General features: G+C 66.8%; 49 protein-coding genes and 1 pseudogene (1 of these 50 running past the window's edge). 22 read left to right on the top strand and 28 right to left on the bottom strand.

What is annotated here, in order from left to right; translation table 11 throughout:
- On the bottom strand, positions 1-603 hold the 5' end (the start) of the coding sequence (locus BST28156_RS19480) for an efflux RND transporter permease subunit (RefSeq protein ID WP_174903138.1). 2,598 nt of this gene lie to the left of the window's left edge; only the first 603 of its 3,201 coding nucleotides appear in the window; the start codon lies at positions 601-603; its stop codon lies beyond the left edge, outside the window.
- Between the two features lie 15 nt (positions 604-618).
- A complete protein-coding gene (locus tag BST28156_RS19475; RefSeq protein WP_174903137.1) occupies positions 619-1,878 on the bottom strand; it encodes an efflux RND transporter periplasmic adaptor subunit in 1,260 nt (419 codons plus the stop codon).
- Between the two features lie 1,074 nt (positions 1,879-2,952).
- Between BST28156_RS19475 and BST28156_RS19470 the strand changes: the two genes are divergently transcribed.
- Positions 2,953-4,017: a LysR family transcriptional regulator gene (locus BST28156_RS19470; RefSeq protein ID WP_174903136.1), complete on the top strand. Its 1,065-nt coding sequence runs from the start codon at positions 2,953-2,955 to the stop codon at positions 4,015-4,017.
- Positions 4,018-4,092: 75 nt separating this feature from the next.
- On the opposite strand, the gene BST28156_RS19465 is transcribed toward BST28156_RS19470, so the two are convergent.
- Together BST28156_RS19465 and BST28156_RS19460 are read right to left on the bottom strand one after the other, a co-directional pair.
- Complete coding sequence (locus BST28156_RS19465) at positions 4,093-4,938, bottom strand: TetR/AcrR family transcriptional regulator (protein WP_254596398.1); 846 nt, start codon at positions 4,936-4,938, stop codon at positions 4,093-4,095.
- 105 nt (positions 4,939-5,043) lie between these two features.
- Complete coding sequence (locus BST28156_RS19460) at positions 5,044-5,733, bottom strand: TetR/AcrR family transcriptional regulator (protein WP_174903135.1); 690 nt, start codon at positions 5,731-5,733, stop codon at positions 5,044-5,046.
- A 139-nt stretch (positions 5,734-5,872) separates the two neighbouring features.
- Here BST28156_RS19460 and mhpA point away from each other — a divergent pair, with 139 nt between their 5' ends.
- The 4 genes from mhpA (at position 5,873) to kce (ending at position 10,310) form a co-directional block, all read left to right on the top strand.
- Entirely contained in the window at positions 5,873-7,444 is a 1,572-nt protein-coding gene (mhpA, locus tag BST28156_RS19455) for a bifunctional 3-(3-hydroxy-phenyl)propionate/3-hydroxycinnamic acid hydroxylase MhpA (RefSeq protein WP_174903134.1), read from the top strand.
- Between the two features lie 24 nt (positions 7,445-7,468).
- Entirely contained in the window at positions 7,469-8,410 is a 942-nt protein-coding gene (locus tag BST28156_RS19450; protein WP_174903133.1) for a VOC family protein, read from the top strand.
- An 81-nt stretch (positions 8,411-8,491) separates the two neighbouring features.
- The gene (locus tag BST28156_RS19445; RefSeq protein ID WP_174903132.1) at positions 8,492-9,361 is read left to right on the top strand and encodes a fumarylacetoacetate hydrolase family protein; all 870 of its coding nucleotides are present in this window, start codon (positions 8,492-8,494) and stop codon (positions 9,359-9,361) included.
- Between the two features lie 19 nt (positions 9,362-9,380).
- Complete coding sequence (kce, locus tag BST28156_RS19440; protein ID WP_174903131.1) at positions 9,381-10,310, top strand: 3,5-dioxohexanoate:acetyl-CoA acetone transferase; 930 nt, start codon at positions 9,381-9,383, stop codon at positions 10,308-10,310.
- Between the two features lie 275 nt (positions 10,311-10,585).
- Here the strand turns inward: kce and BST28156_RS19435 are convergent.
- A protein-coding gene (locus tag BST28156_RS19435) for an IS3 family transposase (RefSeq protein ID WP_419468979.1) occupies positions 10,586-11,712 on the bottom strand; the annotation gives its coding sequence in 2 pieces (ribosomal slippage) (positions 10,586-11,454 and positions 11,454-11,712; 1,128 coding nt in all).
- A gap of 184 nt (positions 11,713-11,896) precedes the next feature.
- On the opposite strand from BST28156_RS19435, the gene BST28156_RS19430 reads away from it, so the two are divergent.
- Positions 11,897-12,124 (top strand): hypervirulence associated TUDOR domain-containing protein, encoded by a 228-nt coding sequence (locus tag BST28156_RS19430; RefSeq protein WP_174903130.1) that lies wholly within the window; start codon positions 11,897-11,899, stop codon positions 12,122-12,124.
- Positions 12,121-12,687 (top strand): DUF488 domain-containing protein, encoded by a 567-nt coding sequence (locus BST28156_RS19425; protein ID WP_174903129.1) that lies wholly within the window; start codon positions 12,121-12,123, stop codon positions 12,685-12,687. The genes BST28156_RS19430 and BST28156_RS19425 overlap by 4 nt, the downstream gene beginning before the upstream one ends.
- Before the next feature lie 43 nt (positions 12,688-12,730).
- Here BST28156_RS19425 and BST28156_RS19420 read toward each other — a convergent pair whose 3' ends face one another.
- Positions 12,731-14,011, bottom strand: a complete 1,281-nt coding sequence (locus BST28156_RS19420; RefSeq protein ID WP_174903128.1) for a right-handed parallel beta-helix repeat-containing protein — start codon at positions 14,009-14,011, stop codon at positions 12,731-12,733.
- A 584-nt stretch (positions 14,012-14,595) separates the two neighbouring features.
- On the opposite strand from BST28156_RS19420, the gene BST28156_RS19415 reads away from it, so the two are divergent.
- On the top strand, positions 14,596-15,333 hold the full coding sequence (locus BST28156_RS19415; RefSeq protein WP_174903127.1) for a sulfite exporter TauE/SafE family protein: 738 nt from the start codon (positions 14,596-14,598) through the stop codon (positions 15,331-15,333).
- Positions 15,334-15,609: 276 nt separating this feature from the next.
- Positions 15,610-16,989, top strand: a complete 1,380-nt coding sequence (locus BST28156_RS19410) for an amino acid permease (RefSeq protein ID WP_174903126.1) — start codon at positions 15,610-15,612, stop codon at positions 16,987-16,989.
- A gap of 51 nt (positions 16,990-17,040) precedes the next feature.
- Here BST28156_RS19410 and BST28156_RS19405 read toward each other — a convergent pair whose 3' ends face one another.
- The 4 genes from BST28156_RS19405 to BST28156_RS19390 form a co-directional block, all read right to left on the bottom strand.
- Complete coding sequence (locus BST28156_RS19405; protein WP_009690819.1) at positions 17,041-17,619, bottom strand: NnrU family protein; 579 nt, start codon at positions 17,617-17,619, stop codon at positions 17,041-17,043.
- 277 nt (positions 17,620-17,896) lie between these two features.
- On the bottom strand, positions 17,897-18,352 hold the full coding sequence (locus BST28156_RS19400) for a TfoX/Sxy family protein (protein ID WP_059605961.1): 456 nt from the start codon (positions 18,350-18,352) through the stop codon (positions 17,897-17,899).
- On the bottom strand, positions 18,349-19,458 hold the full coding sequence (locus BST28156_RS19395; RefSeq protein ID WP_174903125.1) for a malate/lactate/ureidoglycolate dehydrogenase: 1,110 nt from the start codon (positions 19,456-19,458) through the stop codon (positions 18,349-18,351). The genes BST28156_RS19400 and BST28156_RS19395 overlap by 4 nt, the downstream gene beginning before the upstream one ends.
- 73 nt (positions 19,459-19,531) lie before the next feature.
- Positions 19,532-20,986: a M20 family metallopeptidase gene (locus tag BST28156_RS19390; RefSeq protein WP_174903124.1), complete on the bottom strand. Its 1,455-nt coding sequence runs from the start codon at positions 20,984-20,986 to the stop codon at positions 19,532-19,534.
- 466 nt (positions 20,987-21,452) lie between these two features.
- Between BST28156_RS19390 and adiC the strand changes: the two genes are divergently transcribed.
- Positions 21,453-22,985 carry an arginine/agmatine antiporter gene (gene adiC, locus BST28156_RS19385; RefSeq protein WP_174903123.1) on the top strand — a complete coding sequence of 511 codons (1,533 nt, stop codon included), beginning with the start codon at positions 21,453-21,455 and terminating at the stop codon, positions 22,983-22,985.
- 3 nt (positions 22,986-22,988) lie between these two features.
- Positions 22,989-25,331 (top strand): Orn/Lys/Arg family decarboxylase, encoded by a 2,343-nt coding sequence (locus tag BST28156_RS19380; RefSeq protein WP_174903122.1) that lies wholly within the window; start codon positions 22,989-22,991, stop codon positions 25,329-25,331.
- A gap of 84 nt (positions 25,332-25,415) precedes the next feature.
- Here the strand turns inward: BST28156_RS19380 and BST28156_RS19375 are convergent, their stop codons facing one another.
- Together BST28156_RS19375 and ftrA are read right to left on the bottom strand one after the other, a co-directional pair.
- Positions 25,416-26,156 carry a hypothetical protein gene (locus BST28156_RS19375; RefSeq protein ID WP_174903121.1) on the bottom strand — a complete coding sequence of 247 codons (741 nt, stop codon included), beginning with the start codon at positions 26,154-26,156 and terminating at the stop codon, positions 25,416-25,418.
- A 96-nt stretch (positions 26,157-26,252) separates the two neighbouring features.
- Positions 26,253-27,227, bottom strand: a complete 975-nt coding sequence (ftrA, locus tag BST28156_RS19370) for a transcriptional regulator FtrA (protein WP_174903120.1) — start codon at positions 27,225-27,227, stop codon at positions 26,253-26,255.
- A 110-nt stretch (positions 27,228-27,337) separates the two neighbouring features.
- Between ftrA and BST28156_RS19365 the strand changes: the two genes are divergently transcribed.
- Both BST28156_RS19365 and BST28156_RS19360 read left to right on the top strand, forming a co-directional pair.
- Positions 27,338-27,796, top strand: a complete 459-nt coding sequence (locus tag BST28156_RS19365) for a rhodanese-like domain-containing protein (protein ID WP_174903119.1) — start codon at positions 27,338-27,340, stop codon at positions 27,794-27,796.
- A 51-nt stretch (positions 27,797-27,847) separates the two neighbouring features.
- Positions 27,848-28,174 (top strand): superinfection immunity protein, encoded by a 327-nt coding sequence (locus BST28156_RS19360; protein WP_060245610.1) that lies wholly within the window; start codon positions 27,848-27,850, stop codon positions 28,172-28,174.
- Between the two features lie 15 nt (positions 28,175-28,189).
- Here BST28156_RS19360 and BST28156_RS19355 read toward each other — a convergent pair whose 3' ends face one another.
- The 7 genes and pseudogenes from BST28156_RS19355 to BST28156_RS19325 all read right to left on the bottom strand — a co-directional run bounded on the left by BST28156_RS19355 (position 28,190) and on the right by BST28156_RS19325 (position 34,614).
- On the bottom strand, positions 28,190-29,368 hold the full coding sequence (locus BST28156_RS19355; RefSeq protein WP_174903118.1) for a cytochrome P450: 1,179 nt from the start codon (positions 29,366-29,368) through the stop codon (positions 28,190-28,192).
- A 201-nt stretch (positions 29,369-29,569) separates the two neighbouring features.
- Positions 29,570-29,836 carry a YodC family protein gene (locus tag BST28156_RS19350; protein WP_059481449.1) on the bottom strand — a complete coding sequence of 89 codons (267 nt, stop codon included), beginning with the start codon at positions 29,834-29,836 and terminating at the stop codon, positions 29,570-29,572.
- 335 nt (positions 29,837-30,171) lie between these two features.
- Positions 30,172-31,032 (bottom strand): isocitrate lyase/PEP mutase family protein, encoded by an 861-nt coding sequence (locus BST28156_RS19345; RefSeq protein WP_060245682.1) that lies wholly within the window; start codon positions 31,030-31,032, stop codon positions 30,172-30,174.
- Positions 31,033-31,290: 258 nt separating this feature from the next.
- A complete protein-coding gene (locus BST28156_RS19340; protein ID WP_174903117.1) occupies positions 31,291-32,958 on the bottom strand; it encodes an ankyrin repeat domain-containing protein in 1,668 nt (555 codons plus the stop codon).
- 205 nt (positions 32,959-33,163) lie between these two features.
- Positions 33,164-33,283 (bottom strand): annotated as a pseudogene (locus tag BST28156_RS19335) (GNAT family N-acetyltransferase); the annotation flags it as partial.
- Between the two features lie 61 nt (positions 33,284-33,344).
- Complete coding sequence (locus tag BST28156_RS19330) at positions 33,345-34,205, bottom strand: MurR/RpiR family transcriptional regulator (RefSeq protein WP_174903116.1); 861 nt, start codon at positions 34,203-34,205, stop codon at positions 33,345-33,347.
- A 55-nt stretch (positions 34,206-34,260) separates the two neighbouring features.
- The gene (locus BST28156_RS19325) at positions 34,261-34,614 is read right to left on the bottom strand and encodes a YgiW/YdeI family stress tolerance OB fold protein (protein ID WP_060245614.1); all 354 of its coding nucleotides are present in this window, start codon (positions 34,612-34,614) and stop codon (positions 34,261-34,263) included.
- A gap of 246 nt (positions 34,615-34,860) precedes the next feature.
- On the opposite strand from BST28156_RS19325, the gene BST28156_RS19320 reads away from it, so the two are divergent.
- On the top strand, positions 34,861-35,523 hold the full coding sequence (locus tag BST28156_RS19320; protein ID WP_009695057.1) for a response regulator: 663 nt from the start codon (positions 34,861-34,863) through the stop codon (positions 35,521-35,523).
- Positions 35,520-36,890, top strand: a complete 1,371-nt coding sequence (locus BST28156_RS19315; RefSeq protein ID WP_174903115.1) for an ATP-binding protein — start codon at positions 35,520-35,522, stop codon at positions 36,888-36,890. Before BST28156_RS19320 ends, BST28156_RS19315 begins: the two co-directional genes overlap by 4 nt.
- A 719-nt stretch (positions 36,891-37,609) precedes the next feature.
- Here the strand turns inward: BST28156_RS19315 and blaPEN-bcc are convergent.
- Complete coding sequence (gene blaPEN-bcc, locus BST28156_RS19310; protein ID WP_174903114.1) at positions 37,610-38,557, bottom strand: PEN family class A beta-lactamase, Bcc-type; 948 nt, start codon at positions 38,555-38,557, stop codon at positions 37,610-37,612.
- Between the two features lie 141 nt (positions 38,558-38,698).
- On the opposite strand from blaPEN-bcc, the gene penR reads away from it, so the two are divergent.
- Positions 38,699-39,589, top strand: a complete 891-nt coding sequence (gene penR, locus BST28156_RS19305) for a beta-lactamase transcriptional regulator PenR (RefSeq protein WP_060245617.1) — start codon at positions 38,699-38,701, stop codon at positions 39,587-39,589.
- A gap of 463 nt (positions 39,590-40,052) precedes the next feature.
- On the opposite strand, the gene BST28156_RS19300 is transcribed toward penR, so the two are convergent.
- The 3 genes from BST28156_RS19300 to BST28156_RS19290 form a co-directional block, all read right to left on the bottom strand.
- A complete protein-coding gene (locus tag BST28156_RS19300) occupies positions 40,053-40,304 on the bottom strand; it encodes a hypothetical protein (RefSeq protein ID WP_009694579.1) in 252 nt (83 codons plus the stop codon).
- A 96-nt stretch (positions 40,305-40,400) separates the two neighbouring features.
- Positions 40,401-42,620: an amylo-alpha-1,6-glucosidase gene (locus tag BST28156_RS19295; RefSeq protein WP_060245618.1), complete on the bottom strand. Its 2,220-nt coding sequence runs from the start codon at positions 42,618-42,620 to the stop codon at positions 40,401-40,403.
- A gap of 250 nt (positions 42,621-42,870) precedes the next feature.
- The gene (locus BST28156_RS19290; RefSeq protein ID WP_060245619.1) at positions 42,871-43,905 is read right to left on the bottom strand and encodes a rod shape-determining protein; all 1,035 of its coding nucleotides are present in this window, start codon (positions 43,903-43,905) and stop codon (positions 42,871-42,873) included.
- 239 nt (positions 43,906-44,144) lie between these two features.
- Between BST28156_RS19290 and BST28156_RS19285 the strand changes: the two genes are divergently transcribed.
- Positions 44,145-46,520 (top strand): patatin-like phospholipase family protein, encoded by a 2,376-nt coding sequence (locus BST28156_RS19285; protein WP_060245620.1) that lies wholly within the window; start codon positions 44,145-44,147, stop codon positions 46,518-46,520.
- Between the two features lie 54 nt (positions 46,521-46,574).
- On the opposite strand, the gene BST28156_RS19280 is transcribed toward BST28156_RS19285, so the two are convergent.
- Both BST28156_RS19280 and BST28156_RS19275 read right to left on the bottom strand, forming a co-directional pair.
- A complete protein-coding gene (locus BST28156_RS19280; RefSeq protein WP_060245621.1) occupies positions 46,575-47,192 on the bottom strand; it encodes a response regulator transcription factor in 618 nt (205 codons plus the stop codon).
- The gene (locus BST28156_RS19275) at positions 47,174-49,231 is read right to left on the bottom strand and encodes a PAS domain S-box protein (RefSeq protein ID WP_174903113.1); all 2,058 of its coding nucleotides are present in this window, start codon (positions 49,229-49,231) and stop codon (positions 47,174-47,176) included. The genes BST28156_RS19280 and BST28156_RS19275 overlap by 19 nt, the downstream gene beginning before the upstream one ends.
- A gap of 68 nt (positions 49,232-49,299) precedes the next feature.
- Here BST28156_RS19275 and BST28156_RS19270 point away from each other — a divergent pair, with 68 nt between their 5' ends.
- From BST28156_RS19270 to BST28156_RS19260, 3 genes are read left to right on the top strand one after another with little or no spacing between them, the layout of a single operon-like run.
- Positions 49,300-50,295, top strand: a complete 996-nt coding sequence (locus BST28156_RS19270) for a TRAP transporter substrate-binding protein (protein ID WP_060245623.1) — start codon at positions 49,300-49,302, stop codon at positions 50,293-50,295.
- Between the two features lie 20 nt (positions 50,296-50,315).
- The gene (locus tag BST28156_RS19265) at positions 50,316-50,894 is read left to right on the top strand and encodes a TRAP transporter small permease (protein ID WP_174903112.1); all 579 of its coding nucleotides are present in this window, start codon (positions 50,316-50,318) and stop codon (positions 50,892-50,894) included.
- Positions 50,891-52,513, top strand: a complete 1,623-nt coding sequence (locus tag BST28156_RS19260; protein ID WP_174903111.1) for a TRAP transporter large permease — start codon at positions 50,891-50,893, stop codon at positions 52,511-52,513. The genes BST28156_RS19265 and BST28156_RS19260 overlap by 4 nt, the downstream gene beginning before the upstream one ends.
- A gap of 45 nt (positions 52,514-52,558) precedes the next feature.
- Here the strand turns inward: BST28156_RS19260 and BST28156_RS19255 are convergent, their stop codons facing one another.
- Positions 52,559-53,689: an ATP-binding protein gene (locus BST28156_RS19255; protein ID WP_174903110.1), complete on the bottom strand. Its 1,131-nt coding sequence runs from the start codon at positions 53,687-53,689 to the stop codon at positions 52,559-52,561.
- Between the two features lie 52 nt (positions 53,690-53,741).
- On the bottom strand, positions 53,742-54,452 hold the full coding sequence (locus BST28156_RS19250) for a response regulator (RefSeq protein WP_174903109.1): 711 nt from the start codon (positions 54,450-54,452) through the stop codon (positions 53,742-53,744).
- A gap of 222 nt (positions 54,453-54,674) precedes the next feature.
- Between BST28156_RS19250 and BST28156_RS19245 the strand changes: the two genes are divergently transcribed.
- The gene (locus BST28156_RS19245; protein WP_174903108.1) at positions 54,675-55,589 is read left to right on the top strand and encodes a glutaminase; all 915 of its coding nucleotides are present in this window, start codon (positions 54,675-54,677) and stop codon (positions 55,587-55,589) included.
- Positions 55,590-55,825: 236 nt separating this feature from the next.
- Here the strand turns inward: BST28156_RS19245 and BST28156_RS19240 are convergent, their stop codons facing one another.
- The gene (locus BST28156_RS19240) at positions 55,826-56,512 is read right to left on the bottom strand and encodes a GntR family transcriptional regulator (RefSeq protein ID WP_230945628.1); all 687 of its coding nucleotides are present in this window, start codon (positions 56,510-56,512) and stop codon (positions 55,826-55,828) included.
- 134 nt (positions 56,513-56,646) lie between these two features.
- Between BST28156_RS19240 and BST28156_RS19235 the strand changes: the two genes are divergently transcribed.
- The coding region (locus tag BST28156_RS19235; RefSeq protein ID WP_174903107.1) for a purine-cytosine permease family protein at positions 56,647-57,671 on the top strand (1,025 nt) is incomplete at its 3' end.

Below are 57,671 nucleotides of genomic sequence, written 5' to 3'. Positions count from 1 at the left end.
GACCGGTGTGAGGCCGTAATTCGTGAGGCGGTTCGGGTCGAGCCAGATCCGCATCGCATACTGCGAGCCGAACAGCGTGACGGTGCCGACGCCGTTCAACCGGCTGATCGGATCCTTCACGTGCGACGCCACGAAGTTCGAGAGGTCGTCCCGGTTCATGCTGCCGTCTTCGGAGTTGAAGGCGAGCACCAGCAGGAAGCTGCTGCTCGACTTCGTCACCGAAAGGCCGAGCTGCTGCACAACCTGCGGCAGGATCGGCGTCGCGAGCGACAGCTTGTTCTGCACCTGGACCTGCGCGATGTCGGCGTTGGTACCCGGCGCGAAGGTCAGCGTGATCGTCGCGTTGCCCGAGTCGTCACTGGTCGACGACATGTACAGGAAGTTGTCGAGACCGCTCATCTGCTGCTCGATCACCTGCGTCACCGTGTCTTCCACCGTCTTTGCGGAAGCGCCCGGGTAGTTCGCGGTGATCTGGATCGATGGCGGCGCGATCGTCGGATACTGCGCGATCGGCAACGTGAAGATCGACGCGACGCCGGCCAGCATCAGGATAATGGCGATCACCCACGCGAAGATCGGGCGATCGATAAAAAACTTTGCCATGAAACAGGCTCCCTGTTATTTCGCGCTCGATGCAGCGGCAGCACTCGCCGGCGCGGCGCTCGATGCAGCAACACCGGAGGCGGCAGCGGCACCGGCGCTCGAGGCTGCCGGCTCGGCCTCGTCGGTGGAGGTGTCCGGTGCGAGCTGCGCGGGGACCGTCTTCACGGTCGCGCCCGGGCGCACCTTGTCGACGCCCTGCACGATCACGTGATCGCCTGCTTGCAAACCGCCTTCGACGACCCAGTTCTGCCCGTGCATGCCAACCGTCTTCAACGGACGCGGCTCGACCTTGTTGGCCGCGTTCACGACCATCGCGATTGCCTGGCCTTTCTGGTCATGCGTAACACCGATCTGCGGCACCAGGAACGCGTTCTCGTTCACGCCTTCCTCGATCCGTGCGCGCACGAACATCCCCGGCAGCAGCACCTTGCCCGGATTCGGGAAAATCGCACGAATCGTCACCGAGCCGGTAGTCTGGTCGACCGTCACATCAGAGAACTGCAGCTTGCCCGGCTCCGAATATGTCTTGCCGTCTTCCAGGATCAGCGACACCGTCGCGGCGCCCGGGCCGCTCGTCTTCAGGCGGCCGCTCTGCACGTCCTGGCGCAGCTTCAGCCCGTCGAGGCTCGACTGCGTCAGGTCGACGTAGACCGGATCGAGCTGCTGCACCGTCGACATCAGCGTCGCCTGGCTCGCCTGCACGTAGGCGCCCGGCGTCACTTGCGAGATGCCGACGCGGCCGGTGACCGGCGACACGACATCCGTGTAGCCGAGGTTGATCTGCGCGGTGTCGACTGCTGCCTTGCCGGCCGCGACGTCCGCGGCGGCCTGCCCTTGCGTGGCCACTGCGTTGTCGTAGTCCTGCTTGCTGACCGCGTTTGCGGCCACCAGCACCTTGTAACGCGCGACCAGCGCGTTCTGCGTGGCGAGGTTCGCCTGCGCCTTCGCCAGCGTCGCCTTCGCGCTGTTCAGCGCGGCGATGTAAGGCGCCGGGTCGATCTTGTAGAGGCGCTGACCGGCCTTGACGTCGGCGCCTTCGGTGAATTCACGGCGCAGCACGATGCCGTCCACCCGCGCACGCACCTGCGCGACAAGGAACGCATTGGTACGGCCCGGCAGTTCGGTGACGACCGGTACGGATTGCGGCTGGACGGTGACGACACCGACTTCCGGCGTTTGCGGCGGTGGTGCCGATTCTTTTTTTCCGCATGCAGCCAGGAAAACCGCGGCTGCCGCGACAGTGATTAAGCGGTATGGAACCCGTTCGACGCGCATGGAGCGACCTCTCACAAAAAAACGACCTTCAATAGGAATCACCAAACCTCCTCCTCGCCGCGGGCACGAACCGGCACACGGTCAGTTACGCCGCTCTTCCGACGGGAATGGACAATTGACTCGGACGTTCGCTGCGCCCGGAGAAGCGTTCGTTTTCCGAACGGCTTCCATAAAAAACTACCGTGCCTGACATGTCGGACAACATCCAGGCAGCGGCGGCAAGTCGCGTCGCCACCCTCCAGGAGAGCGCACGGCCGACGAATTCGATCGATACCCTCGTCGAGCCAAGCGCGACCTTCGGGAGCGAGCCAATGTAGAACCAGTCGGTGCGAAAACTCACTGCGGTACCGACCGGCCGTTCCGACGCTACATGACCTGTTGCTCGCGTCGAACCACGAAGTCATCACGACTTCGGGTATCAAGCGTTCGAGCGTACCGAACGCATGTCATTGATATGCATCGCGAATCAATCGCCCGCTGTACCTGGCGCGACGCAATTTCCGCGGAAAAACTCATGAGGCTATGGATCCGACCGGGTCGATGAGCCATACGGCCCCTATCCGCGCACTCAAGTGCGTGTCGCACAACAGGTTCAGGGCGAAGCCGGCAACAACCCGAGTTTCCGGCGCGCCAGGGCCGCACAATTAATTCATCATTTGTTGATTTGCGGCGATACTAAGTCAACCTCAACAGTTGTGTCAACCGCCTGGAACCCACCCGACGCTGCCGTCCCGGAGATCAATAAACGCGACAGTTCCTATATCTGGCGGGCGAACGCGTGCCGCGGCTCACGGCCGACGCTCGGCAGATTGCAATAGAGTATTGACCGATCTGCAATCCAGCAGGATGCCGATCGGCCGCACTCAATCCTCATCGACCGGTCGGCATGGACACCGCTCCGCACGCGCCTTGACACCCGGTGATCGTCGAGATACCATGCCGCAATTCAACATACGTTGAATTAACCGTGGCCGAAAAAATCGATGCCTGCGTATGTCACACGCGAGGCGCGCATACACAAGATCAAGATGGCGGGGAACACACAGGCTGACCCACGTATTGTGAGAACCTCACATGGATCAACTCGAATCGATACGCACCTTCCTCGAAGTGGTGAATTCGGGAAGTATCTCGGGCGCAGCAAGGAAGCTGAGCGTCTCCGATGTGGTGCTGAGCCGCCAGATCAGGTGGCTCGAGAAACGTCTGGGGGTGTACCTGTTTTCCCGCCAGACACGTGCGGTGTCGTTGACCGAAGTCGGTCGACGCTACTTTGACCGTACACGGGAGCTTGTGTGCAGCCTGGACGATTGCGAACGGTCAATCGCCAACATGGTCCACGAACCGATCGGAACCTTGCGGATTGTCGCGCCCAATTTCTTTTCTCACTTTGGGCTCGCACAGCGTCTGCATCAGTACAACGTAGCATATCCGAATGTCCGCCTCGAGCTTACCCTCGTCGATCGACCCATCAACCTGGTGCATGATGGTTTCGATATCGGTCTGGTGGACACGTCTCACCTTTCTCACTGCCCGGCCAGCCTGATCGCACGCCCCATCTTGAACGAAACGATCGTCGCATGTGCGTCGAAAGAATATTTGCAGCGCAGAGGAATCCCGATTCATCCGGGCCAGCTCGTCGAGCATGCTTATGTTGCACTGACGGCTCAACCCTCCAGCACCCGCGAATGGTCACTCATGGGGTCTGACGGGACGCGGCATGCGCTCGAACTCCGGCCAACGATGGTGGTCAACAACATCGACGCGTTGATCCAGATGCTGATTTCCGGGGCCGGCATTGGCTTCGCGCCCGCCATACTTGTCCGGCAGGAGATTCAGAACGGGATATTGCAGGAAGTCCTGCCGGAATACTCGACGCCGGCCTTCTCGGTCAGCGTTGTTTATCCAAGCCGGGAACACATGCCGGCAAAGGTTCGAACCTTCATAGATCACATGCTTCGAACCCTCAGCGAACCCGTTTTTGACCCGACCGCGCGTCACATTGCGGCCCGCTCGGCCCAGATGAATGAATCGAATCTTCGGTTGGAAACCACCACCTTCACGGGTAACGAAAGGATGCCGACCCAGTCGGGGCAAATCGCTGTGGACACCCCCGAGAGTTCCGTCGCGGTGACAATCTAGCGTATCGGTATTGCGTGTGCACCGACAGCGATCGCACATCCCCTTCCATGATCGCGGCGCGGCTCGGATCGGCCTTTACCGAAACATGCCAAGAGCGATGTCCAGCACCTCTTCCTTGAATTTTTCCGGAGACTTCGGTAGCGGTGTGAATGTCGAAAGGATGTGGCTGTACGACATGGCGTTGCTGATCGACATCAGCATCATGAAATACATCGCGTCCGGATCGTGCGGCTTCAACTTGCCGGCCTCGATTGCATCGATCAGCAACGGAACGAATGCCTCGCGATAAGGGCGAATGTAGCGCTCAAGCAATATATTCAGTCGCTCGCCCTGTTCGGTTGTGGCGGTCGCAAAGAACATGCCGAGATACCGGTCCTCGGAAACGGTTTCGATGAAGAGAATGATTGCCTGCTTGACACGTTCGCGTTGCGACATCCGAGCAGCGCCCAGTTGTTTCGTCGCCTCGATCATCGGCTCCAACTGTTGCGATAGCTGCTCGACCACGGCGATCCACAGTCCTTGTTTGGAGCCGAAATGATGCGCCATGAGTGCGGGGTCCACACCGGCAAGCTGCGCGATGGCCCGCACACTGGTCCCTTCATACCCGTGAGTTGCAAACATTTGTCGCGCCCCACGAAGCAATGAATCAAAACCCATCAACGCGCTACTCATGGGACGTCCGCGAGTACGCTTCTTCGTGGCGCGCTTGGGCGTTGTGCTGGAAGGAGCCATTTCTCCTGCTGTTTCGCTCTCGAACTTGATGATCCGCGAGTATAGCAAGAGCGACATTCCCGCCTGATCGATTCCGCAAGCGGTCGTGGCCTCGTTGATTGCCACTTGAAGCATTCGGTCGAACGCCAGGTCGTCGATGGCCTTCCCGACTCGAATGACCGCCGGATCTACATGAATCTGACGCAGCAACGCCCGACGCGACACTGGCACCGGCTGTCGGCGCGCGCCCGTCGGCGTTCAGGATAGCGGCGCTGAGCGCCCACGCACATGTGCGCTAGCGCTTGCCATGCACCCCTACTTGCTTTCATCGACTGCCGCTTCCAGCGACTTCAACCCGTCGGGCAAGTCGATATCGGGAAGCGGTTGCTTCATGAGTCGATTGAGCGTTGTTCGCGCGACGCCAAGCGCACCGAATACAAGCTCCATGACGGCCTTCGGATGGTCGGCAGGAGCCGCCCCGGTCAACACAGTCTCGATGCTCTGATGGATCGCACCGAGCAACAGATCGTGTGCGGCCCGCGCGTTCGCGTATTTCACCATCCCGCACTCGAGCGCAGCCGCGAGGTCACGCGGCAAATAGATCTTCGTCAATCGCCCGCTCGCCGCATCGCGCACCCCGGTGCGCGTGATAAATGCGCCCCAGGCGGGATGCATCACCGCGACGCGGATGAACATCTGGCAACCGATCCAGACCCGCTCGATCGGACTGTCGATCTTCGAGACGCACGCTTCGATAGCCAGGATGACCTCGTCGTTAAGCTCGGCGGTCACGGCATCCAGTAGCTCGCTGGTCGTCTTGAAGTAGTTGTAGAACGTACCCCGCGCGACACCTGCCGCCGCAAGAAAATCGTCGATCGACGCCGCATCCGGCCCCTTCTTCGCAAATACCTCGACCGCGGCGCTCAACAGCTTGCGGCGCGTCGCCTCCCGCCGGACCGCGCCGGTACGCACGCGATGGTCTTCCGGCTCGGCCTCGATCACCACGCGCCGCCCTCTGGAATTACTCGCCGCCAACGCGCCTCCTCGGGGTTTCCCCCAGCTGTATGTACGCACTTGTCAATTTGACAATACAATCCAATTTATACGCTTTTGTCATTTTGAAGAATTCGATTCTGGAGGAGACATGGGAGCAGACAAGCACACCGATGTAGCGATCGTCGGCTACGGACCGACGGGACAGCTGCTCGCCCTGATGCTGGGACGCGCGGGGCATCGGGTTACGGTGATCGAACGTTGGCCCGACCTGTACCCGCTGCCGCGCGCGGTCCATTTCGATCATGAAATCGCCCGCCTGTTCCAAGCCTCCGGTGTCATGGATGATATCAAGCTCATCACCGAGATCACCGACCGCTATCAGTGGCGCAACGCGCGGCACGAGATCCTGATGAACTTCGACTGGAGCGGCCCGGGGCCGAGCGGCTGGCCTGCTTCGAGCATATTTTCCCAGCCGCAGCTCGAGCGAGTGCTCGACAAGCACGTACGGCGCTTGTCCAATGTGACCGTCCGCACGGGATGGTCGGCAAACGCGCTGCAACAGGACGGCAATGGCGTGCGTCTCGAGATCGAGACCGGTCGACTCGACAATGGCAAATGGGCGGCAACGGGCGAGACCGACACCCTGCACGCGCGCTACGTGATCGGTGCCGACGGCGCGAACTCGATCGTGCGCACCCTGTCCGGAATCGAATCCGAGGATCTCGGCTTTGCGTTCGACTGGCTCGTCGTCGACATCCAGCCAACCGAGCCACGTGAATGGATGCCCAAGGCATGGCAGCTGTGCGATCCGGCACGCCCGACCTCGATCGTGCCGGGTGGCCCGGGACGCAGGCGCTGGGAGTTCATGCTGTTGCCCGGCGAAACCGCCGAGCAGATGAATCAGGACGCCGTCGCCTGGAACCTGCTCTCCCGCTGGGATGTCACGCCGCACAACGCGATTCTCGAACGCCATGCCGTCTATACGTTTCGAGGACGGTGGGCACGGCAATGGCGCACGGGCAACGTGCTGCTCGCGGGAGACGCGGCGCATCTGATGCCTCCGTTCGCAGGCCAGGGCATGTGCAGCGGGCTGCGCGACGCGGCCGCGCTTGCATGGCGCCTCGACGCGATTCTGTGCGGCAAGAGCGGCGACCGGCTGCTCGACAGCTACGGTCCGGAGCGCCTGAACCACGTACGCGAAATCATCGACTTCTCGATCGAGCTCGGCAAGGTGATCTGCATCACCGATCCCGAGGCCGCCGCCGCACGCGATCAGGCCATGCTGACCGCTCACGCCACGCCAGGCTTCCAGCCACCCGCGGCGCCGCGGCCGCAACTCGGTGCGGGGCTCTTCGACCCGCATTCACCGGGCAGCGGACGGCTCACACCGCAGGGCGTAATCGAATTCGACGGCAAACGGGGGCTGTTCGACGACATCTTCGGTGCCGGTTTCGCACTGATTACGCGCGATCAAGCCACGCTCCATGGCCTGAGCGACGAGAACCGACACGCCTTGAACAGGCAACGCGCAATTGTCACGCATTTCGGTCCAGGCGGCTTCGCCGACATCGACGGCATCTACGGCGAGTACTTCAAACAGCACGACGTGGTCGCCCTGCTCGCCCGCCCGGACTTCTACAGCTACGGTTCAGCCCGAACTGTCGACGACCTCAACCCGCTCGTCGATGCCTGGCGCCACGCAATGGAACCGGCCTGCTGAGCCCCCTTCGATCAGGAGAAAACCATGACACAAAATCGCAGACGCGACCGCCTCGGCATCCATTCCATCGGCGAGTTCCGCATGTCGGTGCCATCGCTCGACGAGGCGAGACACTTCTACACCGCATTTGGCCTCGACGTACAAGCGGACGGCGCAGCGGGACTATCGATTCGTACGTTCGGCTCGCCGCATGTGTGGGGGCGTCTGCGCGAAGGCGCGCGCAAGAAAGTCGAATGGCTCACATTGCACTGTTTCGAAGACGATCTGGACGCGTTGCGCAGCCGCGCGCTTGCCGCCGGCGTCGAAACGATCGCGCCGCCGCCCGATGCAGACCCGTCCGGCTTCTGGATCCGCAATCCCGATGGCATGCCGCTGCAGATCCGTGCCGGTGTCAAGACGACACTCGACGAAGCGGAACACGTGAGCCCATCGCTGCCTGTCGACGGTCTGCGGTGCGCGCCGTACCGGCGCAATACCCCGTCAGTGAGGCCCACGCGCCTCTCGCATATTGCGTTCGCCACGTCGAACGTACCCGACCAGATCGACTTCTGCGAGCGCGTGCTTGGTCTGCGCCTGTCTGACCGCTCGGGCGACGGTGTCGCCTTCATCCATGCACCGCACGGAGGCGACCATCACCTGCTCGCGTTCGCCGCAAGCTCGGGCCCGGCGCTTCATCACCTGAGCTGGGACGTGCCGACCGTCGAGGAGGTAGGTCTGGGCTACATGCAGATGAACGTGGCCGGATACACGAACGGCTGGGGGATCGGCCGCCACGTGCTGGGCTCGAACTACTTCCATTACGTGCAGGACCCGTGGGGCAGCTTTTCGGAGTACAGCGCGACGATGGACTACATCCCCGCTTCCGTCGACTGGGTCGCGCAAGACCACGCTCCGGAAGATTCCATGTACCTCTGGGGTCCCGACCTGCCCGCGATCATGGTCGAAAACTCTGAGCAAGGTGTCTGACACGCCGAATCCGATAGCCATGGCAATCACGACGCAGTGCACATGGCTATCGCTCACCGTTATCTTTCAGGAGAAGTGCAAATGAAGCTCGTTACGTTCCAATGTCTCGGTCACCAGTCCATCGGCAAGGTCGAAGGTCAGCAGGTGATTGACCTTCATGCGAGCGATCGCACGTTGCCCACCACGATGCTCGAACTGCTGCAGGGTGGGCCCTCGCTGATGCGGCGCGCGCGTGAGCTGAGCATCGACGATGCAGTGACATTCCCGCTCGCCGACGTGCGCCTCGACGCGCCCGTGCCGAATCCGTCGAAGTTTCTCGCGATCGGCATGAACTACCGTCGTCACGTACAGGAAGCGATCGAGGCCGGAATCCAGGTACCCGACAGCCAGGTCTGGTTCAACAAGCAAGTGTCGTGCGTGAACGGTCCGTTCGATCCCGTGCATATGCCGAAGGTGTCAGACAAACTCGATTACGAAGCGGAACTCGGCGTCGTGATCGGCCGCCGTTGCCGTCACGTATCGGAGGCCGACGCCGCATCGGTCATCGCGGGCTACGTGGTCTGCAACGACGTTTCCGTGCGTGACTGGCAGATGCGCTCGCCGACGATGATGCTCGGCAAGTCGTTCAACACGCACGGTCCGTTCGGCCCGTGGCTCGTCACACCCGACGAAATCGCCGACCCGCACGCGCTGCAAATGCGCATGATCGTCAACGGCGAAACGCGTCAGTCGGTCAGCACGGGCGAGATGATCTACAACATCTGGCAACAGATCGCCTACCTCTCGACGGTAATGACGCTCGAACCGGGCGACGTACTCGCAACGGGCACGCCGTCGGGCGTGGGTGTGGCAAGCAAGCCGCCGCGCTTCCTGAGCGTGGGCGACGTCATGCGCGTCGAGATCGACGGCGTGGGGCACATCGAGAACCACGTCGTCGCCGAGCCGGTTTGACGCCGGGGAGGACATCCACATGACACGCAAAGTCATCATCACCTGCGCGATCACCGGCTCGATCCACACGCCGAGCATGTCGCCTCATCTGCCCGTCACGCCCGAGGACATCGCTCGCGAGGCGATCGCCGCGGCCGCGGCCGGCGCGGCAATCCTGCACCTGCACGCACGCAACGGCGAGGACGGGCGCCCGGCCTTCTCCGCCGAAGCCTATCGACAGTTCCTTCCGAAGGTTCACGCGGCGACCGATGCGGTAATCAACATCACGACGGGCGGTGCGGTCAACATGACGCTCGACGAACGCCTTGCCGGCGCGCTTGACGCGTCGTCGGAAATGGCTTCGTGCAACATGGGCTCGATGAACTTCGCAATCTTCCCGGTGCTTGACAAGCTCAAGACATTCAAGCACGAGTGGGAGCATCAGTTCATCGAAGGCACCCGTCGTACGATCTTCAGGAACACGTTCGCCGATATCGAAGAAGTGCTGATACGGCTTGGCCACGCGCACGGTACGCGCTTCGAATTCGAGTGCTACGAGGTCGGCCACCTGTACACCCTCAAGCATTTTGTCGATCGCGGGCTGGTGAAGGGTCCGATCTTTCTCCAGTTCGTCCTCGGCATTCTCGGCGGGATCGGTGCCGACCCCGAGAATCTCGTGCACATGAAGCGCATCGCCGACAAGCTGTTTGGCGATGGTTACCAGTGGTCGGTACTGGGCGCGGGTAAGCACCAGATCCCGTTGATCACGCAGGCAGCGTTGATGGGTGGAAACGTGCGCGTTGGTCTGGAAGATTCGCTCACGATCGGGCCCGGCCGGCTCGCGACATCGAATGCCGAGCAGGTCACGCTGATTCGCGACGTTCTCACGCGGCTCGGCTTCGAAATCGCCACGCCGGACGACGCCCGGCAGATGCTCGGCCTCAAGGGGCGAGACAAGACGCGACTCTGACTGCGCCACACTGGAGCGCTCGGGCCAACGCGACCACTCTCGTCCTCGGAGTGGCCCGAGCGACCCAACACGATGGAGTCGTCAGTGCACGAAACCGACCGCATTCCGCGTGCCGTAGACAAAAATAAAGGTTTCCTTATCAGTCGACGTCGAAACGAGCCGCCCAGCCCCCGGCGAGTACAGCATGCTTCCAGGCGGAGCTATTTCGCTTAACTCGAGATCACTGCACGATCGGCGGAAGCTGACCGAATTGCTGCACTGACCTGCCCCCGGTTTTAGTCCGAACCGCAGTTAGAGTCCGAGGTTAAAAACTGCTGCTTTGCATCGTGCGCCCGCGCGAACTGCACCGGCGTCAGATAGCCGAGTGAACTATGAGGCCGCTCGGTGTTGTACTCGATACGCCATTCCTCAATCAGCCGCTTGGCGTGGCGCATTGAGACGAACCAGTGCTCGTTCAGGCATTCATCGCGGAACCGCCCGTTGAAGCTCTCGATATAGGCATTCTCCACCGGCTTGCCAGGCCGAATGAACGACAGCGTGACACCGGCTTCGTAGGCCCATGCATCCAGCACCTTACCAGCGAACTCCGGCCCGTTGTCGACCGTGATGGATGCGGGTAAGCCTCGCATCTCCTTGAGCCGCTCGAGCACTTGCTGCACTCGTAGGCCCGGCAGCGAAGTATCGACCTCGATGGCCAAGCACTCGCGCGTGTAGTCGTCGACCACGTTCAGGCATCGAAACCGCCGACCATAGGCCAGCCCGTCAGAAACGAAGTCCATCGACCAGCTCTGATTCGGGCCTGTTGCTAACGGCAGCGGCGTGCGCTCGACAGCCGCAATACGCTTGCGTCGCCGCTTGCGCACGCTCAGCCCCGCCTTGCTGTACAGGCGCCAGATGCGCTTGTGGTTGGCGAAGCAGCCATCCCGCTGCAACAGCACGTGAATCCGGCGATAGCCGTAGCGGCGCTTCTGCGCGGCGATGGCCATCATCCGGCCAGTCAGCGCTTCGTCATCAACTCGGCGGCGTGATTCGTAGTGGAACAGCGAGCGCGAAATCCCTACCAGCCCGCAGGCCCGGGTAACACCCATGGCACGTTCGGTCATCAATATCCGGACCGCTTCGCGCTTGGCCTGCGGGCTTGCTACTTTCGAGCCAGCAGGTCCTTCAGCGCGGCGTTGTCGAGCATCGATTCGGCTAACAGTCGCTTGAGCTTGCTGTTCTCCTGCTCCAGTTCCTTCAGGCGCTGAGCTTCGGAGACCGTCATCCCGCCGAACTTCGCTTTCCAGTTGTAGTAGGTCGCTTCCGAGATGCCGTACTTGCGACACAGCTCCGCCGGCTTCAGGCCAGCCTCGGCTTCCTTCAAGATGCCGATGATCTGTTCTTCGGTGAATCGCTTTTTCATTGCCGTTCCTCTCTGGAACGGACTCTACACCGTCACCGTACTAAACGCGGGGAGCAGGTCACACTCCGCCGCCCCCTTTATCCGCCCCCGCGCGGAGACGATAATGAATCTCGGCGTGCACTACCATCACGACATCGACGCTGCACCCCGCGAAAACCGGCGAACACCATGGAGGACCCACGGCATGACGCAACCCTTCAGGCTGGGCGACCACGTCCGATGGAATTCGGAGGCCGGCTACGTCACCGGCACGATCATCGCGATCCATACACAGGACTTCGACTACAAGGGCCATCGCCATCGCGCGTCGCCGGACGATCCCCAATACGAAATCAAGAGCGACCGGACCGATCACATCGCCGCCCATCGCGGCCGCGTGCTCGAACGCATTGCCGACGAAGGCGACGCATGACGCTCCCGTTCTACACGATCGGCCACTCCAGCCACTCGCTCGACGAGTTCATCGCGATGCTCGAAGCGGTCGACATCGCGTTGCTCGCCGATATCCGCAAGATGACGCGCTCGCGCACCAATCCGCAGTTCAACGAAGCGACGCTGCCCGATGCGCTGGCCGCGGTCGATATCGCGTACGAGCATGTGGCTGCGCTCGGCGGCCTGCGCGGCAAGTCGCACGACGTGCCCGACGACGTCAACGGTTTCTGGACCAACCGCAGCTTTCACCGTTACGCGGACTACGCGCTGTCGCCGGAATTTCGTGCCGGTCTCGACGAACTGATTGCGCAGGGGCGCCGGCGACGCTGCGCGATCATGTGCTCGGAAGCCGTATGGTGGCGCTGTCACCGGCGCATCGTCACCGACTACCTGATCGCGCGCGGCGAAACGGTGCTGCACATCATGGGCCGGAATCGCGTCGAGCCCGCCCGTCTCACGGCGGGCGCGACGATCCGGCCCGACGGCACGGTCGTCTATCCGGATACCGAACCATCCGGATCGCCGACACACGCGGGCGCGTAACAGCGCGCATGCGGCGCGCCGCGGAGCGATGAACACCGCATCGTCAGTTCCGCGTCGACGCGGACGCGGCCTTCGTCTGCATCAGATACCGGCGCACCGTCGGCAGCGACGACGTCACCGCCCCGCCCGCCGGGATCGCGCCCGAAGTCGCCGCGCCGACCGGCGGAGCCAGCGCGATGCCGTCCATCGAATTGCCGGACACGACCATGCCGGCGGCCGGACAACCGTTCGTAAGCAGCGACACCGGCACGCCGGCGATCGATGCGAACGTATTGTCGGCAACGGAGAAATGGCAGACGTTGCCGATCGCCCGGAAGCCGGCATAACCCGAGCCCGACACACGGTTGCCCTTCACGACGACGTACGACACGGCCCCCGACCACGTATCGAGCTCGATCGCGCCCTGCTGCGTGGGCGGCAGGCCGTTGTTCGCGTTCGTGCCGTCCTGGATCGCGGTAACGACGTTGTTCTCGATCCGCACGTCCGACGCGCCATACGTGTGCCAGCTGTCTTCCTGCGCGACCAGGATGCCCGCCGCCTTCTGCACGCCGGCGACGTCGTTGTTCGAAATCGTCACCGCACGCCCGCCGACCACCGAAATGCCGCGCCCCCAGTAGTTGCCCGATACCGAATTCCTGTCGATCAGCACGTTGCCGCTGAGGCGGCCGTCGCCCTGGTAGCTGACGACGGAAATCAAATCGTCGCCGGTGCCCTTCACCGTGTTGTCCTGCACGATCACGTCGGTCGAACCCAGCGTCGTGTGAATGCCGTCGGACAGCGTCCCGTCGACGCGATTGCCGACGATCGCGACCTTGCTGGCGTCGAGCACGACGATCCCGGCGCTGGCGCCGCCCTGGATCGTGACGTCCAGCACCTGCATGTTCGTGCCGCTCACCGCCACCTTCCACGCCCGGAGCGCCGACAGCCGCGTGGTCCCCGTGCCGATCAGCGTGACGCCGACGAGCGTCGAGCCGCTGCCCTGCATCGCGAGTACCTGGTCGTCCGGCGTCGTCGCGACCAGCGTTGCGCCGTAGCCCGAGATCACGACGTCCGGTTTCGAGACCAGCAGCGAGCGGCTGACGACATAGCGTCCCGGCGCGATCACCAGATGCTGGCCAGGCTGCAACGCATCGAACGCGGCCTGCAGCGCATCGGCCTGATCGTCGCCGTTCGCCGTCGGCCGGACGGTAACGACCGGCAGAACCGACGACGCGCTCGACGCGCCCGCCGGCGTGATGGCAATCGCCGGCGATGCGATGAAGCAGGTCGTGCAGCTCAGGAAGACGGCAGTACTCAAGCCGATCGCATGAAACGGTTTACTCATGATTTTTCTCTCTCGCACTCGCCCGCGACGGCCGGCTGACGGCCGCGAGGCGTTCACGCAATGGTGGTCGTCGACAAACGGCGCAGCCGCCGCACGATGCGGACTGCGAAATTCGTTTGCTCCGCCGATACGGCAGGGGCAGCGCCAACGCTGCATCGCCGCATGATCGCGATCGATGCCCGTTCGCCCATTCACCCGCCGGCGCACATGCGTATCCCCCGTAAAAGCGGCCCGATCCCGACGGCGCCGGCATTGCATGGCCGGAATCGAACCGATCGACGGCAACTGCGTTCCCGAGCGTGGCTGCCGATTTTCCCCGCCGCTCATCGGACAGTCTATTTCGTGTGCATCATACGTAAATGACATCGGCCGCGCGACGTCGCAAGACCGCGCATCGACAGGTCGGGCGCATCACGGAACCAAGGACGCCGCCACCGCTGCCGATCCCCGACGTCGGAGCATCTGAAACGACGCGATCGCAGCCGCGCCGCACGACGCCGATCCTGCATTACCATCGTGCGATGCGTCCGTCGCGCCTGCCGCTTCCGGCATGCGAGCCCAGTCACCTTGCCGCCCTCGCCCCCATGCTCGCCCTCGTCATCATCGCCGGTCTCTGGGCCGGCCTGCAGAACACCCTCGCGGGCGGCGGCTCGTTCGTCACGCTGCCCGCGCTGATCGTATCCGGCATGTCGCCGCTCTCGGCAAACATCACGTCGACGGTCGCGCTGTTCCCGGCGCAGATCACGACCGGCTGGGCAAGCCGCCATATGGTGCAAGGCGCAGGCCGGCTGTCGTTTCGCGCGCTGTTCGCGATCAGCGTCGTCGGCGGCGCGCTCGGCGGCCTGCTGCTGCTGAAAACCCCGTCGTCGATTTTCTCGAGGCTGGTGCCGTGGCTCGTGCTGTTCGCGACGATCGTGTTCGCCTGGGGCAGCTTCTTTCGCAAGCCGGGCGACGCCGCCGCACATCTCGGCCCCGTCCCGGCCGCGATCTCGCAGTTCCTGATCGCGATCTACGGCGGCTACTTCGGCGGCGGGATCGGCTTCCTGATGATGGCCGCGCTGACGATGGCCGGCCTGTCGCCGCGTCACGCGATGTCGACGAAAAACGCGCTGGCGGGCGTGATGAATGCGTCGGCCGTCGTGCTGTTCGTCACGTCGCCGCATCTGCACTGGGGCGCGGCGCTCGCGCTCGGCGGCGGCGCGATCGCGGGCGGCCTGCTCGGCACATGGGCGCTGCATCGCGTCAACGAACGCGTGCTGCGGATCGGCATCGTCTGCATCGGCGTCGCGCTGACCGTCGGGCTGTTCGTCAGGCCGATCTGACGCACGCGCGCGGCCGGCCGCGACACGCCGGCAATTGATGAGCAAACCGCAAGACGTCTTTCGGATATCTCGTTTGCCGCCGCCCGCCCGTGCACCGCACAATGCGGGGCGGCTTTCGTCGTGGCCCACGCGGCAAGGATCGACGAAGCCCGGCCGGCGCCGGCCGCGTTCGCTGCACCACACGCACCCCGACATCGGCGCCCCGCCGCGACGGCGAAAGATCCGCCATCGCGCCCGCCCGATCCCTTTCCAACCGACAATAATCAGAGGCAGGAGATGCAGGAAAACTCATTGAGGCAAAGCCTCAAGCAACGGCACATCACGATGATCGCGCTGGGCGGCGTGATCGGCGCAGGCCTGTTCGTCGGCTCCGGCTCGCTCATCGCGACGGCCGGCCCCGCGGCGATCCTGTCCTATCTGTTCGGCGGCATCATCGTGACGCTGGTGATGTTCATGCTCGGCGAAATGGCGTCGCGCAACCCCGACAGCGGTTCGTTCTCCACCTATGCGAGCGCGTATCTCGGCGAATGGGCCGGCTATGCGGTCGGCTGGCTGTACTGGTTCAAGTCGATGATGACGATCACGGTGGAAGCGATCCTGCTCGGCGCAATCCTCCACGACTTCCTGCCGTGGCTGCCGATCTGGGGCGGCGCGCTGTTCATGCTCGTCACGCTGATCGCGAGCAACGCATACTCGGTCCGTTCGTTCGGCGAGGCGGAATACTGGCTGTCGTTCGCGAAGGTTGCGACGATCGTCGTGTTCATGGCGCTCGGCGTATCGATCCTGCTCGGCTTCCAGCCGCGCATTCCCGCACCGGGCCTCGTGAACCTGACGAACCACGGCGGCTTCATGCCGAACGGCGTCACGCCGGTGCTCGCCGGGATCATGGTCGTGATCTTCTCGCTGGGCGGCAGCGAGATCGCGGCCGTCGCGGCCGGCGAATCGGAGAACCCGGCAAAGAACGTGATCAAGGCGATCAAGAGCGTGATCGTGCGCGTGATGGTGTTCTACGTCGGCTCGGTGTCGATCCTGATTCTATGCATGCCGTGGACCGACAAGGCCAACCTGAAATCGCCCTACGTGTCGCTGTTCAGCATGGCCGGCTTCAGCGGCGCGGCGGTCGCGATGAAGATCGTGCTGTTCGTGTCGTTCATGTCGGTGATGAACTCGTTCCTGTTCTCGAACTCGCGCATGCTGTTCTCGCTGAGCCAGCGCGGCCATGCGCCCGCACTGTTCGGCCGCACCAACGCGAAAGGCGTACCGATCAACGCGCTGGCGCTGTGCCTCGCGATCTGCGTGTCGATCCTCGGCGTTCACTTCGTCAGCGGCGGCGACCTGTTCCTGATGCTCGCGAAAAGCAGCGGCGCATTCGTGATGATCGTGTGGATCTTCATCATCGTCGCGCACTTCGCGATGCGCCGGCAGACGAAGCACGTTCCGCACGATCCGTCGGCATTCCGCGCCTGGTTCTATCCGGTGTCGAACTGGATCGCGCTGCTGGCGCTGGTCGCGGTGCTGGCTTCGCAGGCGTTCAATCCGGATTCGCAGTTCCAGTTCTGGTTCACCGTACTGACGGCGCTTGCGATCGTCGCGTCGTATTTCCTGCGCCGCAAACCGGCATCGCTCGGCGAGACGTCCGGCGCGAATCCGCGCTGATAGACGGCGGGCGGTGCGCCGTCGCCAGCCGTTCGCCCGTCGGCCGTCCGCTCAACCGAACGGCCGCACGCCGATCAACCAGCCGTGCAGGAACAGCGCGAACACGGCCCACACGACGACTCCGCCGACGACCGCGACGACGTCGCCGCGCAGTCCGCCGGCCGGATAGCGGACGCCGTCACGCCGATCGCGCGCACGCGACACGATGAAATCGACGAGCGACCATACGAAGAACGCGCCGAACAGCACGACCGCATGCAGCGTACCGTTCGCGAGCAGGTGCGCGATCGCCCAGACCATCACGCCGGCCACCATCGGGTGGCCGACGAGCGTCTTGATGCGGTTGCGCGGCACGTAGGACGCGGCGATCAGCACGAAGGCGATCGCGGTCAGCATGCCCGTCAGGTGGCGCACGCCGACCGGCGACACCCACAGCAGCGTCGCGTTCTCGCGCGCGATCCCGTAGCCGCGCACGATCAGCACGAACCCGATGATCGATGCGATCGAATAGCCGGCCTTCCAGCCCTTCTCGCCGATCCGCGCGATCGTCGCGGACCGCCAGTCGTCCGCGACGATCCGGACCGAGTGCACACCGAGAAAGATCGCTAAACCGAGAATCAGGACGAGCATCGGCTGTCTCCGTCTGGAATTAAGGTGGGGAATGCAGCCCGCGCGGCATTCTGCGCGCCGTTCGCGGTGCCGGCGACGCCGCCGGCGCGATCGCGCCGGGCACGGACGCGACCGCGCCGATCATAAACGCGGGGGACGTCATTGTGAAGCCCGCGCATCCCGGTCGTGCGCCGCGGCGAACCGTGATTGTGATGCGTCCTCCGAAACGTCGGCGGTTCGTATACCGGAAATAGCGATGGAACGGAACTCGCGCAGCCTTCGCTTCACGCGCGCGGCGCTAAATCTTGTTGCGCTTCGACGGCGATTTCGCTGCCGGTTTTGCAACCGGTTTCGCTGTCCGCTTCGACGCCGGTTTCGACGCCGGCTTCACCACCGCCTTCGCCTTGCGCTTCGGCATTCCGGCCAGCAGCGCCGCGCGATAGGCGCCGCGACACCAGTCGAACAGCGCGCCCGCATCCTCGAGCACGTCGGCCGGCGTTTCGTAGTAGCCCTCGAGCGCGACGGTCCGCGTCGGCCGCTCGTACGAGAACGGTCCCATTCCGGCCGCCACGAACGCCGGCCGGTTCACGTCGTCGACGCGCAGGAACAGCGACCCGCGCGACATGAAGCCGAACATCACGCCGTCGAGCCGCATCGCCGCACCGCTGAAGAACCGCGCGACCTCGACCTTGCCGAGCGGCGCGAGCCGATACGCGATCTCCTCGCCGTGCGCCTTCTCCGCTTGCCAGCTCATGCGGACTCCGTGCAGCGCTGCGTCCACGCGTCGAGCTCGGCGGCGTCGAAGCCGGCGGCCGCCGCGCTGTCGCGGATCTGCCGCCACGTCGCACGGTCAACCGGAATACCGTTCGCGCCGCGCGCCGCGCGGCTGGCCTCTTCCGGCTCGCCGGGCATCTGCACCGGCGCGTCGCCCGCCTGCGGCGACGCCTTCGCCCACGCGACGAACGCATCGGCTTCGCGCTGCGCATCGGCCGCATCGAACGCGTTCGGATCGATCAGCACCGACAGCATTCCGTTGACGATCGCACTCGTCTTCTGCAGCGTATCGCCATACGTCGTATGCCCGCCGACGAGCGCGCCGCCGAAGATCTCGCACATCGCCGCGAGCGCGTAACCCTTGTGCAGCCCGAACGGCAGCAGCGCGCCGAACGGCTTCTCGTGCATCACGGCCGGATCGTCGGTCGGCTGGCCGCGATGGTCGATCAACGCGCCGGCCGGCACGCGCCGGCCCTGGTTATACGCGACGCGCGTCTTGCCGTACGCGATCGCACTCGTTGCGAAATCGAGCAGCAGCGGCGGCTGACCCGCACGCGGGTATGCCGCGCAAAACGGATTGGTGCCGAACCGCGGATCGGTGCCGTGCAGCGGCGCGACCAGCAGGTCGCCCGGCACGTTGACGAAATGAAACGACACGAGCCCCGCGCGTGCGCACTGCTCGGCCCAGTGCCCGATGCGGCCGAGGTGATGCACGTCGCGCAGGCCGATCGCGCAGATGCCCATCCGCCGCGCGCGCTCGATCCCTTCGACCATCGCCTCGAACGCGATCACCTGGCCGAAGCCGCGCCCGCCGTCGATCGTCAGCACCGCGCCGCCGTCGCGCACGATCGACGCATGCCCGTTCAACTGCAGTTGCCCTTCGCGCCACGACGCGACGTAGTTCGGGATCATCCCGATGCCGTGCGAATCGTGTCCCGCGAGATTCGCGCCGACCAGATGATCGGCGACGAGCCGCGCCTCGCGCGCACTGCTGCCGGCCCGTTCCCACAGCGCGGCGACGAAGGCATGCAGCGGTTCGGCGCGCATGCGCAGCGGCTCGGTATCGGGTGTCGTCGGCGCGGTCATCGGCAGGTCTCCTCCAGGTCGAAGCGGATCGAAGCGGATGGGCGGCGGCCCGGGCGAGCGGGCCGCCGCGGCGTCAGCGTGCGGACGCGATCACGTCCGCGACCGCCGCGGTCAGTTTCTTCGCGTAAGGCACGTGCAGGAACTCGTTCGGGCCATGCGCGTTCGACTTCGGCCCGAGCACGCCGCACACCATGAACTGCGCGGCCGGGAACCCTTCCTGCAGCACGTTCATCAGCGGGATCGTGCCGCCGAGGCCCATGTACGCGCAGTCCGCGCCGAAATGGCGACGCGACGCCGCATCGAGCGACGACGCGAGCCACGGCGCGAGATCGGGCGCGCTCCAGCCGGTCGCGGCGCCCGCGTCGGGCTTGAACGTGACCTTCGCGTTGTACGGCGGATCGAGTTCGAGCAGTTCCTTCAGCTGCTGCACGGCCTGCGCGGCGTCGACGAGCGGCGGCAGGCGCAGCGACAGCTTGAACGCGGTGCGCGGACGCAGCACGTTGCCCGCGTCGGCGAGCGCCGGCATGCCGGCCGCGCCCGTCACCGACAGCGACGGCCGCCACGTCGAGTTCAGCAGCGCCTCGCGCGGATCGGTCGTGGTCGGCAGCACCGGCTTGCCGTCCGCGCCGCATGCCCACGGCAGGCCCTTCCATACCGTATCGCCGAGGATCTCGGCGGCCGCGTCGGCCTCGCGCACGCGGCTGTCGGGAATCTCGCAGTGAAACGCGGCCGGCAGCAGGTTGCCGTTCCTTGCATCCTCGAGCCGCTCGAACAACTGGCGCATCACGCGGAAGCTCGACGGCGCGATGCCGCCGTACACGCCCGAATGGACGCCCTCTTCGAGCACCTCGACCTGCAGGTCGCCGGACACGAGCCCGCGCAGCGACGTCGTCAGCCACATCTGGTCGTAGTTGCCGGCGCCCGAATCGAGGCACACGACGAGCGACACCTGGCCGAGCCGGTCGCGCAGCGCGTCGACGTACGGCAGCAGGTCGTAGCTGCCCGATTCCTCGCAGGTCTCGATCAGGCCGACGCAGCGCGGCCGCTCGACGCCCTGCTCGTCGAGCGCGCCGAGCGCGGCGAGGCTCGCGTAGATCGCATAGCCGTCGTCCGCGCCGCCGCGGCCGTACAGCTTGCCGTTCTCGAACTTCGGCGTCCACGGGCCGAGATCCGCGCGCCAGCCGTCGAATTCGGGCTGCTTGTCGAGGTGGCCGTACAGCAGGATCGTGTCGGTGCTGCCCGAACGCGTCGCAGGCGTCTCGAAGAAGATCACCGGCGTGCGGCCCGGCAGGCGCACGATCTCGAGCTTCAGCCCCTTCACGGGCTGGCGTTCGGCCCACTGCGCGGCATCGGTGACGACGCGTTCGAGATAGCCGCGCTTCGCCCAGTCGGGGTCGAATGCGGGGCTCTTCGCGGGAATCGCGATGTAGTCGGTCAGTGCGTGGAGGATTTCATCGTTCCACTTGCGCTCGACGAAGGTAACGAGCTTGTCATGGTCGAGGACGGGGGTAGTGTCGACGGAGGTCATGGTGGGGTGCCTGGATCGGGCTGACGAAAACCCAGATGATACGCCGATGCTTTGCTGCCGGCGCCCGTTTCCGCACGGTTCGGCCCGGTCAATACCCGACAGATCGGAACGACGATTACGGCGTCGCTTTTTCATGAAATGAATTAACCGGTTCGGCAAAAAACGATTATCGAAAGCGTTTTAACCGCAATGCGTTTCACGCGCCACCGCCGATATCCCGCGCCAACCTGAAATCCCGCCAATATCGCCAGAACGCCCGTGTCATGCGCGTCAGCGACCGACCGATTTACCCCGGAAATGACATTTATCAATATTCCATCGATTAATGACCAGCGTTTACCCTGACTCCCCGTAATTAAGAGATAACATCCGAACGTTCAATAAAACGACGATCCGCGCCGGAATCGTCGATCCGGCGCCGGGCCTCGCCACCTCAACCGCATCACGTCTTTTCAAGGAGCCTTGCATGTCAGATGCCAGCTCGTCCTCTTCAAAATCCTCCACGTCGTCCGCCGCCGCGTCCGCGCCGAAGATCGGCGTCGTTCCCGCGACGCTGATGGTCGCCGGCAACATGATGGGTTCCGGCGTGTTCATGCTGCCCGCGAACCTCGCCGCCACCGGCGGCATCGCGATCTTCGGCTGGCTGATCACCGTCGTCGGCGCGGTGTCGCTCGCGCTGGTGTTCGCGAAGCTCGCCGCGATCGACCCGGCCGCAGGCGGCCCGTACGCGTATGCGCGCAAGGCGTTCGGCCCGTACATGGGCTACCAGACCAACCTGATCTACTGGCTCGCGAACGTGCTCGGCAACGTCGGCCTCGCGGTCGCGGGCCTCGGCTACCTGACGCACTTCTTCCCGGTGCTGCGCGATCCGCTCGTGTTCGCGCTCGCGCAGATCTTCGTGATCTGGCTGTTCACGTACGCGAACATCCTCGGGCCGAACGTCGTCGGCCGCGTGCAGTCGGTCACGACGATCTTCGCGCTGGTGCCGATCCTCGGGATGGCCGTGTTCGGCTGGTTCTGGTTCAGCAAGGACGTGTACCTCGCCGGCTGGAACGTGTCGGGCACCAACGGCTTCAGCGCGATCGGCGCGACGCTGAACTTCACGCTGTGGGCGTTCATAGGCGTCGAGAGCGCGTCGGTGTCGGCCGGCGTCGTCGAGAACCCGTCGCGCAACGTGCCGATCGCGACCGTCGGCGGCGTCGTGCTCGCGGCGGTCTGCTACGTGCTCAGCTCGACCGTGATCATGGGGATGATCCCGAACAAGGCGCTGCTCGCGTCGAGCGCGCCGTTCGCCGATGCCGCGCGCCTCGCGCTCGGCGACACCGCCGCGAACGCGGTCGCGCTGTGCGCGGCGCTCGGCTGCCTCGGCTCGCTCGCGGGCTGGACGCTGCTGGTCGGCCAGACCGCGAAGGCCGCCGCCGACGACGGCCTGTTCGCCAGCGTGTTCGCGCGCGTGAACGCGAAGAACGTGCCGTCGGCCGGCCTCGCGATCGTCGCGGCGATCATGTCGGTGCAGGTGCTCGCGACGATGTCGCCGAGCGCCAGCGAGCAGTTCGGCAAGATCGCGTCGATCGCCGTGATCATGACGCTGCTGCCGTACATCTATTCGTGCATCGCGATCAAGGTGCTCGGCTACGGCAAGATGCCTTCGCACCAGTTCACGTTCTATACGATCGTCGGCCTGATGGGCGCGGTCTACGCGCTGTGGGCGATGGTCGGCTCCGACGGCCAGCAGACGCGCTGGTCGCTGATCTTCGTCGTCGCGACGATCGTGTTCTACGAGCTGTCGATCAACCGCCAGCGCGAGATCGAGGAAACCCACGTCCATCCGGGCGGCCGCTCGCCGCGCTGGGTGCGCTATCTCGCGCTGGCCGTCACGATCGCCGCGCTCGCCGCGACCTTCTGGATCTCCGTCGGCCGTCACCGCGCCGACATCCTTCACGCGCGCTCGCCGGCCGTCGCCGCGGGCGCCCCTGCAACCCGGCAAACGGGGGAATGACACATGACCGCTTCCTTGACCCAACCGGCGTTCCGCCGCCTCGGCATGAAGGCGCTGCTGGTGCAGCACGACATCGACGCACGCACGGCCACCGGACGCGCCGCGACGGCGCTCGCCGAGGAACTGCGCGCGCGGCTCGTCGACGTCGTGATCGCGACGTCCGCCGACGACGCGCGCGCAGTCGTCGATGCCGATCCCGCGATCCAGTGCCTGCTGCTCAACTGGGAGCTCGGCGACGATTCGCAGCACGCGCCCGCGCAGGCGGTGCTCGACGCGATGCGTGCGCGCAATGCGACGGTGCCCGTGTTCCTGCTCGCGAGCCGCGCGAGTGCGTCCGCGATTCCCGTCGACGCGATGCGCAAGGCCGACGACTTCATCTGGCTGCTCGAAGACACCACCGCGTTCATCGGCGGCCGGATCGTCGCCGCGATCGAACGCTATCGCGAGACCGTGCTGCCGCCGATGTTCCGCGCGCTCGCGCAGTTCTCGCGCGTGTACGAATACTCGTGGCACACGCCCGGCCACACGGGCGGCACCGCGTTCCTGAAATCGCCGGTCGGCCGCGCGTATTTCGAATTCTTCGGCGAATCGCTGTTCCGCTCCGACCTGTCGATCTCGGTCGGCGAACTCGGCTCGCTGCTCGATCACTCGGGCCCGATCGGCGACAGCGAGCGCTATGCGGCGCGCGTGTTCGGCGCGCACCGCACGTATCACGTGACGAACGGCTCGTCGATGTCGAACCGCGTGATCCTGATGGCGAGCGTCACGCGCAACCAGGTCGCGCTGTGCGACCGCAACTGCCACAAGTCGGCCGAGCATGCGATCACGATGTCCGGCGCGATCCCGACCTACCTGATCCCGTCGCGCAACCACTACGGGATCATCGGGCCGATCATGCCGGAGCGGCTGACGGCCGCCGCGGTGCGGCTCGCGATCGACGCGAACCCGCTGGTGCGCGGCCGCGACGGCATCGACCCCACGCCCGTGCATGCGCTGATCACGAACTCGACCTACGACGGCCTCTGCTACAACGTCGCGCGCGTCGAAGCATTGCTCGGCCAGAGCGTCGACCGGCTGCATTTCGACGAAGCATGGTACGGCTATGCGCGCTTCAACCCGATCTATCGCGACCGCCACGCGATGCACGGCGACCCGGCGCAGCACGACGCGAGCAAGCCGACCGTGTTCGCGACGCAGTCGACGCACAAGCTGCTCGCCGCGCTGTCGCAGGCATCGTTCATCCACATCCGCGACGGCCGCAACCCGATCGAGCATGCGCGCTTCAACGAGGCGTACATGATGCATGCGTCGACGTCGCCGAACTACGCGATCATCGCGTCGAACGACGTGAGCGCCGCGATGATGGACGGCCCCGGCGGCGCAGCGCTGACGACCGACGCGATTCGCGAGGCCGTCGCGTTCCGCCAGATGCTCGGGCGCCTGCACGCCGAGTGCGCGGAGAACAACGACTGGTTCTTCAACGGCTGGCAGCCCGATACCGTGGTCGACCGCAGCACGGGCCGGCACGTGCGCTTCCATGAAGCGGACGAGACGCTGCTCGCGACCGATCCGTCGTGCTGGGTGCTGCATCCGGGCGACGCGTGGCACGGCTTCGGCGATATCGAGGACGACTACTGCATGCTCGACCCGATCAAGGTGTCGATCGTCACGCCGGGCATCGCGCCGCATGGCGGGCTGATGCCGGTCGGCATTCCGGCCTCGGTCGTCACCGCCTATCTGGACCGGCACGGGATCGTGGTCGAGAAGACCACCGACTTCACGATCCTGTTCCTGTTCTCGCTCGGCGTGACGAAGGGCAAGTGGGGCACGCTCGTCAACACGCTGCTCGACTTCAAGCGCGACTACGACGCGAACGCGTCGCTCGAACAGGCGCTGCCCGACCTCGTCGCACGCTATCCGGACCGCTACCGCACGCTCGGCCTGCGCGACCTGTGCGACCTGATGTTCAGCGCGATGAGCGACCTGAAGACGACCGAGATGATGTCGCGCGGCTTCTCGACGCTGCCGAAGCCGGATTTCAGCCCGGCCGAGGCGTTCGAGCACCTCGTGCACAACGACATCGAGATGCTGGAGCTGTCGGAGATGGAAGGCCGCACCGTCGCGACCGGCGTGGTCCCGTATCCGCCGGGCATTCCGCTGCTGATGCCGGGCGAGAACGCGGGGCCGGCCGACGGCCCGCTGCTCGGCTACCTGAAGGCGCTCGAACAGTACGACCTGCGCTTCCCCGGCTTTACGCACGACACGCACGGCGTCGAGGTCGAGGACGGCGTGTACCGGATCGCGTGCATCAAGCAGCCGAAACGCGACGGCGGCAACACGCGCTGAGCGCACGCGTCGCGCGCCGTCGAACCGACGCATGACGGCGCGCGACGCAGCCGGTGGCGGCTGCTGTCGGCGGAGCGCGGTCGGTCACGCGGCCGGCTGCCCGGGCAGCTGGCCGATCCACGCGGCAAGCTGCGCCTCGCCGTCCTCGTCGAGCTTGCCCGTCAGCTCGCCATACCACGGCGCGATCGCATCGGCCGGCTGCGTGGCCTTCAGAATCTCCAGGCTGCGTTCGAGAAACGACGAAAAGAACGGAATACCGCGCATATAGAGGAAGGTCGAATCGGTGATGCGCACGTGGCCGTAGACGTCGCGCACCCACGCGAGATGCGGCAGCGCCTCGCGCAGATGGCCGCTTTGCATCAGCGACGAAATGAAGTTCACGCGCGCGGCGACGTCGGATTGCTCGTGCGTGTCGCGATTGATCTCGGCGGCCTTCTGCATCCATGCTTCGCCGCGCGCCACTTCCCCGCACATCGCCGACGTCGTCGCGAGCTGCACCGCGTTGTGCGCGCTCGGCTCCTTGTCGAACAGCGCGAGCCAGTACGGGAACGCTTCCGGATAACGCTGCATCGCCGAGTACGCGAGCGCGCACAGGCGCGCCGCGTCGGCCAGCCGCGTCGCATGCGGCGCGGCCGCCGCGATCGCGGCCTCGTGCCGGCCGGACTGGAACGCCGCCAGCGCGGACGCGAGTTCCGGCGCGATGTCGGGCGCGCGTTCCCCGGCCGCTTCGCCGGCTTCGTCCGCTGCATCGACTGTCGAAGTCGACGCGGATGCCGGCGCCGCATCGCGCGGCTTCTTTCCGAACAGTTTTCCCAGCAGGCCCATGAGGGTTGTCCTTGTCATGATCGTGCACGAATGGTGCGGCGTGCTTTGCGCCGCCGTCTGGCGATCGCGATCTTGCGTCTTTGCGAAGTCGATCGCTCAAGCGTGCCCGGATCTTACGCCATGATCCATCTCGCGCCGGTAAGCGGCCGGGCTCGTCGCCGCAACGCGGCGGAAATGCCGGCGCAGCGATTCTTCCGAACCGAAGCCCGCTCGCGCGGCAACCTGCGCGAGCGATAGCGCCGGATGCGCTTCGAGGATGTCCTTCGCGACGTTCACGCGCTCGCGGATCAGCCATGCGACCGGCGACATGCCCGTGGCGTCCGCGAACTGCCGCTGCAGCGTGCGCGGACTCATTGCGGCCTGCGCGGCGAGCGATGCCAGCGTGTGCGGCTCGGCCGCGTGCGCGCGCATCCAGTCGATCAGCTTCGCGAGCCGGTCGCTGCCGCCCGGCGCGACCGGGCGCGGCACGAACTGCGCCTGCCCGCCGTCGCGATGCGGCGGCAGCACGAGGCGCTGCGCGACGCGATTCGCGATCGCGCCGCCGTGATCGCGGCGCACCAGATGCAGCAGCATGTCGAGCCCGGCCGCGGAACCGGCCGACGTGACGATCTGCCCTTCATCGACATAGAGCGCGTCGGGATTCACGCGCAGCGCCGGATAGCGCGCCTGCAGTTTCTCTGCGTAGCGCCAGTGCGTCGTCACGGTGAGGCCGTCGAGTACGCCGGCCGCCGCCAGCACGAACACGCCCGAGCAGATCGAGCACAGCCGCGCGCCGCGACGATGCGCGGCGCGCAGCTTCTTCAGCAGCGGCGGCGGCGGCGGTTCGTCCGCATCGCGCCAGCCGGGAATCACGATCGTGTCCGCGCGATCGAGCATCGCGAGCCGGTACGGTGCGGCGACCGTGATGCCGCCCGCCGCGCGCACCGGGCCGGGCTCGCTCGCGCATACCGCGAAGCGATACCAGTCGACGCCGAGTTCCGGACGTTCGAGCGCGAACAGTTCGACCGTGCAGCCGAATTCGAAGGTGCAGAGCCGGTCGTAGGCCAGCGCGACGACGAGATGATTTTTCATGGCGCGATGTTACCGGAACTTGTCGATCGCGCCACTGCCGCGCGGCACGCGGAACCGCGATACTGCCCTTCATTCCAGTCCCTTCCGGACCGTTCAAGGAGAACCTGCCCATGTCCAGCGTCACCGACGTTCCCGCCGCCGACAGCGCCGCCGCCGTTGCCCATTTCGAGGCATCGCTGCGATTCGAAACCGATTGCTGGGACGTGCACGACGCGCTCGCCTCGGGCGCGCCCGATTTCGTGCTGCTCGACGTGCGCGGCCCCGACCAGTACGCGGTCGGCCACGTGCCGGGCGCGCGCAACCTGCCGCGCCGCAAGATCGTCGCGGGCATGCTCGCCGACTATCCGGCCGACACGCTGTTCGTCGTCTATTGCGCCGGCCCGCACTGCAACGGCGCCACGCGCGCGGCGATCTGCCTGGCGCGCCTCGGCCGGCCCGTGAAGCTGATGATCGGCGGCATGACGGGCTGGCTCGACGAAGGTTTCACGCTGAGCAACGATGCCGCGCCAGCGGCGGCCGCCACACGCCGATCATCATCAAAAGCGCAACAATCAATTGCCGGCACATGAACCGAAAAAGCGCGACAATCAGCCTCATTGCAGTTCGGACGGAGCAGCACCATGCAGAACGCAGTCCTGATTCAAGTCGCCGGTTCGGTTGCCGCGATCGCGCTCTATTTTCTGCCGGCCGTCATCGCCGATCGGCGCGCCCGGCACGACAAGCTGACGGTTGCGCTGTTCAACGCGCTGTTCGGGTGGACCGTCATCGGCTGGCTGATGACGCTCTACTGGGCCTGCCAGCCGAATCCGCAAACCGACGTCGCGCAGACGATCCTCGCGAAGCGCCGCGGCGTCAGCATGCGAACCTTCTCGGTCGGCCTCGTCGAACGCGTGCAGCGCCGCGTCGCCGCCCAGGAACAATGGGCGGAGAAGCAAGGCTGCCGATAAGCTCCCTTTTTCCCGCTACGACACCGCCTCGAACTTCGGCATCCTGACGTTGGTCGAGGCGCGGTAGTCCCACTTCAGCGCACCGCGCGGCGGCCCACCGCCCGCGCGCCACAGCGCCTCGAACGCTCCCACCGTGACCGCCCGCGCGATTCGTTCGCCCGGACAAGCGTGCCCCCCCGCGCCGAAACCGAAATTCGGCCCCGGCGCGCGGCCCGGCATCAGCCGCTGCGGGTCGCGGTGCACGGCCGGATCGCGGTTTGCGGCAGCCAGCACGACGAGAATCGCGTCGCCGGCTTCGACGCTCGCGCCTTCGATCGTCGTGCGTGCGGCGACGAAGCGTCGCGTGTTCTGCACCGGCGAATCGAAGCGACCGACCTCGGCGACGAATGCGTCGAATGCCGCGTCATCGCGCGCGTCGAATACGGCTTCGGCCGCGCCGTTCGTTTCGTGCCACGCGACGACTGCATTGCCGAGCCAAGCGGCCGTCGCCTCGCAGGTCTGCGACAGCAGGCCGACGAGATTGGCGACCAGCGCCCCGCTTGCGTGCCAGCCCGTCTCACGGGCCGACTGCCGGATTGCGTCGACCAGCGTGCCGTCCTGCGCACGCGCGTTCGCGACGCGCTCGGTCATCCGGTCCAGCAGTTGCCGGGCCGCGTCGCTCGCGCGGGCCAGCGCCGCGTCGTCCGACAACGGCGACAGCGCCGCGACGAAGTCGACGACCGACGCGGCGATTGCGTCGAGTTGCGGCTCGTCGAAGCCGAGTTGAGCGGCAACCGCGCACACGGGCGTCGTCATGCACCACGCATTCAGTGCGTCGGCATCGAGCCGCGCCGGCAGGCGCCCGGCTGCGATCCGCGCGGCCCGGTCGCGCAACGCATGCGCATCGACCGACGCGAGCGCCGCGCGCAGCGCTTGCTTCGGCACGTCGTGCCGCAGCGTGCCGTCGTTCATGCGCACCAGTTCGCCGAACAGCGCGCCTGCCGTCGTGCCGCGCAGGGCGGGCGGCACCGGCATATCGAGCGGACGGACGCGGCAGCCCGGATGGCCGAGCACGGCCGCGACGCTCGCCGCGCGGCTCGCGACCCACAGGCCGAGCGACGCGTCATATGCGAGCGGCGGCCCGTCGACGAGCGTCGCGTAATAGGGATAAGGATCGCGGTGCGTGACCGCGGCAATGGGATCGATCGGGTTCATGCGGCCAGTATCGGCGCAGCCGGTCGCCGCATGTTTCGGGGTGGCGTGAAATGTCGCGGAACGCGTGGCGTGGATCGCTTCCGCGCAGCGGCAGCAGTGGCGGCGCGCGAGTCGGTATCGGCCGGGGCGATCCAACGCGTTGCACAAATGCCGGCGTTCGCGGCAAACGCCGCGGGCGGCATCGCGCAACGCGCGTCGGCGTCAGGCGGCCGACCGGTAGCGATGCGCCAGCATCCGCACGCGGACGCGCCCCGCCGAAATTGCGCGCGGCTCCGGCACGACCGTCTCGTGATGGAACATTTCCTGCCGGAAATGGCCGCTGTCGTCGAACCACTGGCAGATCAGCCAGTCGGCATCGTCGAACACGACCGGCCCGGCATAGGTGACCGTCATGCGCGGCCCGCCGGTTTTCAGCGTGACGACATCGCCGACGCGAAACCTGCTGCGGTGATTTTCTCGGATCGTCATGGTTCTCTCAGTTTTTTATATATCGATTTTTCCGGCGGCTTGCCGCCCGGTTATCCGGTTTTAACCGGCTGTCGCGCAGATTAACAATCCGGAAAACAAACGGCAACGCCCGAGCGTCCAAACAGACACGTCAGGAAATCGCAACAATACGCGCCGGCGATGCACGGAACGCGCGGCGCGCGCGTGCCGACGCGTTTGCGCCGCAACGCGCAGGCAGAACGCGGAGCATAATCGATGCTTGCCGCGTCGTCATCCGCGTTTAAATCGAACGCCCTGTCGATTGATTATCGTCAATCAATGTTTCAGCTGAAAACGATTCCGGGTTTTATCCCGCGTCATGGTTCGAACGACACGCGCGCATTGTCCGGCGCCGCGAACCAGCGGTTGAGGTCGCGCCCCGGCACCGCGTCTTCCGTGAACGTGAAGGTGCCGTCGCGCACCATTTCCGTCACGCCGCGCAAGAATGCGCCGAGCGCGGCCCGCGCCAGCGCGCCGCCGACGCTCACGCGCTTCACGCCGAGCGCCGCGAGCGCGTCGACGCTCAGCAGGCCGCCCTGCAGCCCCATCACGACGTTGACGGGCGCGCCCACCGCGCGCGTGATGGCCGCGATTTCGCCGGGATCGGTCACGCCGGGGGCGTAGAGCACGTCCGCGCCCGCGTCGCGGTATGCGACGAGCCGGGCAATCGTGTCGTCGAGATCGCGGCGGCCGTTCAGGTAGTTTTCGCAGCGGGCAGTCAGCGTGAACGGAAACGGCAACGCGCGCGCCGCATCGACGGCCGCCGCGACGCGCTCGACCGCCGCGTCGTACGCGTAGATCGGCGCATCGGCGCGGCCGGTCGCATCCTCGATCGAGCCGCCGACCGCGCCGGCTTCGGCCGCCAGCCGGATCGTCTCGGCGACGGCCGCAGGCGCGTCGCCGAAGCCGTTCTCGAGGTCGGCGCTGACGGGCAGGCCGCCCGCGGCGACGATGTCGGCGATATGTTCGAGCATCGCGTCGCGGCCGATCGCGCTGTCGGGCAAGCCGCGCGAGAACGCAAAGCCGGCGCTCGTGGTGGCGAGCGCCTCGAAGCCGGCCATCGCCAGCAGGCGCGCGGTGCCGGCATCCCACGGGTTCGGGATGATGAACGCGCCGGGACGCGCGTGCAGCGCGCGGAACGCTTCGGCGTGACGGGCTTGAAGGTCGGAATGGGACACGGCGTGCTCCTGATCGGGACGAGAAGGATTCAGCCTATGCCGCCGACCGGCGCGAACGTTTCGCGCACGGGTGAAACATGTCGATTTCCACGCGATGCGTGGGCCGGTACAGCACCGGGGCGTCGAACCGTTTCGCCGGAAACCTTCAATCGCGCGATTGCGGTCGAATGCCGTGTTGCGGCAATCGGCTGCCTGCATGTTGAACAGGCACCGACTCCAACCGCCGCCGCCGTCCGCGCGATGCCCGCCCGCTTCCGCTTACCTCGATCCGGCCGGCACTTCGCGGGCGCCCAGCAAGACCTCGGTCACCGCATCGGAAAACCGCATCGACCGGCCGTCGATCAGCACCCGTTCGGGATCCGACGGATCCCGCACCGCGTCCGGCAGACCCTGTGCGGCCAGCGCCCGCGCACACGCCGCCCAATCGGGATCGCCGACGTTCGCCGGTTCGTTGACCGACGCCCACGACAGCGTGCCGAGCACGTCGCTGCCGAAGCCATGCGTTTCGCGCCAGCTTGCACCATGCGACAACAAAAACGCGGTCAATGCCGCGTTGCCGCGGAAAACAGCATGGTTCAGCGCGGTCGCGTCCCAGTCGCCGCCTCGCGCGTCGAGCGGCCAGCCCAGTTCCACCATCGCCTTCACCGTATCGCCGGAACCCCATGCGGCCGCATCCGGCAGCAACCGCAACCGGTCTTCGCGCAATGCACGCGGCAGTTCGGGATGCCGCGCCTGAATCCGCCGCGCTTCGCCGGCATCCGCACGCGCACAAGCGGCCACGAATTCGTCTTCGGGATCCAGCGGCTCTTCCGCGCCGGCTGCGCGCAGCAAGTCCGCGACTTCCAGCAAGCCCGTCTGCATCGCCAGACGGTACGCACCGACGCCCGCCGCCGTCTGCACGCGCGGGTTCGCGCCGGCCGCCAGCAGCGCGACGACATGGCGCGCCGGGCGACGCAGCGCAATCGCGCGCAACAGCGGCGCGCCCCAGACTTTCGTGGGCCCTTCCCCGGCCGGTTCGTCGGGATCGGCGCCGTGCGCGAGCAGCAATTCGAGCGCGGTTGCATCCGGCATGTCGAGCGCGCGCCGCAGCGCGTTCGTGCCGTCGATGCGCGCGCCGCGCGCGAGCAGCATGCGCGTGCATGCCGGGTTCTCCAGCGAGTGATACAGCGACTCGCCGTCGTCCGGATCCGCACCCGCGCTCAGCAGCATATCGGTGAGCACCGGATCGCGATTGACGCCGGCCGCGCCGTAGAGCGCCGACAGCGGCCCCGAGTCGTCGGGCGCCGCAAGCGAAGCCGGCGGAAACCGGTTGCCGATCCGCTGGTTCGGATCGGCGCCGGCGTCGAGCAGATAACGCGCGCATGCGCGCAACCTGACGGCAAACGCGGGAATCTGCCCGAGACGCGAATGCGTGACGGCAACGAGCGGCGACAGCTTGAGCATGCCGCCCGCGCGTCCGATCCACGCCGGATCGGCGCTCACGGCCTGCTTCACGGCATCGAGATCGCCTGCTGCACAGGCCACGTACGGATCGTCCGCGACGAGTTCGGGATGCTCGTTCAGCAGTTGCGCGGCGACCCGCGGCCGCGCCGCGTCGAGACTGCCGGTCACGTCGCCGCCATACGCGAGCCCCAGCCAGCGACGGACCAGACGCGATCGCTCGTGCCGCGCGATCGCATGGGCCTCGACGAACGCGCCGAGATCGGCCCACGACGCGAAGCCGTACTCGCGCGCGACGCAGGACTGTGCGTCATGCAACCGCAGGTCGAGGGCGGCCACCTCGTCGGGCGAGCGGTGCGCAGCGGCGGGGAGATGCTGGATGAAACGGGCGATCGCGCTCGCATCGCGATGGCGATACAGGCGCAGCAATTCCTTCGCCTGTTTCTTCAGATGTTCGAGATTGGCCTGAATCGGCAGCTTTTTCATGCGGATCCTCGTGCATAAACGGCCGAAGGTCCGCAATACCGCCAGCACAAAGGACAGGGAATCGACGAGAGCAATGCGACAGGTGGGTTCAACCCTTTCCGCGGACCCGGAAGCGACCTGCATCGCTGAGCGGTATGCTAGGCGATCGCGAACGCGGCCGTCAATCGCGACGCGCGGCACAAGCGCGTGCCGCCGCCATCACCACTCAGGGCACGAGGATCTTCTTCAGAAAGATGCGCGCATGCCCGAGCGGATAATCCGCCAGCTCGCCGAAGCGGACATAGCCGAGCTTTTCGTAGAACGGCCGGGCCTGGAACTGGAACGTCATCGGCTGGATCCGGTAATGAATGGCGAACGGTCGTCGCCGATCGCGCGGCGCATCGCGCTCACACCACGTACGCGCCCTTCGCGTGCAGCTCCGCTTCCGCCCGCTCGAGTTCGGCAATCGCATCGCCGCCTTCGAGCGCCAGCAGCTGCGCGACCAGCGCCTCGGCCATCGCATGCGCGGCCACCAGCGACGGAAAGAACGACGGGCTGTCGTGCGTGAAGATCAATTGCGCATCCGCATGCAGCGCGATCGGCGCGACCGCACTGTCGGTGATCGCGACGATCCGGCTGCCCTGCGCCTTCGCGGCCTGGGCGACGCGCGTCGCTTCGGCCGAATACGGCGCAAAGCTGACGATCACCGTCACGCTGTGCTTCGCGATCGTGCGCAGCTCCATTTCGAGCGAACCGGCGACGCCGTTGAGCAGCGACACGGTCGGCCGGAACAGCCGATAGCCGTAGACGAGCCCGAACGCGACCGGATAGCACGAGCGGAATCCGGCCACATGCACGTGCGACGCCTTGCGGATCAGCTTCGCGGCATCGGCGAGCGCGTGCTCGTTCTGCGCGGCCGTCGCCGCCAGATTGTGCTGCTGCGCGGCGAGCAGGTCGTGCGCGAGCGACGCCTTCGCGTCGGGCCGCACGAGCGAGCGCGCGCGCTGCGTGAGCGGCTCGGGGCGCGTGCGCACACGCGCGACGCACAGGTCGCGCAGCTCGTTCCAGCCGGGGAAGCCGAACTGCTGCGCGAGCCGCACCAGCGACGCCGGCTGCACCTGCGCGCGCTGCGCGACCTTGCGCATCGACGACGTCGCGACTTCGTCGGGATGATCGAGCAGGAATGCCGCGCCGGCCTGGAATTGCGGGCTCAGCTCGGAAAATTGCGCCCGGATCCGGGACGCGAGTTCGTCGAAATTGGCAGCCATCTGGGTGAAAGCGGGAACCGGTCGTCCATGGTATCACCGGCCCCGCGCGCGCCGGTCAGCGCAGCACTTCGACGTGATCGACATCGACCTTCACGCGGCCCGACCACTTGCGCTCGAACTCGCCGGTCAGCTTCACCCGATCCTTGTCGCCGACGGGCGGCCGGCCCACCCACAGCTTGTCGTCGATCTCGACGCTGATCGCGCCCGTCGCATCGGCAAACTCGTAGTCCTCGCCGCCGACGTGCCGGACGATGCGCCCCTGCAGCTGCACGTGCTGATCGTCCCTGCCGTTCGCGAGCAGTTCCTTCACGGTCGTCGTGGTGAGCGCGGACGGCCCCGTATATTGCGCATGGACCGCGGCAGGCAGCACGGCAAGCGCGACGGTCAGGATTCCGGCCAGATGTTTCATGATTGCATTCCTTCTGTTTGATATGGGCTGTCGCGCTCCGTTGAACGCGACTCGCCAAGCTTACGAAACGTAAGATTAAGCAAACCTGAAGGCTGCGCCGAAGCGACACGACGCCGCATCGGACCGGTACGAAAACACACGTTCACCCGCATTGCCGGGCCGCCGGCATTTAAGCTCCGCCTAATACGCATCCGCTTATCATGGACGCTCCGGGCGCCCCGCGCCCTGCTGAAGAGACCTCCCCCCATGCGTGTACTGCTCGTCGAGGACGACCCGCTGATCGGCAGCGGGCTCGAACAAGGCCTGAAACAGGAAGGCTTCGCGGTCGACTGGGTCAAGGACGGCGATGCCGCATCGCTCGCGCTGCGCTCGACCGGCTACGGCCTGCTGCTGCTCGACCTCGGGCTGCCGAACCGCGACGGCCTGTCGGTGCTCGCGTCGCTGCGCCGCCGCGACGAGACCCTGCCCGCGATCATCATCACCGCGCGCGACGGCGTGCCGGACCGCATCGCGGGCCTCGACAGCGGCGCCGACGACTATCTCGTCAAGCCGTTCGTGCTCGAGGAACTGCTCGCCCGCATCCGCGCGGTGAACCGCCGCCATGCCGGCCGCGCGCAGACGACGCTCGCGATCGGCGCGCTGCGGCTCGATCCCGTCAAGCACCAGGTCTGGCTCAACGACGACGAAGTGCCGCTGTCGCCGAAGGAGTTCGTGCTGCTGCACGAGCTGATGCGCGATCCCGGCGCGGTGATTTCCCGCGAACAGTTCGAGGAGCGGCTGTACAGCTGGGGCGAGGAAATCGAGAGCAACGCGGTGCAGGTGCATATCCACAACCTGCGCAAGAAACTCGGCCACGACATGATCCGCACGGTGCGCGGCGTCGGCTACCGGATCGGTGACGGCACATGACGCGCGTGCGACGCGCGATCGAGCGCTGGCGCGGCATCTCGCTGCGGCGCCGCCTGCTGATGTGGCTGCTGCCCGCCGCGTGCGCGATCGGCCTGGTCGCGAGCGCGGGCACCTACTGGGGCGCGCTGCGCGAACTCGACGACCTGCTCGACGACCAGATGCGCAGCATGTCGAAGCAGATCGTCGTCGGCCCGAACGGCGAGCTGTCGTTCCGCGGTCACGCCGGCGGCAAGCACGATTTCGAGGCCAACGATCCCGACGAGGTGCTGCTGCAGATGTGGCGCAACGGCAAGCTCGTCTATTCGACCGACCGCGATTCGAGCCTGCCGCCGCCCGCGCAGACCGGCATCGCGACCATCGATGTCGGCGGCCAGTCGTGGCGCACCTACGTGACCGAGCGCGGCGGCACGACGATCCGGCTCGCGCAGGCGCGCCATGCGCGCTGGGAAGCGATCGCCGGCATCGCCGTGCATCTGCTGTGGCCGGTATTCTCGATGCTGCCGGTACTCGCGATCGGGCTGTGGTTCGGCATCGGCGCGGGGCTGCGGCCGCTGCGCACGATCGCGTCCGGCCTGAAACGCAGGAACGCGAACAATCTCGAACCGGTCGACATCGCATCGATGCCCAACGAGGTACGCCCGCTCGCCGAAGCGATCAACGACCTGCTCGCGCGACTCGACCGCTCGTTCACGCTGCAGCGGCACTTCATCGCCGATGCCGCGCACGAGCTGCGCACGCCGATCATGGGGCTGTCGATCCAGTCGCAGCTGCTGCGGCGCGCGGCGACGCCCGACGAGCGCGAGCATATCCTCGCGCAGATCCATGCGGGCACGACGCGGCTCGGCCACCTTGCCGAACAGCTGCTGACGCTCGCGCGCCTCGAACCCGATGCGCAGGCGTCCGCGTTCGCGCCCGTCGATCTCGCCGCGCTGTGCCGGTCGGTGGTCGCGGATCGCGCGCGCGTCGCCGACGCGCACCGGATCGATCTCGGCGCGATCGTGTCGACGCCCGTGCCGGCCGCGGGCAATCTCGACACGCTGCGCGTGCTGCTGAACAACCTCGTCGACAACGCGATCCGCTATGCGGGCGACGGCGCGCGCGTCGACGTGTCCGCGCGCGTCGACGGCACGACGCCGGTGCTCGAAGTCGCCGACGACGGGCCCGGCATTCCCGAGGCCGAGCGAACCAACGTGTGGGAGCGCTTCTATCGCGGCGCAGGTGCGCAGGCGGCCACGTCGTCCGGCAGCGGGCTCGGGTTGTCGATCGTCAAGCGCATCGCCGAACAGCATCGCGCGACGGTCGCACTCGGCACGACGTCCGGCGGGCGCGGGCTCACCGTGACAGTGCGTTTTCCCGCACCGGTGTGATGCGCGCGATGCGCGGCTTGTCCACAGATTTTGTTGGCAAGCTTGTGGATATCCTGCGCATCGCGACGCTAAGCCCTTGATCCGACGGACTTTGGCACGCGTGATGCAGATACTGCGTCGCACGGCGGCCGCCGCCTGCGCGCTTCGCCGCACTTCGCATCAGGACGCCGCAGCGCTGCCTGCGGGGCGAGCGCCGTGTACGCGCCGACGCTGCGGCCGCACCACACTTACCCACAGATTTTGTTGGCAAGCATGTGGATAGCCTGCGCATACCGCAACCAAACGCTTGATCCAAAAGACTTTGTTCATGCCGCTGCGAAAACGGCACGCGACCGGCCGGTCACCGGCGGCGCGCGGCCGTGTCGCGCGACGAGCTTGTCCACACATTTTGTTGGCAAGGGTGTGGATAGCCTGCGCATACCGCGATCAAGCGCTTGATCCGAAAGGCTTTGTCTGCGTCGCTGCGAATCGGGCACGGCGGCATTCGCGAGGTCCGGCCGATGCGTTCCCGCCGCGCGCATCGCCGCGCAGGCGCCGGTCCGCGGGCTTGTCCACACATTTTGTTGGCAAGGATGTGGATATCCTGAGCATGCGTGATCCAAGTCGTTGATCGCACAACGTTTAATCGCGTGGATCACGATGACGGCAACGCGTCGCGCGCACGCCTGCCGCCCGCCCGTTTCACGCTGCGCGCAAGCGAAGCATCGTGCGCGCGCCGCTCAACCGAACGCCGCGGCTACGATCCGCGCGACGGCCGCGATCACGTCGTCCTTCGCGTGCGCATCGGCGCGCGCCTGCGTGTAGTAGACGACCAGCACGATCGGCGCGCGCGACGGCGGCCAGATCACGCCCGCATCGTTGGTCGTCCCGTAGTCGCCGGTGCCGGTCTTGTCGCCGACCTGCCAGCCGGCCGGCACGCCCGCGCGAATCCGCTTGTCGCCGACCTTGTTCCCGCGCAGCCATTCGACCAATTGCGCGCGCTGCGCAGCGGGCAATGCGTCGCCGAGCGCGAGCACGCGCAGGCTCGCGGCCATCGCGGCCGGCGCCGTCGTATCGCGCAGGTCGCCGGGCAGCGCGGTATTCAGTTCGGTCTCCCAGCGATCGAGGCGGAACGTGTCGTCGCCGATCGAGCGCGCATAGGCGGTCACGGCCGACGGGCCGCCGATCAGCTTCATCAGCAGGTTCGCGGCCGAGTTGTCGCTGTACTGGATCGCGGCCGCGCACAGCTCGGCGACCGTCATGCCGGTGTCGACGTGCTTGCCGGACACCGGCGAATAGTTGACGAGGTCGGCCTTCCCGTACGTCACGCGCTGCTGCAGCAGCGCCGGGCGCGCGACGCTCTGCGCGAGCACCGCCGCGCCCAGCATCGCCTTGAACGTACTGCAGAACGGGAAACGCTCGTTGGGGCGATGCGCGACGCTGCGGCCGCTCGCGGTGTCGATCGCGTACACGCCGAGGCGGCCGCCCGCGTCGCGCTCGAGCGCCTGCAGCGCGTCGTATGCCTGCGCATCGGCGTAGTTGGCCAGTGCCGCTGCGGCTGCAGCAGCAGCCGCGCTCGACGGATCCGGCGCGGCGGTCTGCTGCGCCGCGCGCGCGCCGACGGCCAGGACGAGCGGCGCCGTCGCGGCGGCCAGCAACAGGGTTCGTCGTTGCGAGGAATAAGTCATGTCGGTTGTCTCGTGATGGAAGAATGGCGTCGATGAAGTGCTGACGTGAACGCAAGGCGGCCGGCCGGCGAGACAGCACTATCGTGACTTTACGGTCCGCTGACAAGCAACGATAATTGAGCACTGACCAAAGAAATTCTTATGGCTAAGCTCCGTCCTCATCTTCCGCTCAATGCGCTGCGCGCGTTCGAATCGTCCGCCCGCCACCTGAACTTCACGCGCGCCGGCCTCGAGCTGAGCGTGACCCAGGCCGCGGTCAGCCAGCAGGTGCGCGCGCTCGAGGAACGGCTCGGCTGCACGCTGTTTACACGGCTGCCGCGCGGGCTCGGCCTCACCGACGAAGGGCGCGCGCTGCTGCCGGTGCTGAGCGACGCGTTCAGCCGCATCGAGACGGTGCTCAAGCAGTTCGAGGGCGGACGCCTGCACGAGGTGCTGACGCTCGGCGTCGTCGGCACCTTTGCCATAGGCTGGCTAATGCCGCGGCTGAAACGGTTCGGCGATACGCATCCGTTCGTCGAACTGCGGCTGCGCACCCACAACAACGTCGTCGACCTCGCCGCCGAGGGCCTCGACTTCGCAATCCGCTTCGGCGAAGGCAACTGGCCCGCGACGCGCAACGAGCGGCTGCTCGAAGCGCCGCTCACCGCGCTGTGCACACCGGAGATCGCGCGACGGCTCGCGCAGCCGGCCGATCTCGCGAACGAGACGCTGCTGCGGTCGTACCGGATCGACGAATGGCTCGGCTGGTTCGACGCGGCGCAGCTCGAACCGTGGACGGTCAACGGGCCGGTGTTCGATTCGTCGCGGCTGATGGTCGAAGCCGCGATGCAGGGCGCGGGCGTCGCGCTCGCGCCGGCCTGCATGTTTGCGCGCGAACTGCAGCTCGGGCTGCTCGCGCGGCCGCTCGACATCGATGTCGAAGCCGGCGGCTACTGGCTCACGTCGCTGAAGTCGAAGCCGCTGACGCCCGCGATGACGCTGTTTCGCGACTGGATCGTCGCCGAGGCGGCCGCCGCCGCGCCGGCGGCATAGCGCCGGCCGCGCTTGTCCACAGAAAGTGTTGGCAAGGATGTGGATATCCTGGGTACCCGGGCGCCAAGTCCTTGATCGCGCACGATTTACCGCGCCGACGCGGACATCGGGCAGCGCGCGCGCACAAACGTCGCGCGCCGCCCGCATCACCAACCCATGCGATGCAATCGGGCGGGTCTTGTCCACAGATTTTGTTGGCAAGCCTGTGGATATCCTGCTGACGCGGCACGTAACATCTTGATACAACTGAATATTTTCGGCACAGGGCCGCACGGGTCAGCGCGACGGCGGCCGGTTGGCATTCGCGCGCATCGCACGCGCACGACGCGCCGGTTCTCCACAGATTGTGTTGGCAAGCTTGTGGATATCCTGCGCATCGCGCCGCTAACTCGTTGAGCGCACGGGGTTTTGCGCGCCCTCCCCGGAATCGGGCAGCGCCGGCGCGCACGCCGGCGCCCGACGTTCAGTGCCGCTCGAGCCCGCCGCGCAGTTCGCTCGCCTTGTCGCGCAGCGCCTCGTAGCCCGAGCGCGCATGCTCGGGCAGGTCCGGATCGCCGATCAGCGCGCCCAGCGTCTCGATCAGGCTGAACAGAATGCCCTTCGCCGCGCCGACCGCGATGCTCTGCGACTCGATCGACTTGTGCAGGTGGTCGACCGCCGCTTCGAGATTCTCGAGCTTGTGCTCGCCGTCGTCGGGCCGGTTGTCGGTCGTCATCGTATGCCTCCGCGTTCGCTCAAGGGTCATGGGACGATTCTATGCCGCTGCGCGCGAACGTGACGCGACATCGCGCAACGTCCGCGCCGCGCGCCGCTACAGCACCGCCACCACCTTCACGCGTCCCGGCTCGGCAGCCGCGACCACCTGCCCGTCGACGCGGCGGAACGTCAGCGACACGCTTTCGTCGCCGACCCGCAGGTCGTCGATCCGCAGCCAGTCGACGCCCTCCGGCAGCGCCGGGCGCTCGACGCGCACTTCATGGCGCGCCGCGTCGACGCTGACGCCGAGACACGCCTGCAGCATCATGAACGGCGCCCCGGCCGCCCACGCCTGCGGCAGGCACGCAACCGGATACGCGGTCGGCGGCTCGCCGCGCCGGCGCGGGAAGCCGCAGAACAGCTCCGGCAAGCGCATCTCGAAGCTCACCGCGGCCTCGAACAGCGAGCGCAGCAGGTTCACCGCGGCCGTCTTGTCGCCGTAGCGCGCGAGGCCGCGCGCGATCAGCGCGTTGTCGTGCGGCCATACCGAACCGTTGTGATAGGCCATCGGGTTGAAACGCGGCTGGCCGGCCGCGAGCGTGCGGATCCCCCAGCCGGTCTGGAACAGCGTCGAGCCGAGCGCGCCGGCGACCGCCGCGCCGCGTTCGGCGTCGGGCAGCCCGAACGCGAGCAGATGCCCCGCATTCGACGCGAGCACGCGGCACAGCTCGCCGTGACCGTCGAGCGCGATCCCGTAGAAGTCGCCTTCCGGCATCCAGAACAGTGCATCGACCTGCTCGCGCAGCGTCTTCGCGCGCAGCGCATAACGCGTCGCGTCGGCCGCATGGCCGCGCCGCTTCGAGCACGCGGCCATCGCGTCGAGCGCCGCGCACGCATACGCCTGCACTTCGACCAGCGCGATCGGGCCGTCCGGGAAGCGGCCGTCCGCGTGGAACACCGAATCGTGGCTGTCCTTCCAGCCCTGGTTCGCCAGGCCGCGCTCCGACGTGCGCTGGTAATCGAGCAGCCCGTAAGGACTGCGGTCGCACTTGTCGATCACCCACTGCGCGGCGCGTTCGAGCGCCGGCCACAGCTCGTCGATCAGCGCGTCGTCGCCGGTGTGTTCCGCATACGCGCCCGCCAGCACGATGAACAGCGGCGTCGTGTCGACGCCGCCGTAATACAGCGCGAACGGCACCTCGCCGGTCGCGGCCATCTCGCTGCGGCGGAACTCGTGCATGATCTTGCCGGGCTCCGCATCGCGAAACGCGGACGTCTCGCGCGCCTGATGCTCGGCGAGGAAACGCAGCACACCGCGCGCGAGCGACGGCTCCAGCCACAGCATCTGCAGCGACGTGATCACCGCGTCGCGGCCGAACGGCGTCGAGAACCACGGAATGCCCGCGTACGGGTACGGCCCCGTGTCGAGCTGCGTGGTCAGCAGCCCGAGATCCGCGAGCGAACGGTCGAGCCATGCGTCGAACAACGGGTTGCCGGTGCGCACGCGCGCCATCGTCTCGCGCCGCGCGCGCATCGTACGGTGCACGCCGACGAGCGCCGTGCGCAGCGCGACGCGGCCGCAGCCCGGCGCTTCGGTCGGCCGCGGCCCGAGCGTCGCGTCGACGGTCAGGTAGATCGAGATGCACGCCTGCGCGGCGATCGTCAGCGTGTAGTCGGCGCGGTCGACCGACAGCGTATCGGGCGCCGGCGAGAAATTCACGGTCACGTTGCGCTCGACGCCGTCGAGGCCGTCGTAGCGCAGCCGCACCGCGCCCGCCTCGACGCGCGGCGCGGCGGCCGTGCCGCGCTTCGGCCGCGGCGTGCCGCGCACTTCGAACATGTCCTTGAAATCGGCCGCGAACGACACCGACAGCGGCACCTCGGCCTCGCTCGCGCCGTAGTTGGTCAGCGTCAGCGCCTCGTACAGCACGTCCCCCGCGAGCACGCGCTGCCGTTCGATATGGATCACGCCCTCCGGCGTCTCGTGGCCGCCGAGCGGCGGCAGCGGGCGGTTCGTCAGGTGCGCGGTGAACGACGCGTTGTCGGCGCTGGTCGCGCCCGACAGCAGCGACGGCGCGCGGCCGCCGAACGTCAGGCGCCATTTCGACAGCACGCGCATGTCGTCGACGAACAGGCCGTCGTCGCGGCCGCCGATATCGCCGAGCGCGTCGCTGACCACGAATGCGTCGCCGGATTTCAGCACGTACTGGTTGTTGCGCGCGGGCGCCTGCGAGTCGGCTTCCGGGGCGATGAAGGCGGGGCCCGACGCTTTGGCCGGGGGAGCAGGCGCGACTTGCGGCGCCTGGGTCGTCGTTGCTTCGTCGTGATTCGGCATCGATGCTCCTGGGTCGAAACGCCACGCGCGGCGCGCGTCGCGTGTTTCGCACAGGATAGGCCAGAACGGCGAACGTGCGCAGCGATCACCCGGTCGCGCCGGACGGTGTCGCACCCCGACGGCCGCGCCGGACGACGGCCAGCAGGCGGCCGATTCGGGCCGCGAGGCCCCGTTGGAACGTATGGTCGTTCAATCTCGTCGGTCTTTCGGAATGGGCGCGTCACGCTGCCATGGCGCGCGCCTTCGCGCGTCAATCCACCGGACACATCGCGAGCCGCCCCATCGCCTCGCCGGCGCCGCGCACCGCGCAGGTGGCCGGCTCGGCGGCGATCCGCGCGCTCAGCCCGGTCTCGTCGTACAGCAGCCGCTCGAGATCCGCGAGCAGCGCGCCGCCGCCCGTCAGCACGATGCCGCGATGCGCGATGTCGGTCACGAGTTCGGCCGGCGCGTTCTCCAGCACCGACTTCACCGCGCCGATCACCTGCTTCAGCGGCGCGGCCAGCGCGTCCGCGACATCGTGATTGGACAGCTCGATCGAGCGCGGCAGCCCGTCCTCGACGCCGCGACCGACCGCGCGCGTCGACATGCGCGGTACCGCGCTCGTCGCCGAACCGATCGTCTTCTTCACGTGCTCGGCGGTCTGCTCGCCGAGCAGCACGCGATACAGGCTGCGAACGTGATTGACGATCGCCTCGTCGAACTGGTTGCCGCCGACCCGGATCGCCTCGCGATAGACGATCCCGCCGAGCGCAATCACCGCGACCTCGGTCGTACCGCCGCCGATGTCGATCACCATCGAGCCGACCGGCTCGGTCACGGGCAGGCCCGCGCCGAGCCCGGCGGCCAGCGATTCCTCGATCAGCGCGACCTCGGACACGCCGGCCGCGAACGCGGCCTCGCGAATCGCGCGGCGCTCGACGGGCGTCGCGTCGGACGGCACGCACAGCGTCACCTCGACGCGGCGGCCGAACCGCGAACGCGTGCGCGACATGTCGATGAACCGGCGGATCATCTGTTCGGCCGCGTGCGCATCGGCGATCACGCCGTGCTGCATCGGCCGCACCGCTTCGAGATGGCCCGGTTCGCGGCCGAGCAGCGCCTTCGCGAGTTCGCCGACCGCCTCGAGCGTCGGCCGCGCGTCGGCGCCGCCCGACTTGCGGAAGCACACGACCGACGGCTGGTTCAGCACCACGCCGCGCTCGTGCGTATAGATTCGGGTACTCGCCGTCCCCGGGTCGATCGCGACGGGTTGCGCAAACAACTTTCCGAACAGCGGTGTCGACATATCGAGCCTTTGTTGTACGAACGGACCACACACCGCCCCATCACGAAACTAGCGGCAAATCGTTCCGATACTTTAGGCAATTCCGATGATTTTTTCGCGACGAAATTGCCGAAAGCCGCCGGCCGCACCCGACAGACTCCGAAACGGCCGCTCGCGCGGCCGCTGTAAAACACGGTAATCTCTCGGTCTTGCCTGCTCCCGGCAGGCCTCCGACGCCCGATCACGCCAGGTATTCCACAATGACAGCGCTTGTCTTCTTCCGCTGGCCGGGGGTGCGCCCGCTCTGCTCGACGCTCGTCGCCCTTTGCTGCAGCACGGTCGCCGCGCAATCCCTGCCGGCCTCCGCACCCGCCGCCGCTTCTGCCGCCGCTCCCGCGCCGACCGCGCCCGCGCACGCATGCACGGCCGACGGCGGCCCGGCCGGCCGCCCGTCGATCGGCCTCGTGCTGTCCGGCGGCGGCGCGCGCGGCTACGCACACCTCGGCGTGCTGAAGGTGCTCGAGGAGAACCGCATCCCGGTCGACTGCGTCGCGGGCACCAGCATGGGCGCCGTGGTCGGCGGGCTGTACGCGAGCGGCATGGCGGCCGACGAGATGCAGAAGCGCCTGTCGGAGGTCAATCTCGCGGACATCGCCTTCGACGTGACCGAGCGCGCGGATCTCCCGCAAAGCAGCCGCGAAGACGAGCGCCTGTACATCAACGGCCTGACGCTCGGCTTCGGCAAGAAAGGCGTGAAGGCGCCGGCCGGCCTCGTGCAGGGCAACCGGCTGCAGGCGCTGCTCGCGGACTGGACCGCCGCCGTGCCGACCAACCAGCCGTTCGACCAGCTGCCGATCCCGTACCGCGCGGTCGCCACCGACCTGCAGACGGGCCAGATGGTCGTGCTCGACCGCGGTTCGCTGCCGCTCGCGATCCGCGCGAGCATGGCGATGCCGGGCTTGTTCGCGCCGGCCGAGATCAACGGCCGCGCACTCGTCGACGGCGGCCTGGTCAGCAACCTGCCGGTCGACACCGCGCGCCAGATGGGCGCGCAGGTCGTGATCGCCGTCGACATCGGCTCGCCGCTGCGCCCGCTCGACGCGCTCGCGTCGCCGGCCGACGTGATGCAGCAGATGGTCGGCATCCTGATCCGCCAGAACGTGACGGCGCAGCGCAAGCAGCTCGACGCGCAGGACGTGCTGCTCACGCCCGATCTCGGCTCGCTCGCGTTCACCGACTTCCAGAACGCGAAGCAGGCGATCGCCGCCGGCGAGGCCGCGGCGACCGCCGCGCTGCCGCGGCTCAGGCGTTTCGCGCTGTCGCCCGCCGACTATGCGGCCTACCGGTCCGCGCACGCGCAGCCGCTGCCGCCGCCGATCCGGATCACGCGCATCGAGATCAAGACGAGCGGCGGCGTGCCCAAGCGCGTCGTCAGCGACGCGCTGCACGTGAAGCGCGGCGACATCTACGATCCGAAGGAAGTCAGCCAGGACCTGCTCGGCCTGACGACGGGCGGCAACTTCGAGAGCGTCACGCAGCAGATCGTGAGCCACGGCGACGACAACGTGCTCGAGATCGATGCGCGCGAAAAATACTGGGGGCCGAATTTCCTGTTGTTCGGCCTCGGCATGTCGAGCAGCTCGACCGACGAGGGCGGCTTCCGCCTGCATGTCGGCTACCGGCGGCCGTGGCTCACCGAATCGGGCCTCGAGTTCCGCGCGGATGCGACGGTCGGCAGCGACCTGCAGTCGGCGCGCGTCGAATTGCGCCAGCCGTTGCCGGCCGCCTACGGTTTGTATATTTCGCCCTATGCGGAATACCAGCGCCGCTACGTCAACCTGTACGACGACAGCGGCGAAGTGAAGCTGAACCAGTACCTGATGCAGACGGCACGCACCGGGATCGACTTCGGCCTGCCGATCGCCCGGCTCGGCGACTTCCGGATGGGCATCGGCTACGCGACCGGGCACGGCTCGCCGAACTACAACCTGCCGATCGACGACACCACCGGGACGCTGTTCTGGCCGAGCTTCTCGTCGCAGGCGCTGACCGCGCGCGCGCGGCTCGTGATCGATCAGCTCGACGATCCGATGTTCCCGCGCCGCGGTTACTTCACCGAATTCCGCGTCGAACGCTCGCTGTGGTCGCACAACAGCCAGTCCGCGCAGGAGTTCGGCGACGGGATTTCCAATACGCCCTATACCGAGATCTACGGCAAGGCGATGATCGCGCAGCAGTTCGGCCGGCACAGCGTCAGCGCGACGATCGAAGGCGGCAAGAGCATCGGCGGCACCAACCTGATCAACGCGTTCAACTTCACGCTCGGCGGGTTCCAGCATCTGGCCGCGTATGCAGCCGACCAGCTGACCGGCAACGAGCTCGCATACGGCAACGTGACCTACATGAATCAGCTGATGACGTTCAACGCGTCGCCGATCAAGGCGCTGTCGGTCGGCGCAAGCGCGGAAGTCGGCAACGTGTGGTCGAGCGGCGTGAAGGTCGGCGGCGGCGTGCTCAAGCAGAGCTATACGTTCTTCACGAGCCTGTCGACCGCGTTCGGCCCGCTGTACATGGGCGTCGCACTCGCGCCGGGCGGCCGGCGCAACATCTATCTGCAGCTCGGCCGCACGTACTGACGTGCGCGCGGTGCGCGGGAACGGCGGCCGGCCCGTGCCCGCCGACCGCGGATGCTATGCGGGTCGCGCGGTGCGCGCCCGCAACTGCGCGAGCCCGATCGCATTCTTCACGTCGAGCTTCTCGAACACCCGCGCGCGGTGCACCTCGACGGTCCGCACGCTGATGCGCAGCGCATCGGCGATTTCCCGGTTCGTGCAGCCGGCGACGATCCGCTCGGCGATCGCGCGCTCGCGCGGCGTCAGGTTCGCGAAGCGCTCGTCGGGTGTCGCTTCGGGCGGCGCCGCATGCGCGTACGCATGATCGAGCCCGGCGACCACGCGGTCGACCAGCCGGTTGTCGGAAAACGGCTTTTCGAGGAAATCGTAGGCGCCCGCCCGCAACGCGTCGACCGCCATCGGAATGTCGCCGTGCCCGGTCAGGAACACCACCGCATGATGCGCGCCCAGCCCCGCGTCGCGCAGTTGCGCGAACAGCTCGAAGCCGCTCATCCCCGGCATCCGGACATCGATCAGCAGGCAGGCGGGCGCACGCGCGAGCCCGCCTTCGCGCCACGCATCGAGAAATGCGCGTGCGTCGCCGAACGCTCGCGCGGCCAGCCCGCGCGAGCGGAACAGCGCGTCGAGCGCATCGCGAATGACGTCGTCGTCGTCGATCAGGTAGAGGTTCCGCATGACTCGTCGGCAATCCGCAAATCGAAGTGGAAACACGCGCCGTCGCCGCACGGCGCATGGCGCAAACGCGAGTGCATCGTCTCGAGCGCCGAGCGGCAGACCGCGATGCCCATCCCCATGCCGTCCGGCTTGGTCGTGAAGAACGGCCGCTCCAGCGCGTCGCGCGCGTCGTCCGGCAGCCCGCGCCCGCGATCCTGCACGCTGACCCGCACGACGGCCGGATCGCCGTCCGTCGCCGCGCGCCGCTCCGCGCGAATCAGCACGATCCGCTCCGGCGCCGGCAGATGCGCCATTGCGTCGAACGCGTTGCGCGTGAGATTCAGCAGCACCTGTTCGAGCAGCACGCGATCGGCCAGCACCGGCGGCAACGCGGGTTCGAGCATCGTGTCGACGCGCTCTCCGGAGCGGCTGGTCTGCAACTGCACGAGCGGCAGCAAGCCGGCGATCGCCGCATCGGGCGCGACCGGCCCGAGCGACGGCGTGGTCTTGCGCACGAACTGCTGAACCCGCCGGATGATCTGGCCGGCCCGCTCGACCTGGTGCCGTCCCTTCGCGAGCAGTTCGCGCGGGCCGCCGGCATCGTCCTGCGGCGCTTCGTCGGTCATCAGGTTCAACGCCGCGGTGCAGTAGCTGTTGGCCGCGGCGAGCGGCTGGTTCAGTTCGTGCGCGAGCGCGGACGCCATCTCCCCCATCGTCATCACGCGCGACATGTGATGCAGCTGCTCGTTCTGCGTGCGCTGCAGCTCCTGCGTGCGCTTCTGCTCGCTGATGTCGACGATCGACGCGGTCCAGCCGACCTGCCGCCCGGTGCCGTCGCGCAGCGGCGCCTCGTTGATCAGCACGGTCAGCCGCTCGCCGTCGCGGCGCAGGAACACCGATTCGTACGCGTGGCGCGGCAGCGTGCCCGACAGCAGTTGCGCGTGGCGCTGCGACGAGCGCTCCGAAAACTCGGGCGCCCAGTAAGGCATCGGCGGCGCGCAGCCGATCAGTTCGTCGGCGCGATAACCGACCATCTCGCAGAACGCGGCGTTCACGTAGGTAATGCGGCCGTCGAGATCGCGCGTGCGCAGGCCCGACACCAGCGAGTCCTCCATCGCCTGGCGCAGCGCCTGCTGCTCGCGCAGCGCATATTCGGCGCGGGCCCGGCGCACCAGGTCGCGCCACAGCCGCCAGACCGACCACGCAAGCAGCAGCGACAACGCGGCGACGGCGCCGCTCAGCAGGTTCGGCACCAGGTACGGCGGCCCGCGCGTGCTGTTCGCATCGAGGTAGAACGTCTGGTCGGCGAAGCCGACTTCGATCCGGTGCGTGTAGACGCCGCGCCCCTTGACGCGCGGATCGTGCACGGCGATCAGGTCGCCGCGCGGATCGGTCAGCGTGATCGCATTCTCATGCGCGAACCACCACGGCAGCGTCGCGGTCAGCAGCCGCTCGATCGATACGAGCGCGGCCATCGCGCGGCCCGAGCCGCCCGGCGCCGGCACGACGAGCAATGCGACACGCGGCGCGCCCGCCTGTGCGTCGGCGAGCGATGCGACCGGACGGCCGAGCCGCCGCGCGCGCTCGGCCGTATCGCGCCATTCCGCGGCTGCCGCGTCATGCGATATCGCGGCGCCCGCGGGGCCGCCGGGAAAGCACTGCATCGCGGCGAGCGCGCGTTCGAGCCGGCACAGCGCGACCACTTCGGGGCTGCGCTGCAGCAATTCCGCCGCGCGTCGCATGAACAGGTCCGGCGCGGGATCGGCCGCGAGATCCGTGCCGACGATCTGCATCGCCTCGGCAAGCCGCTGCGCCTCGAAGCCGAGCGACTGCTGCGCCCATAGCGTGTCCGAAATCAGCTGCTCGTGGCGCTGCTCGCGTTCGAAGCGCATCGCGAGCAGCGGCGCCGCAAATGCGCCCGCGACGATCAGCCCGATCGCGGCGAACGGCAACAGCACGCGCCAGCGCTGCTGCGCGAAACGGCCGCGCGCTCCACCGCCGCTCGGCATGTCCGTCGCGCGTGCCGCTTCCGAATGTGGGAAGTACGTATTGTCCGCCATGCATCGAGAACCGAGACTGGGCGCCACCTGCCGACCGTGCAGGCAAGCATTCAACGAGGAGACAAACCATGAACCTGCGCCGTGTTGTCACAGGGCTGTGCCTGTCCGCCTTCGCGCTCGCCGCGGCCGCACAGCAGCCGATCGTCATCAAGTTCAGTCATGTCGTGGCCGCCGACACGCCGAAGGGCAAGGCGGCCGACTACTTCAAGAAGCTCGCCGAAACGCGCACCAACGGACGCGTCAAGGTGGAGGTCTATCCGAACAGTCAGCTGTACAAGGATAAGGAGGAACTCGAGGCGCTGCAACTCGGGTCGGTCCAGATGCTCGCGCCGTCGCTCGCGAAGTTCGGGCCGCTCGGTGCGAAGGAATTCGAACTGTTCGACCTGCCCTATCTGTTCGACAGCTACGACGCGCTGCACAAGGTCACCGACGGTCCGGTCGGCAAGCGCCTGATGGCGAAGCTCGAATCGAAGGGCATCACCGGCCTCGCTTACTGGGACAACGGCTTCAAGGTGATGAGCGCGAACCGGCCGCTGCGCGAGCCGGCCGATTTCCGCGGCCTGAAGATGCGGATCCAGTCGTCGAAGGTGCTCGATGCGCAGTTCCGCGCATTGAATGCGATTCCGCAGGTGATGGCGTTCTCGGAGGTCTACCAGGGCCTGCAGACGGGCGTGGTGGACGGCACCGAGAACACGCCGTCGAACCTGTACACGCAGCGGATGAACGAGGTGCAGAAGTATGTGACGGTTTCCAATCACGGCTATATCGGCTACGCGGTGATCGTCAATCGCAAGTTCTGGAGCGGGCTGCCCGACGACGTGCGCACCGCGCTCGAAGGCGCGATGCGCGACGCGACGCGCTACGCGAACGAAATCGCGAAACGCGAGAACGACGATGCGCTCGCGAAGATCAAGGCGACCGGCAAGACCGAGCTGATCTCGCTGACGCCCGCGCAGACCGCCGACTGGAAGAAGGCATTGTCGAAGGTGCATCGCGACCAGGAACAGCGGATCGGCGCGGATCTCGTGCGCGACGTATACCGCGCGACCGGCCAGTCGATGTAGCCGTCGCGAGGATTGCCGCCATGAAACTGCTCGACCGCCTCGAGGAATGGCTGATCGCGACGCTGATGGGCGTGGCGACGCTCGTGATCTTCATCGCCGTGATGCATCGCTACGCGTCCGGCGTCGCGATCCCGTACCTGCAGGACTGGCTGCTCGCGCTCGACCTGAGCTGGGCGCAGGAGCTGTGCATCTACCTGTTCGTGTGGATGGCCAAGTTCGGCGCGGCCTATGGCGTGCGCACCGGCATCCACGTCGGCGTCGACGTGATGATCAACCGGCTGCAGCCGCCGGCGCGGCGCGTGAGCATCGTGTTCGGGCTGCTGGCCGGCGCGCTGTTCACCGGCGTGGTCGGCACGCTGGGTGCGCGTTTCGTCTGGGCGCTCGCGCACACCGACCAGGTGTCGCCCGATCTCGAACTGCCGCGCTGGATCGTGTTTCTGTGCGTGCCGCTCGGCTCGTACCTGATGTGCTTCCGCTTCCTGCAGGTCGCACTGCGCTTCCTGCGCAGCGGCGAACTGCCGAAACACGATCACGCGCAGGTCGACGGGCTCGATGCGCCCGCGCCGTCCACGCCCGTTCCGCAAGGAGTGCAGTCATGAGCCAGAGCCAGCCGCTCGCCGCGCCCGCGGTCGGCAATCCGCGCGTCACGCGCGTCATCTTCGGCATCGTCGTCGTGCTGCTCGGCGCGCTGCTGGTCGGGTTCGGCAAGAGCGCGTTCATCTTCTGCCTGCTGATCGGGCTGCTGCTGACCGGCATGCCGGTGTCGATCGCGCTCGGCCTGACGGTGCTCACCTACCTGTTCACGATGACCGCCGTGCCGATCGAATCGGTCGCGCTGAAGCTGTTTACCGGCATCGAGAACTTCGAGATCATGGCGATCCCGTTCTTCATCCTCGCGGGCGGCTTCCTGACGCACGGCGGCGTCGCCCGGCGCATGATCGCGTTCGCGACCAGCATCGTCGGTCACATGCATGGCGGCCTCGGGCTGGCCGGCGTGCTCGCGTGCGCGATGTTCGCGGCGATTTCCGGCTCCAGCCCGGCGACCGTGATGGCGATCGGCTCGATCCTGCTGCCGGCGATGGTTCGCCAGGGATTCCCGAACCGCTTCGGCACCGGCGTGATCGCCACCTCCGGTTCGCTCGGCATCCTGATTCCGCCGTCGATCGTGATGGTGCTGTACTCGGTGTCCACCAATACGTCGGTCGGCGACCTGTTTCTCGCCGGCGTCGTGCCGGGCATCCTGCTCGCGCTGCTGCTCGGCTTCGTGACCTGGTTCATCGCGCGCCGCAACGGCTATCCGCGCTTTCGCGAATTCGACGGCCACGGTCCGCTCGCGGCGACGGGCCACGCGCTGTGGGGCCTGCTGCTGTGCGTCGCGTTCTCCGTCGTGCCGCCTGCGGTGCTGATCGGGCTGCTGTACCTGCTGCTGCGCACCGCCGCGCCCGGCCTCGCGGCCGGCACCGGGCTGATCGGCGTCGCGGTGGCGCTCGCGTGGCTGTACGTCGCCTACCGCGTCGGCCGGCGCTTCACGCACCCGACGCTGCTGCGCGCCGAGGCGCAGCGGGTCTGGACCACCTACTGGGAAAGCGTGTGGGGGCTGCTGCTGATCGTGGTCGTGATGGGCGGCATCTACTCCGGCGTCTTCACTCCGACCGAGGCCGCCGCGATGAGCGCGGTCTATGCGTTCCTCGTGTCGACCTGCGTCTACGGCGACCTGCCGCTCAGGCGCGTGCCGAAGGTGCTGCTCGACTCGGCCAGCATGAGCGCGATGCTGCTCTACATCATCACCAACGCGGTGCTGTTCTCGTTCCTGATGACCTCGGAGAACATCCCGCAGCAGATGGCGAGCTGGATCCTCGACCAGGGGCTCGGGCCGATCGGCTTCCTGCTCGTCGTCAACGTGCTGCTGCTGATGGCCGGCAACGTGATGGAGCCGTCGTCGATCGTGCTGATCATGGCGCCGATCCTGTTCCCGGTCGCGCGCCAGCTCGGCATCGACCCGATTCATTTCGGCATTCTGATGGTCGTGAACATGGAAGTCGGCATGTGCCATCCGCCCGTCGGACTCAACCTGTACGTGGCGAGCGGCATCACGCGGATGGGCATTACCGAGCTGACCGTCGCGGTCGCGCCGTGGCTCGCCGCGATGCTCGGCTTCCTGCTGCTCGTGACCTACGTGCCGGCGATTTCGCTGTGGCTGCCCGGGTTGATGAGGTGACGCTTACGACGTGCGCGACGAACCGGCGGGCGCGGCGCCCGCCGCCTAGATCGGCCAGCTGATCTCGAAGCGCGCGCCGCCGAGTTCCTGCGGATCGACGACTGCGATCCGGCCGTTGTGCGCGTGCAGCACCTGCCGCGTGATCGCGAGGCCGAGCCCGTAGCCGCCGGTGCGGCGATCGAGGCGCACGAATGCGTCGAAGATCCGCTCGCGCTCGTGCTCGGGCACGCCGGGGCCGTCGTCCTCGACGAAGATGCCGATATTGCCGTGCTCGATCGCGAGGCCGACGACGATCCGCGACTTCGCATACTTGCTCGCGTTGCGCAGCAGGTTGCGCATCGCGTACGACATCAGCCGCCGGTCCATCTTCACGCGCAGGTCCGACGCGATCGCGATGCGCGACTCGATCGCGCGCTCCGGATACAGCAGTTGCGCATCGCTCACCTGATGCTCGAACCATGCAACGGGTGCGGTCATCTCGAGCTTCGACTGCAGCGAGCTGTATTCGAGGCGCGCATAGGTGAGACTCATGTCGATCAGTTCGTCGAGTTCGGTCACGTCCTGCGCGATGCTGTCGAGCGCGCCCTGGTACTCGGCGGCCGAGCCGGGCTCGCGCAGCATTTCGAGCGCGAAGCGCACGCGCGCGAGCGGCATGCGCAATTCGTGCGAAATACCGTTGGTCAGGTCGCGCTGCGCGGCGATCAGGCGCTCCATCCGCATCGCGAGCGCGTTCAGCGTGCGCGCGAGCGGACCGATGATCACGCTGTGCGACTCGCGCGCGCGCGTGTTGAAGCGCCCGCCGGTGAAATCGATCGCGCGCTCGCGCACCATCACCAGATCCGACCAGACCGGCCGCATCCACCGGTAGGCCGCGAGCGCAGGCGCGACGAACACGAACGCGAGCACGATCCAGATGTCGCCCGGCAGCGCGTCGAACGCATGCCACACGACTTCCGGCGACAGCACGACGCACAGCGCCAGCGCCGGCACCAGCGCGGTCAGCAGTACGAGGCCGAGCAGGTGCAGGTAGGTGCGCACGTACAGGCGCGACCAGCTCGGAATGCGGTCGGCGCGCGTGTCGGTCCACGCGCGGCGGAAATGCAGCCAGCGCCATTTGACGTAACGCAGCGGCGACAGCCGGTGCGCATCGGCGGGCGAACGGGTCGGTCGGATCATCGCGGGCTCCGGCTAGCGAACGGAACGCCCGCGCGCGGATGCGGGCACGGCGTCATTCCCACGCATGCTTGCTGAACTGGTAACCCTTGCTGCGGATCGTCTTGATCCGCTGCGGGTTGCTTGCGTCGTCGCGCAGCTTGCGACGCAGCTTCGAGATGCGGCCGTCGATCGTCCGGTCGAGACCGTCGAATTCGACGCCGCGCAGCTGCAACATCAGGTCGTCGCGGCTGACGACTTCGCCCGCATGACAGACCAGCGCCCACAGCAGGTCGAATTCGGCCGACGTCAGGTCCGGCACGCTGCCGTCGGGCAGCACGACGCTGCGGTCGGTGCGGTCGATCGAGAACTTGCCGAACGTGTAGCGCTCCGGCTGCGGTGCGGCGCCCTCCGCGACGCGTGCGGGCGCGCGGCGCAGTTGCGCCTTGATCCGCGCGAGCAGGATGCGCGGCTCGACCGGCTTGTGCACGTAGTCGTCCGCGCCGAATTCGAGGCCGAGCAGTTCGTCGAACTGCTCGTCGCGCGCGGTCACCATGATGATCACGCCGTCGTACTGCTTGCGCGCCTCGCGGCAGATTTCGAAGCCGTCCTTGCCTGGCAGGTTCACGTCGAGAATGACGAGATCGGGGCGCATGGACAGGATCGCCGGCACCGCGGCGTCGCCGTGCAGCACAGTGTCGACTTCGTAGTCGTTCTTGCGCAGATAGCCGGCAATCAGCGTGGACAAGCGGGTGTCGTCTTCGACGAGCAGGATGCGGAAAGACATGGGCAACGGTCGATTCATGCGGGAAAGCCGGGGCCGCGCCCTCCACTGCCGGGCGCCGGCCATCGGCCGAAACGTACCGCATGATACTGCGCCTGCCGATCGCCGGTTTGCCGGTCTGAAAAATTGGGGCGCGATATTGCGCGGCGCTTGACGGATCGGCGCCGAAACGGTTCCATACGGGCTCGCCGGAATCCGGGCGGCGCGCCGCCCTCGCCTGACGTGATGAACTACCAACCGATACTCGAACGCATCCATACCGAACTCGCCCCCTGGATCGGCCAGGGCCGCGTGGCCGACTACATTCCCGAACTCGCGAAAGTGCCTGCCGACAAGTTCGGCATGGCCGTCGTGACGCTCGGCGGGAACGTTTACACGGTCGGCGACGCGCACGAGCGTTTCTCGATCCAGAGCATCTCGAAGCTGTTCGCGTGCACGCTCGCGTTCCAGCTGCTGGGCGATGCGCTGTGGGAACGGGTCGGCCGCGAGCCGTCCGGCACCGCATTCAATTCGCTGGTGCAGCTCGAAAGCGAGCGCGGCAAGCCGCGCAATCCGTTCATCAATGCCGGCGCACTGGTCGTCACCGACGTGCTGTGCCGCCGGTTCGTGAAGGCGGAGACGGCGCTCGTCGAGTTCGTGCGGCGGCTGATCGGCGCCACCGACATCGACTACGATTCGCGCGTCGCGCTGTCGGAGCTGCAGCATGCGGAGCGCAACCGCGCGATGGCACATTTCATGGCGAGCTTCGGCAACATGCAGATGCCGCCGGAAACGGTGGTCGACGCGTATTGCCGGCAGTGCGCCATGACGATGAACTGCGTCGAGCTCGCGCAGGCCGCGCTGTTTCTTGCGAACGGCGGTGTTGCGCCGGTCACCGGCGAGCGGGTCGTCGATCCGAGTTCGGCGAAGCGGCTGTCGGCGCTGATGTTGACCTGTGGCACTTACGATGCGGCCGGGGATTTCGTGTATCGGGTCGGGCTGCCCGCGAAGAGCGGCGTCGGTGGCGGGATCGTCGCGGTGCTGCCCGGCGAGATGGCGGTTTGCGTGTGGGCGCCGGGGCTCGATGCGAATGGGAACTCGTTGGCGGGGACGCTGGCGCTGGAGTGGTTGACGACTTATTCGGGGCGGTCGATTTTTTGAGGCGTCGGAGTTAAGCGTGCTTCATCTTGCACAACGGCAGCCGCTTCGTATCGGCACGCACCGGCGCGCTTGACGGGAATTCGACCATTGGCGGCAATCGACCCAAACCCGCCGCTACACTTAGCTGATCATTGACGACCGCTTCCCGAGCATGATCAGTCATTCGCGCCAGACGGGCTTCGAGCGGTTGCCGCAATGCTCCCGATTTCACGCGCAAAGCGCGACCGCGCAATCCATCAGAGCAATGACCTGCGGCCACTCCGAAACGCCCCTTGCAAAGATCCCGAGGGGCGGCGAATCGTTTTGTAGGCGAATTCGATGAGGTAATCGTTCAGGGCGAGGGAGGCTTGCTCGGCGGCCTGCGGGTCGCTGGCGAGGATCGCGCGCAGGATCGCGAGATGATGCGTCGTGCCATTTCTAATCTCGTCCTCCTCGTCGCGCACATTGGCGAGCCAGAATCGGCGCGAGAGGCCTTGAAGAGGGGCCATCGCGTCCGCAAGGTACTCGTTGTGGCCGGCTGTTGCAATTATCTGGTGCGTGTCTTTGAGCGTTTCGGCGTACTCGGCCAATGGGATGGGATCCCCGGACAGACGACCCACTATGGCCTCCATGCGCGCCCGGTCGATGGCGGACGCGTCATGGCAGGCCAGTCGCACGGCGAGCACCTCAAGAACACGCCGCACCTCGAGCATGCGGAGTTGCGCCTCGACTGACGCGGGCGGAATGAGTACCCCACGGCTGGGATGGATCTCGACCATGCGGTTTCGGGCCAGTTGCTGGAGCGCCTCGCGGATCGGGGTACGGCCAAGTCCCGTCTTTTCCATGAGCACGGCTTCGGACACCAAAGTGCCCGGTGCCAGTTCCTCGGACACGATCAACTTCTCAATCTCTTGGTAGGCCTGTCCGGCCTTGCCCTGGTTCATCATCACGCTCCTCCAGCCGCTGGTGTGGGTATGAAAAACGAAGCATAACTCAACGTCGAGCAAGGGTATACGACCATTATCCAACCGATATATCGGCAGCATACTGGAAGCTCACCCAACAACCCGGAGGTCCCATGACGAAGACCGCCACCATCGAACGCCGCTCGATTGACTTCATTCCTCCAGAAGAACGGCACGGGTCGCCGCGCAGCCTGTTCTTCGTATGGTTTGCCGCCAACACGTCCATCACTGCAGTGGTGACCGGGGCGCTGTTCGTAATTCTGGGGAACAGCGCCATGTGGTCCATCCCCGCCATCGTGCTCGGCAACGCAGTCGGCGGCTTCTTCACGTCCCTGCATTCAGCCCAAGGGCCGAAGCTCGGCGTACCGCAGATGATTCAGAGTCGGGCCCAGTTCGGCTACTACGGGGCAATCCTCCCGCTGGTGCTGGCCCTGATGATCTACGTCGGCTTCTATGCCACCGGGCTGGTACTGGGTGGCCAGGCCATGAGCGCCCTGTTTCACATCTCCCCTCAAGCGGGCGCCGTCGTGTTCGCATTGATGTCCACCGCCCTCGCCATCGTCGGCTACCGGTACATCCACGCGTTCTCACGAGTAGCTGCGGTGCTCAGCGGTGTCGCGTTTGCCATCCTGCTGGTCCGGATCATCGCGGACGGGAACATGCCCATCCCTGCGACCCACGGCTTTGCCGCCGCGCCGTTCGCGCTGGGCATCTCAATCTCGGCCTCCTGGCAGCTCACGTTCGGCCCCTACATCGCCGACTATTCCCGCTACCTGCCCGCGGAAACCTCCACACGAGCGACCATCGGCTGGACGTTCCTCGGCAGTGTGCTTGGGGGCTCCGTCGCGATGATCCTCGGCGCGCTCGCTGCGGCCCTCGGCGGCGCCGCGTTCAGCAGTGACCAGGTGGGTTACCTTGCCGCCCTCGGCGGGGCGATCTGGCCGCTCGTTTTGCTCGCCGTGATTTGCGGCAAGCTTACCGGCAATACCCTGAGCTCCTACGGCGGATGCATGTCGCTCACTACGATCGTCACCAGCCTGACCGGCCAAGACCGCGTGAGCCCCCGGCAGCGCGCAGCCTTCGTTTGCATCATCTCCGCGATCGCGTTAGGCATCGCCCTCGCAGCCAGCCGCAACTT

This window comes from Burkholderia pseudomultivorans, from assembly GCF_902499075.1.
Classification (GTDB): domain Bacteria; phylum Pseudomonadota; class Gammaproteobacteria; order Burkholderiales; family Burkholderiaceae; genus Burkholderia; species Burkholderia pseudomultivorans.
The sequence above is the reverse complement of the archived record's forward strand: the minus strand, read 5'-3'. Positions and strand labels throughout refer to the sequence as shown.

Bases quoted from the DNA above. Each gene is read 5' to 3' on its own strand.
- BST28156_RS19475 (WP_174903137.1), bottom strand. From the start codon at position 1,878: ATGCGCGTCGAACGGGTTCCATACCGCTTAATCACTGTCGCGGCAGCC.
- BST28156_RS19470 (WP_174903136.1), top strand. From the start codon at position 2,953: ATGGATCAACTCGAATCGATACGCACCTTCCTCGAAGTGGTGAATTCG.
- mhpA (WP_174903134.1), top strand. From the start codon at position 5,873: ATGGGAGCAGACAAGCACACCGATGTAGCGATCGTCGGCTACGGACCG.
- BST28156_RS19450 (WP_174903133.1), top strand. From the start codon at position 7,469: ATGACACAAAATCGCAGACGCGACCGCCTCGGCATCCATTCCATCGGC.
- BST28156_RS19445 (WP_174903132.1), top strand. From the start codon at position 8,492: ATGAAGCTCGTTACGTTCCAATGTCTCGGTCACCAGTCCATCGGCAAG.
- kce (WP_174903131.1), top strand. From the start codon at position 9,381: ATGACACGCAAAGTCATCATCACCTGCGCGATCACCGGCTCGATCCAC.
- BST28156_RS19430 (WP_174903130.1), top strand. From the start codon at position 11,897: ATGACGCAACCCTTCAGGCTGGGCGACCACGTCCGATGGAATTCGGAG.
- BST28156_RS19425 (WP_174903129.1), top strand. From the start codon at position 12,121: ATGACGCTCCCGTTCTACACGATCGGCCACTCCAGCCACTCGCTCGAC.
- BST28156_RS19420 (WP_174903128.1), bottom strand. From the start codon at position 14,011: ATGAGTAAACCGTTTCATGCGATCGGCTTGAGTACTGCCGTCTTCCTG.
- BST28156_RS19415 (WP_174903127.1), top strand. From the start codon at position 14,596: ATGCTCGCCCTCGTCATCATCGCCGGTCTCTGGGCCGGCCTGCAGAAC.
- BST28156_RS19410 (WP_174903126.1), top strand. From the start codon at position 15,610: ATGCAGGAAAACTCATTGAGGCAAAGCCTCAAGCAACGGCACATCACG.
- BST28156_RS19405 (WP_009690819.1), bottom strand. From the start codon at position 17,619: ATGCTCGTCCTGATTCTCGGTTTAGCGATCTTTCTCGGTGTGCACTCG.
- BST28156_RS19400 (WP_059605961.1), bottom strand. From the start codon at position 18,352: ATGAGCTGGCAAGCGGAGAAGGCGCACGGCGAGGAGATCGCGTATCGG.
- BST28156_RS19395 (WP_174903125.1), bottom strand. From the start codon at position 19,458: ATGACCGCGCCGACGACACCCGATACCGAGCCGCTGCGCATGCGCGCC.
- BST28156_RS19390 (WP_174903124.1), bottom strand. From the start codon at position 20,986: ATGACCTCCGTCGACACTACCCCCGTCCTCGACCATGACAAGCTCGTT.
- adiC (WP_174903123.1), top strand. From the start codon at position 21,453: ATGTCAGATGCCAGCTCGTCCTCTTCAAAATCCTCCACGTCGTCCGCC.
- BST28156_RS19380 (WP_174903122.1), top strand. From the start codon at position 22,989: ATGACCGCTTCCTTGACCCAACCGGCGTTCCGCCGCCTCGGCATGAAG.
- BST28156_RS19375 (WP_174903121.1), bottom strand. From the start codon at position 26,156: ATGGGCCTGCTGGGAAAACTGTTCGGAAAGAAGCCGCGCGATGCGGCG.
- ftrA (WP_174903120.1), bottom strand. From the start codon at position 27,227: ATGAAAAATCATCTCGTCGTCGCGCTGGCCTACGACCGGCTCTGCACC.
- BST28156_RS19365 (WP_174903119.1), top strand. From the start codon at position 27,338: ATGTCCAGCGTCACCGACGTTCCCGCCGCCGACAGCGCCGCCGCCGTT.
- BST28156_RS19360 (WP_060245610.1), top strand. From the start codon at position 27,848: ATGCAGAACGCAGTCCTGATTCAAGTCGCCGGTTCGGTTGCCGCGATC.
- BST28156_RS19355 (WP_174903118.1), bottom strand. From the start codon at position 29,368: ATGAACCCGATCGATCCCATTGCCGCGGTCACGCACCGCGATCCTTAT.
- BST28156_RS19350 (WP_059481449.1), bottom strand. From the start codon at position 29,836: ATGACGATCCGAGAAAATCACCGCAGCAGGTTTCGCGTCGGCGATGTC.
- BST28156_RS19340 (WP_174903117.1), bottom strand. From the start codon at position 32,958: ATGAAAAAGCTGCCGATTCAGGCCAATCTCGAACATCTGAAGAAACAG.
- BST28156_RS19330 (WP_174903116.1), bottom strand. From the start codon at position 34,205: ATGGCTGCCAATTTCGACGAACTCGCGTCCCGGATCCGGGCGCAATTT.
- BST28156_RS19325 (WP_060245614.1), bottom strand. From the start codon at position 34,614: ATGAAACATCTGGCCGGAATCCTGACCGTCGCGCTTGCCGTGCTGCCT.
- BST28156_RS19320 (WP_009695057.1), top strand. From the start codon at position 34,861: ATGCGTGTACTGCTCGTCGAGGACGACCCGCTGATCGGCAGCGGGCTC.
- BST28156_RS19315 (WP_174903115.1), top strand. From the start codon at position 35,520: ATGACGCGCGTGCGACGCGCGATCGAGCGCTGGCGCGGCATCTCGCTG.
- blaPEN-bcc (WP_174903114.1), bottom strand. From the start codon at position 38,557: ATGACTTATTCCTCGCAACGACGAACCCTGTTGCTGGCCGCCGCGACG.
- penR (WP_060245617.1), top strand. From the start codon at position 38,699: ATGGCTAAGCTCCGTCCTCATCTTCCGCTCAATGCGCTGCGCGCGTTC.
- BST28156_RS19300 (WP_009694579.1), bottom strand. From the start codon at position 40,304: ATGACGACCGACAACCGGCCCGACGACGGCGAGCACAAGCTCGAGAAT.
- BST28156_RS19295 (WP_060245618.1), bottom strand. From the start codon at position 42,620: ATGCCGAATCACGACGAAGCAACGACGACCCAGGCGCCGCAAGTCGCG.
- BST28156_RS19290 (WP_060245619.1), bottom strand. From the start codon at position 43,905: ATGTCGACACCGCTGTTCGGAAAGTTGTTTGCGCAACCCGTCGCGATC.
- BST28156_RS19285 (WP_060245620.1), top strand. From the start codon at position 44,145: ATGACAGCGCTTGTCTTCTTCCGCTGGCCGGGGGTGCGCCCGCTCTGC.
- BST28156_RS19280 (WP_060245621.1), bottom strand. From the start codon at position 47,192: ATGCGGAACCTCTACCTGATCGACGACGACGACGTCATTCGCGATGCG.
- BST28156_RS19275 (WP_174903113.1), bottom strand. From the start codon at position 49,231: ATGGCGGACAATACGTACTTCCCACATTCGGAAGCGGCACGCGCGACG.
- BST28156_RS19270 (WP_060245623.1), top strand. From the start codon at position 49,300: ATGAACCTGCGCCGTGTTGTCACAGGGCTGTGCCTGTCCGCCTTCGCG.
- BST28156_RS19265 (WP_174903112.1), top strand. From the start codon at position 50,316: ATGAAACTGCTCGACCGCCTCGAGGAATGGCTGATCGCGACGCTGATG.
- BST28156_RS19260 (WP_174903111.1), top strand. From the start codon at position 50,891: ATGAGCCAGAGCCAGCCGCTCGCCGCGCCCGCGGTCGGCAATCCGCGC.
- BST28156_RS19255 (WP_174903110.1), bottom strand. From the start codon at position 53,689: ATGATCCGACCGACCCGTTCGCCCGCCGATGCGCACCGGCTGTCGCCG.
- BST28156_RS19250 (WP_174903109.1), bottom strand. From the start codon at position 54,452: ATGTCTTTCCGCATCCTGCTCGTCGAAGACGACACCCGCTTGTCCACG.
- BST28156_RS19245 (WP_174903108.1), top strand. From the start codon at position 54,675: ATGAACTACCAACCGATACTCGAACGCATCCATACCGAACTCGCCCCC.
- BST28156_RS19240 (WP_230945628.1), bottom strand. From the start codon at position 56,512: ATGAACCAGGGCAAGGCCGGACAGGCCTACCAAGAGATTGAGAAGTTG.